61 protein-coding genes, 3 pseudogenes and 1 other annotated feature (1 of these 65 cut by a window edge) are annotated in these 56,128 nt (G+C 40.7%); of the genes and pseudogenes, 53 read left to right on the top strand and 11 right to left on the bottom strand.

Going from position 1 to position 56,128, the window contains the following annotated elements:
* Positions 1-484: 484 nt before the first annotated feature.
* Positions 485-1,005: pseudogene (locus HT720_RS00845) on the bottom strand (S24 family peptidase); the annotation flags it as partial.
* A gap of 473 nt (positions 1,006-1,478) precedes the next feature.
* Here HT720_RS00845 and HT720_RS00850 point away from each other — a divergent pair.
* The 3 genes from HT720_RS00850 to HT720_RS00860 all read left to right on the top strand — a co-directional run bounded on the left by HT720_RS00850 (position 1,479) and on the right by HT720_RS00860 (position 2,967).
* Positions 1,479-2,351 (top strand): DUF4300 family protein, encoded by an 873-nt coding sequence (locus HT720_RS00850; RefSeq protein WP_173274427.1) that lies wholly within the window; start codon positions 1,479-1,481, stop codon positions 2,349-2,351.
* Positions 2,352-2,363: 12 nt separating this feature from the next.
* Positions 2,364-2,543, top strand: a complete 180-nt coding sequence (locus HT720_RS00855) for a hypothetical protein (RefSeq protein WP_173274428.1) — start codon at positions 2,364-2,366, stop codon at positions 2,541-2,543.
* A gap of 112 nt (positions 2,544-2,655) precedes the next feature.
* Positions 2,656-2,967 carry a hypothetical protein gene (locus HT720_RS00860; protein ID WP_153198912.1) on the top strand — a complete coding sequence of 104 codons (312 nt, stop codon included), beginning with the start codon at positions 2,656-2,658 and terminating at the stop codon, positions 2,965-2,967.
* Between the two features lie 154 nt (positions 2,968-3,121).
* Here HT720_RS00860 and HT720_RS00865 read toward each other — a convergent pair whose 3' ends face one another.
* From HT720_RS00865 to HT720_RS10325, 3 genes are read right to left on the bottom strand one after another with little or no spacing between them, the layout of a single operon-like run.
* The gene (locus HT720_RS00865; protein ID WP_173274429.1) at positions 3,122-3,937 is read right to left on the bottom strand and encodes a TIGR03943 family protein; all 816 of its coding nucleotides are present in this window, start codon (positions 3,935-3,937) and stop codon (positions 3,122-3,124) included.
* Positions 3,934-4,839, bottom strand: a complete 906-nt coding sequence (locus tag HT720_RS00870; protein WP_173274430.1) for a permease — start codon at positions 4,837-4,839, stop codon at positions 3,934-3,936. The genes HT720_RS00865 and HT720_RS00870 overlap by 4 nt, the downstream gene beginning before the upstream one ends.
* The gene (locus HT720_RS10325; RefSeq protein WP_000268685.1) at positions 4,840-4,971 is read right to left on the bottom strand and encodes an SPJ_0845 family protein; all 132 of its coding nucleotides are present in this window, start codon (positions 4,969-4,971) and stop codon (positions 4,840-4,842) included.
* 251 nt (positions 4,972-5,222) lie between these two features.
* On the opposite strand from HT720_RS10325, the gene HT720_RS00875 reads away from it, so the two are divergent.
* The 3 genes and pseudogenes from HT720_RS00875 to HT720_RS00885 all read left to right on the top strand — a co-directional run bounded on the left by HT720_RS00875 (position 5,223) and on the right by HT720_RS00885 (position 8,119).
* Complete coding sequence (locus tag HT720_RS00875; RefSeq protein ID WP_173274431.1) at positions 5,223-7,352, top strand: Tex family protein; 2,130 nt, start codon at positions 5,223-5,225, stop codon at positions 7,350-7,352.
* Positions 7,339-7,788: pseudogene (locus HT720_RS00880) on the top strand (SprT family protein). The gene HT720_RS00875 and the pseudogene HT720_RS00880 overlap by 14 nt, the downstream one beginning before the upstream one ends.
* 58 nt (positions 7,789-7,846) lie before the next feature.
* On the top strand, positions 7,847-8,119 hold the full coding sequence (locus HT720_RS00885; RefSeq protein WP_001085044.1) for a PspC domain-containing protein: 273 nt from the start codon (positions 7,847-7,849) through the stop codon (positions 8,117-8,119).
* Positions 8,120-8,257: 138 nt separating this feature from the next.
* Here HT720_RS00885 and HT720_RS00890 read toward each other — a convergent pair whose 3' ends face one another.
* Positions 8,258-8,455: a hypothetical protein gene (locus tag HT720_RS00890; RefSeq protein ID WP_050223462.1), complete on the bottom strand. Its 198-nt coding sequence runs from the start codon at positions 8,453-8,455 to the stop codon at positions 8,258-8,260.
* 427 nt (positions 8,456-8,882) lie between these two features.
* Between HT720_RS00890 and HT720_RS00895 the strand changes: the two genes are divergently transcribed.
* Both HT720_RS00895 and HT720_RS00900 read left to right on the top strand, forming a co-directional pair.
* Positions 8,883-9,641, top strand: a complete 759-nt coding sequence (locus tag HT720_RS00895; RefSeq protein WP_173274432.1) for an ABC transporter ATP-binding protein — start codon at positions 8,883-8,885, stop codon at positions 9,639-9,641.
* A 1-nt stretch (position 9,642) separates the two neighbouring features.
* On the top strand, positions 9,643-11,634 hold the full coding sequence (locus HT720_RS00900; RefSeq protein WP_173274433.1) for an ABC transporter permease: 1,992 nt from the start codon (positions 9,643-9,645) through the stop codon (positions 11,632-11,634).
* 42 nt (positions 11,635-11,676) lie between these two features.
* Here HT720_RS00900 and HT720_RS00905 read toward each other — a convergent pair whose 3' ends face one another.
* A complete protein-coding gene (locus tag HT720_RS00905; protein ID WP_173274434.1) occupies positions 11,677-12,372 on the bottom strand; it encodes a VIT family protein in 696 nt (231 codons plus the stop codon).
* 164 nt (positions 12,373-12,536) lie between these two features.
* Between HT720_RS00905 and HT720_RS00910 the strand changes: the two genes are divergently transcribed.
* Together HT720_RS00910 and HT720_RS00915 are read left to right on the top strand one after the other, a co-directional pair.
* On the top strand, positions 12,537-13,238 hold the full coding sequence (locus tag HT720_RS00910; RefSeq protein ID WP_173274435.1) for a response regulator transcription factor: 702 nt from the start codon (positions 12,537-12,539) through the stop codon (positions 13,236-13,238).
* Positions 13,235-14,113, top strand: coding sequence for a HAMP domain-containing sensor histidine kinase (locus tag HT720_RS00915; RefSeq protein WP_173274436.1), 879 nt, complete (start codon positions 13,235-13,237; stop codon positions 14,111-14,113). Before HT720_RS00910 ends, HT720_RS00915 begins: the two co-directional genes overlap by 4 nt.
* 38 nt (positions 14,114-14,151) lie before the next feature.
* Here HT720_RS00915 and HT720_RS00920 read toward each other — a convergent pair whose 3' ends face one another.
* The 3 genes from HT720_RS00920 to HT720_RS00930 all read right to left on the bottom strand — a co-directional run bounded on the left by HT720_RS00920 (position 14,152) and on the right by HT720_RS00930 (position 16,774).
* Positions 14,152-14,904 carry an ABC transporter permease gene (locus HT720_RS00920; RefSeq protein ID WP_049511302.1) on the bottom strand — a complete coding sequence of 251 codons (753 nt, stop codon included), beginning with the start codon at positions 14,902-14,904 and terminating at the stop codon, positions 14,152-14,154.
* 10 nt (positions 14,905-14,914) lie between these two features.
* Positions 14,915-15,823, bottom strand: a complete 909-nt coding sequence (locus HT720_RS00925; protein ID WP_173274437.1) for an ABC transporter ATP-binding protein — start codon at positions 15,821-15,823, stop codon at positions 14,915-14,917.
* Positions 15,824-15,964: 141 nt separating this feature from the next.
* On the bottom strand, positions 15,965-16,774 hold the full coding sequence (locus HT720_RS00930; protein ID WP_173274438.1) for a Cof-type HAD-IIB family hydrolase: 810 nt from the start codon (positions 16,772-16,774) through the stop codon (positions 15,965-15,967).
* A gap of 207 nt (positions 16,775-16,981) precedes the next feature.
* Here HT720_RS00930 and HT720_RS00935 point away from each other — a divergent pair, with 207 nt between their 5' ends.
* Positions 16,982-17,653, top strand: coding sequence for a CPBP family intramembrane glutamic endopeptidase (locus HT720_RS00935; RefSeq protein WP_173274439.1), 672 nt, complete (start codon positions 16,982-16,984; stop codon positions 17,651-17,653).
* Here the strand turns inward: HT720_RS00935 and HT720_RS00940 are convergent.
* The gene (locus HT720_RS00940) at positions 17,642-17,875 is read right to left on the bottom strand and encodes an AraC family transcriptional regulator (protein ID WP_173274440.1); all 234 of its coding nucleotides are present in this window, start codon (positions 17,873-17,875) and stop codon (positions 17,642-17,644) included. The two genes, HT720_RS00935 and HT720_RS00940, sit on opposite strands and share 12 nt — an antisense overlap.
* On the opposite strand from HT720_RS00940, the gene HT720_RS00945 reads away from it, so the two are divergent.
* The 31 genes and pseudogenes from HT720_RS00945 to HT720_RS01090 all read left to right on the top strand — a co-directional run bounded on the left by HT720_RS00945 (position 17,868) and on the right by HT720_RS01090 (position 46,138).
* Positions 17,868-18,776 (top strand): LysR family transcriptional regulator, encoded by a 909-nt coding sequence (locus HT720_RS00945; protein WP_173274441.1) that lies wholly within the window; start codon positions 17,868-17,870, stop codon positions 18,774-18,776. The two genes, HT720_RS00940 and HT720_RS00945, sit on opposite strands and share 8 nt — an antisense overlap.
* Positions 18,773-19,234 (top strand): signal peptidase II, encoded by a 462-nt coding sequence (lspA, locus tag HT720_RS00950; RefSeq protein ID WP_173274442.1) that lies wholly within the window; start codon positions 18,773-18,775, stop codon positions 19,232-19,234. Before HT720_RS00945 ends, lspA begins: the two co-directional genes overlap by 4 nt.
* Positions 19,224-20,111, top strand: coding sequence for an RluA family pseudouridine synthase (locus HT720_RS00955; protein ID WP_033680072.1), 888 nt, complete (start codon positions 19,224-19,226; stop codon positions 20,109-20,111). The genes lspA and HT720_RS00955 overlap by 11 nt, the downstream gene beginning before the upstream one ends.
* Positions 20,112-20,234: 123 nt before the next feature.
* Positions 20,235-21,302 (top strand): annotated as a pseudogene (locus HT720_RS00960) (MBL fold metallo-hydrolase); the annotation flags it as partial.
* Positions 21,303-21,307: 5 nt separating this feature from the next.
* Complete coding sequence (cbpE, locus tag HT720_RS00965) at positions 21,308-23,167, top strand: phosphorylcholine esterase CbpE (RefSeq protein ID WP_173274443.1); 1,860 nt, start codon at positions 21,308-21,310, stop codon at positions 23,165-23,167.
* A gap of 100 nt (positions 23,168-23,267) precedes the next feature.
* Positions 23,268-24,377 (top strand): glutamate 5-kinase, encoded by a 1,110-nt coding sequence (gene proB, locus HT720_RS00970; RefSeq protein WP_061759781.1) that lies wholly within the window; start codon positions 23,268-23,270, stop codon positions 24,375-24,377.
* A gap of 9 nt (positions 24,378-24,386) precedes the next feature.
* A complete protein-coding gene (locus tag HT720_RS00975) occupies positions 24,387-25,649 on the top strand; it encodes a glutamate-5-semialdehyde dehydrogenase (protein WP_173274444.1) in 1,263 nt (420 codons plus the stop codon).
* 3 nt (positions 25,650-25,652) lie between these two features.
* A complete protein-coding gene (proC, locus tag HT720_RS00980) occupies positions 25,653-26,450 on the top strand; it encodes a pyrroline-5-carboxylate reductase (RefSeq protein ID WP_173274445.1) in 798 nt (265 codons plus the stop codon).
* A 192-nt stretch (positions 26,451-26,642) separates the two neighbouring features.
* A complete protein-coding gene (gene tmk, locus HT720_RS00985; protein ID WP_173274446.1) occupies positions 26,643-27,281 on the top strand; it encodes a dTMP kinase in 639 nt (212 codons plus the stop codon).
* The gene (locus tag HT720_RS00990; RefSeq protein ID WP_173274447.1) at positions 27,278-28,168 is read left to right on the top strand and encodes a DNA polymerase III subunit delta'; all 891 of its coding nucleotides are present in this window, start codon (positions 27,278-27,280) and stop codon (positions 28,166-28,168) included. The genes tmk and HT720_RS00990 overlap by 4 nt, the downstream gene beginning before the upstream one ends.
* 39 nt (positions 28,169-28,207) lie before the next feature.
* Positions 28,208-28,525 carry a DNA replication initiation control protein YabA gene (yabA, locus tag HT720_RS00995; protein WP_000358228.1) on the top strand — a complete coding sequence of 106 codons (318 nt, stop codon included), beginning with the start codon at positions 28,208-28,210 and terminating at the stop codon, positions 28,523-28,525.
* Between the two features lie 2 nt (positions 28,526-28,527).
* Positions 28,528-29,406: a 16S rRNA (cytidine(1402)-2'-O)-methyltransferase gene (gene rsmI / locus HT720_RS01000; protein WP_173274448.1), complete on the top strand. Its 879-nt coding sequence runs from the start codon at positions 28,528-28,530 to the stop codon at positions 29,404-29,406.
* 285 nt (positions 29,407-29,691) lie between these two features.
* Positions 29,692-31,026: a methylenetetrahydrofolate--tRNA-(uracil(54)-C(5))-methyltransferase (FADH(2)-oxidizing) TrmFO gene (gene trmFO / locus HT720_RS01005; RefSeq protein WP_173274449.1), complete on the top strand. Its 1,335-nt coding sequence runs from the start codon at positions 29,692-29,694 to the stop codon at positions 31,024-31,026.
* Between the two features lie 83 nt (positions 31,027-31,109).
* On the top strand, positions 31,110-31,847 hold the full coding sequence (gene pyrH / locus HT720_RS01010) for a UMP kinase (protein WP_000002996.1): 738 nt from the start codon (positions 31,110-31,112) through the stop codon (positions 31,845-31,847).
* Positions 31,848-31,855: 8 nt separating this feature from the next.
* A complete protein-coding gene (frr, locus tag HT720_RS01015; RefSeq protein ID WP_001262225.1) occupies positions 31,856-32,413 on the top strand; it encodes a ribosome recycling factor in 558 nt (185 codons plus the stop codon).
* 59 nt (positions 32,414-32,472) lie between these two features.
* The gene (gene cvfB / locus HT720_RS01020; RefSeq protein WP_173274450.1) at positions 32,473-33,327 is read left to right on the top strand and encodes an RNA-binding virulence regulatory protein CvfB; all 855 of its coding nucleotides are present in this window, start codon (positions 32,473-32,475) and stop codon (positions 33,325-33,327) included.
* An 8-nt stretch (positions 33,328-33,335) separates the two neighbouring features.
* The gene (locus tag HT720_RS01025; RefSeq protein ID WP_001232084.1) at positions 33,336-33,551 is read left to right on the top strand and encodes a YozE family protein; all 216 of its coding nucleotides are present in this window, start codon (positions 33,336-33,338) and stop codon (positions 33,549-33,551) included.
* Positions 33,552-33,635: 84 nt separating this feature from the next.
* Positions 33,636-34,640, top strand: coding sequence for a PhoH family protein (locus tag HT720_RS01030; protein WP_173274451.1), 1,005 nt, complete (start codon positions 33,636-33,638; stop codon positions 34,638-34,640).
* A 106-nt stretch (positions 34,641-34,746) separates the two neighbouring features.
* Positions 34,747-35,316: a GNAT family N-acetyltransferase gene (locus HT720_RS01035; RefSeq protein ID WP_173274452.1), complete on the top strand. Its 570-nt coding sequence runs from the start codon at positions 34,747-34,749 to the stop codon at positions 35,314-35,316.
* A 66-nt stretch (positions 35,317-35,382) separates the two neighbouring features.
* The gene (locus HT720_RS01040; RefSeq protein WP_173274453.1) at positions 35,383-36,021 is read left to right on the top strand and encodes a helix-hairpin-helix domain-containing protein; all 639 of its coding nucleotides are present in this window, start codon (positions 35,383-35,385) and stop codon (positions 36,019-36,021) included.
* Positions 36,005-38,254, top strand: a complete 2,250-nt coding sequence (locus HT720_RS01045) for a DNA internalization-related competence protein ComEC/Rec2 (protein WP_173274454.1) — start codon at positions 36,005-36,007, stop codon at positions 38,252-38,254. The genes HT720_RS01040 and HT720_RS01045 overlap by 17 nt, the downstream gene beginning before the upstream one ends.
* Positions 38,255-38,423: 169 nt before the next feature.
* Complete coding sequence (locus HT720_RS10385) at positions 38,424-38,612, top strand: hypothetical protein (RefSeq protein WP_061087823.1); 189 nt, start codon at positions 38,424-38,426, stop codon at positions 38,610-38,612.
* 20 nt (positions 38,613-38,632) lie between these two features.
* Positions 38,633-39,220 (top strand): ABC transporter ATP-binding protein, encoded by a 588-nt coding sequence (locus HT720_RS01050; RefSeq protein WP_173274455.1) that lies wholly within the window; start codon positions 38,633-38,635, stop codon positions 39,218-39,220.
* A gap of 3 nt (positions 39,221-39,223) precedes the next feature.
* Complete coding sequence (locus HT720_RS01055; protein WP_173274456.1) at positions 39,224-40,408, top strand: hypothetical protein; 1,185 nt, start codon at positions 39,224-39,226, stop codon at positions 40,406-40,408.
* 160 nt (positions 40,409-40,568) lie between these two features.
* Positions 40,569-40,700 (top strand) — a sequence feature (ribosomal protein L20 leader region).
* Between the two features lie 15 nt (positions 40,701-40,715).
* On the top strand, positions 40,716-41,246 hold the full coding sequence (infC, locus tag HT720_RS01060; protein ID WP_000848180.1) for a translation initiation factor IF-3: 531 nt from the start codon (positions 40,716-40,718) through the stop codon (positions 41,244-41,246).
* 32 nt (positions 41,247-41,278) lie between these two features.
* On the top strand, positions 41,279-41,479 hold the full coding sequence (rpmI, locus tag HT720_RS01065; protein WP_001125943.1) for a 50S ribosomal protein L35: 201 nt from the start codon (positions 41,279-41,281) through the stop codon (positions 41,477-41,479).
* Between the two features lie 51 nt (positions 41,480-41,530).
* Complete coding sequence (gene rplT, locus HT720_RS01070) at positions 41,531-41,890, top strand: 50S ribosomal protein L20 (protein ID WP_000124834.1); 360 nt, start codon at positions 41,531-41,533, stop codon at positions 41,888-41,890.
* A gap of 58 nt (positions 41,891-41,948) precedes the next feature.
* Positions 41,949-42,329, top strand: a complete 381-nt coding sequence (locus HT720_RS01075) for a VOC family protein (RefSeq protein ID WP_000157153.1) — start codon at positions 41,949-41,951, stop codon at positions 42,327-42,329.
* Positions 42,330-42,577: 248 nt separating this feature from the next.
* Entirely contained in the window at positions 42,578-43,378 is an 801-nt protein-coding gene (locus HT720_RS01080; protein ID WP_173274457.1) for a dihydroorotate dehydrogenase electron transfer subunit, read from the top strand.
* On the top strand, positions 43,341-44,327 hold the full coding sequence (locus HT720_RS01085) for a dihydroorotate dehydrogenase (protein ID WP_173274573.1): 987 nt from the start codon (positions 43,341-43,343) through the stop codon (positions 44,325-44,327). The genes HT720_RS01080 and HT720_RS01085 overlap by 38 nt, the downstream gene beginning before the upstream one ends.
* Positions 44,328-44,425: 98 nt before the next feature.
* Positions 44,426-46,138: a glucosaminidase domain-containing protein gene (locus HT720_RS01090; protein WP_173274458.1), complete on the top strand. Its 1,713-nt coding sequence runs from the start codon at positions 44,426-44,428 to the stop codon at positions 46,136-46,138.
* Between the two features lie 60 nt (positions 46,139-46,198).
* Here the strand turns inward: HT720_RS01090 and pavA are convergent, their stop codons facing one another.
* On the bottom strand, positions 46,199-47,854 hold the full coding sequence (gene pavA, locus HT720_RS01095; protein WP_173274459.1) for an Rqc2 family fibronectin-binding protein PavA: 1,656 nt from the start codon (positions 47,852-47,854) through the stop codon (positions 46,199-46,201).
* Between the two features lie 104 nt (positions 47,855-47,958).
* Here pavA and ybeY point away from each other — a divergent pair, with 104 nt between their 5' ends.
* The 11 genes from ybeY to tehB all read left to right on the top strand — a co-directional run.
* Positions 47,959-48,456 carry an rRNA maturation RNase YbeY gene (gene ybeY / locus HT720_RS01100; protein WP_000275156.1) on the top strand — a complete coding sequence of 166 codons (498 nt, stop codon included), beginning with the start codon at positions 47,959-47,961 and terminating at the stop codon, positions 48,454-48,456.
* Positions 48,437-48,832 (top strand): diacylglycerol kinase, encoded by a 396-nt coding sequence (locus HT720_RS01105; RefSeq protein ID WP_000378165.1) that lies wholly within the window; start codon positions 48,437-48,439, stop codon positions 48,830-48,832. Before ybeY ends, HT720_RS01105 begins: the two co-directional genes overlap by 20 nt.
* Before the next feature lie 16 nt (positions 48,833-48,848).
* The gene (era, locus tag HT720_RS01110) at positions 48,849-49,748 is read left to right on the top strand and encodes a GTPase Era (protein ID WP_173252983.1); all 900 of its coding nucleotides are present in this window, start codon (positions 48,849-48,851) and stop codon (positions 49,746-49,748) included.
* Between the two features lie 48 nt (positions 49,749-49,796).
* Positions 49,797-50,621 (top strand): DNA-formamidopyrimidine glycosylase, encoded by an 825-nt coding sequence (mutM, locus tag HT720_RS01115; protein WP_173252982.1) that lies wholly within the window; start codon positions 49,797-49,799, stop codon positions 50,619-50,621.
* A complete protein-coding gene (coaE, locus tag HT720_RS01120) occupies positions 50,621-51,226 on the top strand; it encodes a dephospho-CoA kinase (RefSeq protein WP_173252981.1) in 606 nt (201 codons plus the stop codon). Before mutM ends, coaE begins: the two co-directional genes overlap by 1 nt.
* A complete protein-coding gene (locus tag HT720_RS01125; protein WP_173274460.1) occupies positions 51,213-52,412 on the top strand; it encodes a multidrug efflux MFS transporter in 1,200 nt (399 codons plus the stop codon). The genes coaE and HT720_RS01125 overlap by 14 nt, the downstream gene beginning before the upstream one ends.
* Positions 52,412-52,561 (top strand): 50S ribosomal protein L33, encoded by a 150-nt coding sequence (gene rpmG / locus HT720_RS01130; RefSeq protein WP_001809104.1) that lies wholly within the window; start codon positions 52,412-52,414, stop codon positions 52,559-52,561. Before HT720_RS01125 ends, rpmG begins: the two co-directional genes overlap by 1 nt.
* Positions 52,562-52,600: 39 nt before the next feature.
* Positions 52,601-52,834 (top strand): preprotein translocase subunit SecG, encoded by a 234-nt coding sequence (gene secG, locus HT720_RS01135; protein ID WP_000282517.1) that lies wholly within the window; start codon positions 52,601-52,603, stop codon positions 52,832-52,834.
* 100 nt (positions 52,835-52,934) lie between these two features.
* Entirely contained in the window at positions 52,935-55,289 is a 2,355-nt protein-coding gene (gene rnr, locus HT720_RS01140; RefSeq protein ID WP_173274461.1) for a ribonuclease R, read from the top strand.
* Positions 55,252-55,719, top strand: coding sequence for an SsrA-binding protein SmpB (gene smpB / locus HT720_RS01145; RefSeq protein ID WP_001051750.1), 468 nt, complete (start codon positions 55,252-55,254; stop codon positions 55,717-55,719). The genes rnr and smpB overlap by 38 nt, the downstream gene beginning before the upstream one ends.
* A gap of 14 nt (positions 55,720-55,733) precedes the next feature.
* Positions 55,734-56,128, top strand: partial view of an SAM-dependent methyltransferase TehB gene (gene tehB, locus HT720_RS01150; protein ID WP_173274462.1) — the 5' end (the start) only. 466 nt of this gene lie beyond the right edge of the window; 395 of the gene's 861 nt are visible here — the first part of the coding sequence; its start codon is at positions 55,734-55,736; its stop codon lies beyond the right edge, outside the window.

Raw genomic sequence — 56,128 nt, forward strand, 5'->3', positions numbered from 1 at the left:
TTTTCATTGAGTATGAAATAAGATATGCACAAATTGATTAGGAAATTCAAATGAATTTCTACAAATGTTTTAGCAATCGTAATGTAATTGTTTAGATTCGATCTGATATATTTTCGATTTAATGATATGGTATTTAAAACCTCCAAAGCAGCTTGCTCCATTCTTTTACTTACGTGAGTGCAGATATTATTTATTGTTTTAGCGTCTTTGTGTTCCACTCTAACCACTATAGCTAGTGTACTAAGGAGTGTGTGCCTGAAAATATGGGAACTAAGGGCTGGTTTATCGGTTTTGCTAGTTTAGTATTTGCCTTTTGAAAAGTGATCTTAAATGCCTTTCTCTAAATTGACATATCACTATTGTTTAACAAAATCTAATCTGCTTTAGGGTACTTATTCTTTTTTTGAAATGTAGAATGAACTTTTTCAAAGTTTTTCGAATCTTTTAAAATCTGTTTGTTTTATATCGCCATTCTCCCCCTTTTTTAATTCTCCCTATACAGCCTGATAACTTTCTCGATGGTGCGAATATGGTTGCTTTCGTCTAGGTGGACGTCGGGGTATTCGGGATTGAGTTTTTTGAGGTAGCCTTGGCGGAGTTTCTTGACATAGTTAGCGCCGTCTACTTGGAAGATGCCGATGGCATTATAGTCAATCTGTGGGGGATTCTTGACAAATAGGTAGTCGCCATTTCTTATCTTTGGCTCCATGGACCTGCTGACGACATAAGCGATTGCGTCGTAGTCGTCTGGGATTTCATTCTCATAGAATGGAAACTCCATATCTAAATCGTCGTCCTATATCGAGCGGCTACCTGCATATATAAACCACACCTAACACGAGAGTAAGTAGTCTGTCTGTAGTCGTCCAGTCTGATGATTTTTACGATACTTCGTTTATCTTCGTTTTTCTGCTTATACAGTTGCCTCTCGGCATAGGTCAGGATTTTACCTTGTCTGGGTGATGCCCGTTGGTCGTAGATGGATTGGATATCGCTAGGAGAATCCTTTTGAACTGGAGGAAAGAGGGCATCAATCAAGCTACTGAATACTTTAGCTAAGTCAAATATAGTATTTTTCTTAGTAGACCTAACCCTTTTTTCATAATTTCCAATGGCGTTTTTATTTATACCTATCTTAGTACCCAATTTTTATTGAATCCAACTATTTACTAGTCTATATTGTTTTATTTTTAGCCTGTAACAATCGCAATCTCTTCTTTATCCACGGATGAAATCGTTTTCTATTTTTGTAAGTAAAGCATAACACGAAATCCAAGAAAATGAAAACTTTGTTGTGTTTTCATAAAAAATTTGTTGACAGAGCACGAAACGCCTACTATAATTAAATCAAGCTTAAGGAAATAACAAAAAAAAACAAATCAGAGGGAAAGACGATGAACACATTAAATGAGAAAGTAATCAATATCTGTAAAGCAGTAGTTAAAGAAACTTTAATCCAAGACATTTAGGAGAAAAAGATGAAGAAATCAAGAAAATTAGCCACATTAGGAATCTGTTCTGCCTTGTTTTTAGGCTTGGCTGCTTGTCAACAAGATGCTACAATTTCGAATGAGACGAGTCAAAGGCAAAGTAGTTCAACGAAAGTGCCATGGAAAGCTTCATACACCAACCTAAACAATCAGGTAAGTACAGAAGAGGTCAAATCTCTCTTATCAGCCCATTTGGATCCAAAAAGTGTTGATGCTTTTTTTAATCTCGTTAATGATTACAATACCATTGTCGGGTCAACTGGCTTATCAGGATATTTCACTTCCTTTACTCACACCGAATACGATGTTGAGAAAATTAGCAACCTTTGGAATCAAGAGAAGGGCGATTTTGTTGGGACCAACTGCCGTATCAATAGTTATTGTCTTTTGAAAAATTCAGTTACCATTCCCAAGCTTGAAAAGAATGACCAATTGCTTTTCCTAGATAATGATGCGATTGATAAGGGAAAGGTCTTTGATTCACAAGATAAGGAAGAGTTTGATATTCTATTTTCGAGAGTTCCAACTGAGGCAACTACAGATGTCAAGGTTCACGCTGAAAAGATGGAAACATTCTTCTCACAATTTCAATTCAATGAAAAAGCTCGAATGTTATCTGTAGTCTTGCATGATAATCTGGATGGTGAGCATCTGTTTGTTGGACATGTTGGCGTCTTAGTGCCTGCTGATGATGGCTTCTTATTTGTAGAGAAATTGACTTTCGAAGAGCCCTACCAAGCGATTAAATTTGCCAGCAAGGAAGATTGCTATAAGTATTTGGGCACCAAGTATGCAGATTATACAGGCGAGGGACTGGCTCAGCCTTTTATCATGGATAATGATAAGTGGGTTAATATCTAGAGGTAATCTAACATGGATATAGTATTAGGCATTTTATGTTTATTCTTGATAGGTATATGGGTGAGTACGATAATTAACAGTCGAAAACCAGGAAAAAATGAAAGATTTATAGGTTATATTCAAAGATACGATATTGATGGGGAAGGCTATCAATCAGAAGTATGGGAAGTGACTGAGGAGGAAGATTTATAATTAAAGAACAGAATCTTCTTTACAGTATTGCACCTATTTCCAGACAGTCCATTTGTAGTTTTATCCAGATTGGTATATAATTTAACTTAGAGAAAATAGGAGGACTAATCAGATGGAATTAAAAGATTTTACAGAAAAAGAACAGAAAATGATTAAGAAGGGGCTGACTACGTCTAAGATTAGTGACAAGGAAACTGCTGAGAAAATTCTTGCACTCGTCCCACAAGACTTGATTAAGCGAATCCCATTTTTCGTCAGAAAACATGCTACGACACGTACGATTAAACGCATTTCAATTGAACACCCTGAACTCTACGCTGCAGCTCAAACAAGTGGTGAAATCCCAGAAAAAGAACGAGAAGAACTACGTCAGATTATCACAACTATTTTTGAACAAAAGATGAATAAGCATAGTATTAAGTAGAGAATGAAAATGTATTTGATTTGTGAATTGTTCACTAGTTATATATCATTTTAAAAATCGCAATTTATATTCTACTATACAATACTCAACAAAAAACGAACAGGCTCTTTTCTGTTATTCAGAAGAGAACTTGTTCGTTTTTATCTTATTTTCCTTAAAAAGCTCGATACACATAGGGGTTTTCTGGTTTATCGACTTTGGTAAAGCTTTCGATTTCCAAGGTTGGAAGGTTTTGTTTGAGTTCTTTATGGTAGTGATTGACCAGTTTTCCCTTGGCTGTTATCCAAGTATTATTTTCATATTGACGGGTATTTCCCTTGGTCAGTAAGCCATAGACACCTGAATCCGCGATACAGTGGATAATGCCGAAGCGGAACATAAATTGGCTATTGGCATGACTGGGGTCATTATAGACAAAGCCTGTGAACTGGATTGTCTTACCCTCAAACTCATCTGGATAGTCGTAGATAGCCTCCATAACTTCCATATAGTTTTCATTAGTGATCTGAATACTATCTTGGGACAAGTATTTATCCGCCGCAGTTCGCATTTCCTTTTCATAGGCTGTTTTTGAAAAATAAGAACTGGTATCTGGTTTCAAATATTGGCTCGTCGTACCTTCACTTGTCTGAATGGCCAGATTCGTTCCTTCTGATAAGGGGAAATGATAGCCTTTAGCTGAAACAGTCTGAGAATCCAAGCTAACAGTTGGGAAAGTTAAGCCGATGACAAGTGGAATAGCCAGAAGAGAAATACTTGTCATCTTGGCCAATCGGCTGTTCAGATGACTGTGGATTTTGACTTGCTTCATCCAGATATACAATTGAACAATTGCCAAAATAAAGGAAAGCACCATGGAGATATAGGCCAGATAGGAATAGTGCATGTTGATGTACTGGTTTAATTTGCCCGACAGATGGAGGTAAATAGTCAGTTCAAAATAGCCAGCTAAAACTAAAAATCGAATCATAGGATGACTCCAATCAAGAGAGAATAGACTAAGACGACAAGAGTTACAATCGTTATGAAGTGACTGATAAATCGTGCTTTCAAGTAATTTTTCATCATGAGAATATTTTTGATATCCAGCATTGGGCCAATAACGAGAAAGGCCAGAACTGGTGCCAAGCCGAAACTTGAGAGAAGAGAAGCCCCGATAAAGGCATCCGCCTCACTACAGAGAGAAAGAAGAAAGGCCAAAAGCATCAAGAGGAGGATGGCAAAAATAGGGGTTGCACTGATAGAGGTCAGAATCCGTGTCGGAACATAGACCTGTATAGCAGAGGCAAAGAGACAGCCGAATACCAAATAACGTCCCGTATCAAAAAATTCATCAATTGCTTGCACAAAGACCTGAAAAACCTTTTTTGCAGGGCTTAAGTGAGAAAAATCATGCTCATGACAAGCCAACCGATTTTCTTTTTGAATCGGTTCTTGCCAGAAAAATCCTAGAAAAATCCCAAGTATCACAGCCACAACAATGGAACCCAAAGCTCGTAACAGGGCGATGTGGAAGGAATTGCCAAAGGCAGAATAGGTCGCAAATAGAACAATGGGATTGATAACTGGTGCAGTCACAAGAAAGGGAACAGCCGTGTAACTGGGAACCTTCTTTTCCAGAAAACGATTGATAATGGGGACGATTCCACATTCACAAGAAGGGAAAAGTATCCCAACGAAGGTGCCAAAAAAGATTCTCCCCCAACGATTTCGAGGGAGAAAATGATAAACCTTATCAGGTGTGATATAAACCTCAATCAGCCCTGAGACAATGCTTCCTATCAGAACGAAGGGAAGGGCTTCAATGATAATGGAGAGAAAAATGGCTCCAGTTTGAAGTACACTAGATGGGAGTTGTTGAAAAGCAGTCATCTAGTTTTTCTTTTCTGCTTTGGCTTTTTTCTCTTTGTCATCAGGGAAAGTAACTTGTTTCAAATCAGGGAGTTTCGCAAACTCCTCAAACATCTTATCCAAGTCGTCTCGTTTTGTAAATTTTACAGCCATAGGTGTACCTCGATTCTAAATTCTACCTCTATTATACTATTATTTTTAGGAAAAGGGAGTTTTTTAATTTGTTTTCGATAGTTGATACTCTTCGAAAATCTCTTCAAACCACGTCAGCTTCGCCTTGTCGTATATATTATAGTTATAGGTAACTGACTTCGTCAGTCNNTAGCTTCCTAGTTTGCTTTTTTATTTTGGTTGAGTATGAAAAGGATTGGAGCAAGCCTTCTAGCTTGTGGTATAATAGGTTTATGGATAAAAAATATGAAAAAATCTCCCAGGATTTGGGAGTGACGTTAAAGCAAATTGATACTGTTCTAAGTTTGACAGTCGAAGGGGGGACTATTCCCTTTATCGCGCGTTATCGCAAGGACATGACTGGTAGTCTGGATGAGGTGGCGATTAAGGCCATTATCGATTTGGATAAAAGTCTGACCAATCTAAATGACCGCAAGGAAGCTGTCTTGGCTAAAATTCAAGAACAAGGCAAGCTGACCAAGGAGTTGGAAGAAGCTATCTTAGCAGCCGAAAAATTAGCAGATGTAGAAGAACTCTATCTTCCATACAAGGAAAAACGTCGAACCAAGGCAACCATTGCCCGTGAAGCTGGACTCTTCCCACTTGCTCGCTTGATTTTGCAGAATGTAGCGGACTTAGAGAAAGAGGCTGAAAAGTTTGTCTGTGAAGGATTTGCGACTGGTAAGGAAACCTTGGCTGGTGCAGTTGATATCTTGGTCGAAGCCTTATCGGAAGATGTGGCCTTGCGTTCCATGACTTATCAGGAAGTTCTGAGACACTCTAAACTCACTTCCCAAGTCAAGGATGAAAGTCTTGATGAAAAGCAGGTTTTTCAGATTTATTATGATTTTTCAGAGACGGTTGGAAATATGCAAGGTTATCGTACCTTGGCCCTCAATCGTGGGGAGAAGCTAGGTGTCTTGAAGGTTGGTTTTGAACATGCGACGGACCGCATTCTAGCTTTCTTTGCAGCTCGTTTCAAGGTGAAAAACGCCTATATAGATGAAGTTGTTCAACAGTCAGTTAAGAAAAAAGTTTTGCCTGCTATCGAGCGACGTATTCGGACAGAATTGACTGAGAAAGCGGAAGAAGGGGCTATCCAACTCTTTTCTGACAATCTGCGCAATCTGCTCTTAGTTGCTCCGCTGAAAGGGCGCGTGGTTCTTGGGTTTGACCCAGCCTTTCGTACAGGTGCCAAGCTAGCTGTCGTGGATGCAACAGGGAAAATGCTGACAACACAGGTCATTTACCCTGTCAAACCAGCATCAGCTCGTCAAATTGAAGAAGCCAAGAAAGATTTGGCAGACTTGATTGGTCAGTATGGCGTGGAAATTATTGCTATCGGAAATGGGACGGCCAGTCGTGAAAGTGAAGCCTTTGTGGCGGAAGTTCTGAAAGATTTTCCTGAGGTTAGTTATGTCATTGTAAATGAAAGTGGTGCTTCGGTCTATTCTGCCAGCGAACTTGCTCGTCAGGAGTTTCCAGATTTGACCGTTGAAAAACGCTCTGCTATTTCTATCGCCCGTCGTTTGCAAGATCCTCTTGCCGAATTGGTCAAAATCGATCCTAAGTCAATCGGTGTCGGTCAATATCAACACGATGTCAGTCAGAAGAAACTGTCTGAAAGTCTGGATTTTGTCGTGGATACAGTGGTAAACCAAGTCGGTGTCAATGTCAATACAGCTAGTCCAGCTCTTCTTTCCCACGTTGCTGGACTCAACAAAACTATCTCTGAAAATATTGTCAAATACCGTGAGGAAGAAGGAAAAATCACTTCACGCGCTCAAATCAAGAAAGTTCCTCGTCTGGGGGCCAAGGCCTTTGAACAGGCAGCTGGTTTCCTTCGTATCCCTGAAAGTAGCAATATCCTTGATAATACAGGAGTTCACCCAGAAAATTACAGTGCTGTTAAGGAGCTCTTCAAACGCTTAGATATTAAAGACCTAAACGAAGAAGCCCAAGGCAAACTCAAGTCGCTTTCAGTCAAGGAAATGGCGCAAGAGCTAGACCTTGGACCAGAAACTCTTAAAGATATCATTGCTGACCTTCTAAAACCAGGTCGTGATTTCCGTGATTCTTTTGATGCACCTGTTCTTCGTCAAGATGTCTTGGATATTAAAGACTTAAAAGTCGGCCAGAAGCTGGAAGGTGTGGTGCGTAATGTCGTTGACTTTGGTGCCTTCGTTGATATCGGGATTCACGAGGACGGCTTGATTCATATTTCCCATATGAGTCACAAATTTATCAAACACCCAAGCCAAGTGGTGTCAGTCGGAGATTTGGTGACTGTTTGGGTCAAGAAAATTGATACTGAACGTGAAAAAGTCAATCTGTCGCTCCTAGCTCCAGATGAATCTAACTGATTACGTCAAGCAAGTTTCGCTAGAAGACTTCGGCAGACCTTTTATCCATCAAGCTCAGTGGAATTCTCGTCTACGTTCGACAGGTGGGCGATTTTTCCCCAAAGATGGGCATTTGGATTTTAATCCCAAGGTTTATCAGGAGCTGGGTTTAGACGTTTTTAGGAAAATTGTTCGCCATGAACTCTGTCACTATCACCTCTATTTTCAAGGGAAGGGCTATCAACACAAGGATAGGGATTTTAAGGAACTGTTGAAAGAAGTTGATGGACTGCGCTATGTACCACCCTTGAAAACACAATCTCAAAGTGCCTACCTAGTCTATTAGTGCCAATCTTGCCAGCAAAGTTATCAGCGTAAGAGAAGGATTGATACTCAACGCTATCGCTGTGGACTTTGTCGAGGTAAATTGCTACTAATAAATCAGCCTGAGGACTGATGAAAGTCGAGCCTACCCGTGATATACTATGTCTAACCTAGCAGAAAGAGGAAATATTATGAATAGTAAATTTTATAAAATGAGACGAAATCGCATGATTTCAGGAGTTCTAGCAGGTCTGTCAGACAAGTGGAACTTTGATGTTACCCTTGTTCGTTTTCTGTTTGCCATTTTCACAGTCGCAAATTTTGGACTTGGCGTGATTATCTATATCATCCTAGCTTCTATCATGCCTACCAAGGAAGAAATCGAAGCAGAAATGTACGGAACAGGCCCACGTAAACGAAAAGAAGCCCAAGCCATTGACGATAATGAAGGCTGGTTTTGGTGAGGTTCTACAGAAGATTTGAAATAAGCAAAAAGCTTTAAATCAATAGTCTAAACTGCTTGATTTAAAGCTTTTTTACTTTTAATAAGATTTTCCCAGCTTCTTCTACAAACTAAAAATATTATTTTAAACTCAGGTTTTCTAATCTGTTTTTTCTTGCTGAGACAATACGTTTTTTGAAAAATGGTGGATGCTGATAACAACTGATAGCCAGCAAATAGCATAAGCAGTAGCTGTAAATTCTGTACCGATAAAGTATGTTTTTTCAACTAAGAGCTGACCGATGAATGGAGAGAGGAGATAGAGAAGTCCGATGAGTATATGTTCTTTATGTTTCATTAAAGCGCACCTTCTTTCCTTATAGGTTGAACGACTTGCTAGTGTTAAATTTAATGGTATGTTATCTAGGCAAGCTTACTCAAATGTTAGTTTCCGCTTCCTCCTTTTCAAAGTAAGCCTTTTCATACTTATATTTTACAATTTTTAAAATAGGAAGTCAAATCATTTTCTAAGTAATTTTGCCTACATTTCCCCCAATCTTACAAAAATGTAAGATTAAAGTCTCTTTTGTAAGGTTAGATTATGGCAAGCGGTCTTTTTTTGATGTAAACTAGACTCATAAAGAACAAAGGAGTAACATCATGAAACAAATCTTACAGAAGAAAACAAGAAAACCAAGCCACAAAGAAATCGAGCGCGTTCAGCTGGGATGCGCTATGATGCAAGCAACATTTCATTTGATGGGATATTAAGAAAGGAGATTCTCATGACACTTTTAGATGTAAAACACGTTCAAAAAATTTATAAAACTCGTTTTCAGGGCAACCAAGTAGAAGCCCTCAAGGATATTCACTTTACCGTCGAAAAGGGTGACTACGTTGCCATCATGGGTGAGTCTGGTTCTGGTAAATCAACTCTTCTCAATATCCTAGCTATGCTGGATAAACCAACTCGTGGGCAGGTTTACTTGAATGGAACTGACACCGCAACCATTAAAAATTCACAGGCTTCTAGCTTCCGTCGTGAAAAGTTGGGCTTTGTCTTCCAAGACTTTAACTTGCTAGATACTCTGTCTGTTAAGGACAATATCCTGCTTCCGCTTGTCTTGTCAAGAAGACCTATTACGGAGATGATGAGGAAATTGGTGGTGACAGCTGAGAATCTGGGTATCAACCAATTGCAAGAGAAGTACCCTTACGAGATTTCTGGTGGTCAGAAACAGCGTGTAGCAGTAGCCCGCGCCATCATCACAGAACCTGAAATTCTCCTTGCGGATGAGCCAACAGGTGCCCTTGACTCCAAGTCCTCTGCAGCCTTACTTGATGTTTTTGATGAAATCAATGAGCGCGGCCAAACCATTCTCATGGTAACCCACTCAACGGCAGCAGCTAGCAGAGCTAAACGTGTACTCTTTATCAAAGACGGCATTCTTTACAACCAAATCTACCGTGGAGAGAAGACAGAGCGTCAGATGTTCCAAGAAATCTCTGATACCTTGACTGTCATGGCAAGCGAGGTGAATTAGTATGTTTCGATTAACCAATAAGTTAGCGGTATCGAACTTGATTAAAAACCGCAAACTCTACTATCCTTTTGCGCTGGCTGTTCTCTTAGCAGTCACTGTCACCTATCTCTTTTACTCTCTAACTTTCAATCCAAAGATTGCGGAAATCCGTGGAGGATCAACCATTCAAGCTACTCTAGGATTTGGTATGTTTGTCGTCACCCTTGCGTCAGCCATTATCGTCCTCTATGCCAATAGTTTTGTCATGAAGAACCGTTCCAAGGAACTAGGAATTTATGGCATGTTGGGCTTGGAGAAGCGTCATCTAATCAGTATGACCTTTAAGGAGTTAGTGGTATTTGGGATTCTAACTGTTGGAGCGGGTATAGGTATTGGAGCCTTGTTTGACAAGTTGATTTTCGCTTTCCTACTCAAACTGATGAAATTGAAGGTAGAACTAGTCGCTACCTTCCAGATAAAAGTTGTCATTACAGTACTTCTTGTCTTTGGTTTGATTTTTCTAGGCCTCATGTTCCTGAATGCCCTTCGAATTGCCCGTATGAATGCTCTCCAGCTTTCTCGTGAAAAAGCAAGCGGAGAGAAAAAAGGCCGTTTCCTACCTTTCCAAACTATTCTTGGTTCCATTAGTTTAGGGATTGGCTATTATCTTGCCCTTACTGTAAAAGATCCTCTTACAGCCTTAGCAACCTTCTTCATAGCTGTTTTGCTGGTTATCTTTGGGACCTATCTCTTGTTTAATGCAGGAATTACCGTTTTCCTTCAAATCTTAAAGAAAAATAAGAAATATTATTACCAGCCAAATAACCTTATCTCTGTTTCCAACTTGATTTTTCGTATGAAGAAAAATGCAGTTGGACTAGCAACTATCGCTATTTTGTCAACAATGGTTTTGGTAACCATGTCAGCAGCGACAAGCATTTTCAATTCCGCAGAATCCTTTAAAAAAGTTCTAAATCCTCATGATTTTGGAGTTTCAGGGCAAAATGTTGAAAAAGAAGACTTGGACAAACTCTTGAGTCAGTTTGCAAGTGACAAAGGTTATAAGATTAAAGAGAAAGAAGTGCTTCGTTACACTTACTTTGCTGTTGCGAACCAAGAAGGAAATAAGTTAACCCTTTTTGAAAAAGGACAAAATCGTGTCCAACCCACAACAGTTTTCATGGTATTTGACCAAAAAGATTATGAAACTATGACTGGTCAAAAACTGTCTCTATCAGGAAATGAGGTTGGACTCTTTGCAAAGAACGAGGGAGTTAAAGAACAAAAAACTCTAATTCTGAATGATCATCAATTTTCTGTCAAAGAAGAATTTAATACAGATTTCATTGTGAACCATGTTCCAAATCAGTTTAATATTTTTACTACTGATTACAATTACCTTATTGTTCCTAATTTGCAAGCATTTTTAGACCAATTCCCAGATTCGGCTATCTATAATCAGTTTTACGGTGGCATGAATGTAATAAATGTCAGTGAAGAAGAACAACTCAAGGTCGCTGACGAGTATGATAAATACCTCGATCAGTTTAATGCTCAATTAAACACGGAAGGTAGCTATGTTTACGGTAGCAATCTAGCAGATGCTAGTTCTCAGATGAGTGCCCTCTTTGGTGGTGTCTTCTTTATCGGTATTTTCCTATCCATTATCTTTATGGTCGGAACTGTTCTGGTCATCTACTACAAACAAATTTCTGAAGGCTACGAAGACCGTGAACGCTTTATTATCTTGCAGAAAGTCGGTTTAGATCAAAAGCAAATCAAGCAAACCATCAACAAACAGGTTTTAACTGTTTTCTTCCTTCCTTTGCTTTTTGCCTTCATACATCTAGCCTTTGCCTACCATATGCTTAGTCTGATTTTAAAAGTGATTGGTGTAATAGATACGAATATGATGTTGATTGTGACCTTGTCTATCTGCGCTATCTTCCTCATCGCCTATGTGATGATTTTCATGATTACTTCAAGAAGTTATCGCAAAATTGTGCAAATGTAAAAAAAGATACCTCGACTTCAAAATCGAGGTATTTCTTATATACTAAATGCTGAAAAGTTGTCCTAGCAGGAAGGTAACTCCCATGGTCAAGAGGCCAATAGCTAAGTTCCGAATCATAGCTGTTTTGGTTGGAGCTTTTCCAAGTTTGGCACTAGTGTAACCAGTTAGAAGAAGGGCCACACCGACGATAAGGACAGTAGCAGGGATGCGGTAATCACTTGGGAAAATGGTCACTGACAGCATTGGTGGCAAACTTCCAAGGAAAAAGGCAACGAAGCTAGAAATGGCAGCGTGCCAAGGATTGGTAAACTCTTCATACTCTATCCCATATTTTTCCTCAACCAAAGCCTTGAGCGGATTATTTAAAAAGGCTTTGTTGGTGAGAAGTTGGGCTGATGTTTCACACTCATCATTTTGGATATAAGCAGCATAGAGGGACTTTTTGGCTAACTCTATATCTTGGTCTAGCAAGAGTTGCTCACGCGCAACGGCCGCTTCCTCAGTATCTTTTTGAGTTGAAACGGACACATATTCTCCACCAGCCATTGAAAAGGCACTAGCTAAGATAGCCGCAAAACCTGATAAAAAGATAATCCAGATATTGCTCGTAGCACTAGCAACCCCAATAACCACACCAGCAATGGAAATAATCCCATCATTAGCACCAAGAACACCAGCACGCAGGATATTTAAACGACCTGCAAAGTTTGAATCGATTTCGTGATTTGTTTCTGACATACTATTCTCCTTTTTATCCAGTATAAAGGAAAAATATAGGGAAATCAATCTTTTAAAAGTATCTGAAAAAAGTTGCACGATTTTAATGAAAAAGAGGAAAAAGCTTTTCTGTTTAAGCTTTATCAATAAAACATGCTATAATAGTTGCAGAAAGGTTGGTATTTATGGCTAGGATATTGGTTATTGAAGACAATAGTGACATTCAAGAGATTTTACGAACACTTCTTACTGAGGAGCATGAGGTGGTTCAAGCCTTTTCTGGTACAGAAGGAATCATGCGTTTTGACCAAGGTGGGATTGACCTCGTTTTGCTAGATATTATGCTTCCTGGGAAAAATGGGGATCAGGTTTTAAAAGCCATCAGGGAACAAAGTCAAACTCCAGTCATTATGCTAACGGCTTTGAGCGATAAAAAACTTATCAGTCAATACCTCTTAGATGGTGCCAATGATTATATAGTGAAACCTTTTGATTTGGACGAAGTCTTTGCCAGAGTTACTGTTCAATTACGTCAAAGCGTAGAAAAACAGCCTATGGAAATAGGAAAAACTGAAAATCTGCCACAAAACTTGAAAAATATCCAGTTTGATGCGGAAAGTTTTGAAATTAAAAATAGCCAGGAAACGATTCGCCTGGCCAAGAAAGAATGCTTGATTCTCCAAACTCTCCTCAAACATCCTAAGAAAATTTTTACAAAAGAAGAACTTTATGAATTGGTCTGGGAGGATAGCTACCTACCTGGAGATAATACTCTCAATACGCATTTGAGTAATCTGCGTAAAAAATTAAACCAGCTTGACTCAACTCAAGAATATATTGAAACCATTTGGGGAGTTGGGGTAAGATTAAAAGGAGACAAGCAATGACCTACATGATGATCTTTGTTCTACTGATACTCCTAACTATTTTATCGATTGTATTAATTCGCTACCATCTAGCACTTAAAAACTTGAGTCAACAGATTGAAGATAAAATTCTCACGGGTAGTATGAAAAGAGTCGGAGTCAGCATTTTTTCCAAACATTTTTTACATCTCTACCAGCAGATTGAGAATCTATTTCAGGAAGTAGAGCAATCTCGATTGGTGATGAAAAGGGAAAAACAGACTCTGGATATGGCCATCAGCAATATCGCTCATGATATTCGGACACCTTTGACTATCGCTTCAGGCTACACTCAACAATTGATAAAGTCTCCTGAAAACAAAGAAGAGACCCTACAAAAAATAGCCCAGCACCTTGATTTAGTTTCCAAACGTTTGGAGGCACTCCTAGAATATCGTCGTTTGATGGAAGGAGCTGTCAAACCGAAACTGGAAGAAGTGGATTTTTCAGCTTTTATCACCAAAAAAACTCTGGCTTATTATGATGTTTTTCAGGCGGCAAATATCACGCTTGATTTTAAGGTTGAAGCTGGTTTAAAAACGAGGACTGATGAGGACTTACTGGATCGAATTTTACAAAATCTGCTTGGAAATGTCCTCAAGCATGGCAAGGAAGAAGCGCGGCTATCTTTGAGAAAGGAAAAGGAACAGCTTGTCTTAGAGATTGCAAACCTTGTCAAACAGCCCATCAAAAGAATAGAAAATCTCAGCAACCGTTTTTATTCTGAAAATCTATCTGATACGGAAGAATCCTCTGGTTTAGGCCTTTATATCACTGAGGAATTATGCCATCTTCTTGGTGCAGAGATGAAACTAAGCACAGATGGGCAGTGGTTATCGGTTTTTATTCACTTTTAACGAAATAAACCTCCTCTGTAGGCTAGAGGAGGTCTTTTTTATAGACTTTTCTTTTTGAAAACTGCCAGTCCACTTAGATTAAAGATTACAATAACAGCTAAGGTAACTATAAGTGTATAGAAAATGGATTCACTATTAGCAGTCATAGCATAGGAAAATTGCAAGGACAAATATGGTAAAAATTTGATATTTGGAAAAATGATCATTGGCATAGAAAGCAAGGTAGAGCTGACCAAATAACCAATAAATACTGCAAGATAAGAATGACTAACATAGAGGATGAAGGAAACAATGGAAAGCCAAGCAAGGAGGCAAAGGAATTGAAGGGAAATGGTTACCAGTAGATTGCCAATAAAGCCATCAGGCATAGTTCCAAATCCATTTAAGATAGTTGCTGGAATAAAGGCAATCACAAGACCGATGATGAGTTGAGAAAGTCCAATGCAAGCCAATACAAAGGCTTTGGCAAGGAAAAACTCGGTACGAGAAACACCCACTGTTAAATTATTTTTATAGAGTTTACCGATTAAATCAACTCCAAGCACGAGGCAGGCTAGGACGATGCAGAGAAAAACGAGGTTTGAACCTTGACTAGATGCGTTGATCAGGGCTTGTATACCATTCCAACCTTGGATTGGTATATCTGGTTCTTCTGTCTGGATTGCCATTAGTTGACCCGTAGCCCCAAAAATAGCCCCCATTAACATGAGTAAAAAGAGAATGAACTCTGTAATCCAGAATCCTTTGGAACGGAAAAGACGGTAAAAGTCTGCTTGAATGGTATGTATCATGATTTTCCTCCTATTGAACCAATTGAGTGAAGTATTCTTCTAGGTTTTGACGGGCATAGTAAATCTCGTCAATAGCAACATCTGACAAGGTTAATTCTTTGAGAATCTGTTTGACATCTTGTTCCTGACCAAAGATGTGGATTTCATTCTCAGGATTAACAACCTTAAACTGGAGCTGGATTTGTTCTTTCAATACTTGACAAGCTTTCTCTTGATCAGCTGTCTTAAGAACAATATAATCCTCACTTAGTGTTTCAAATTCAGCTTTGCTGATTTCACGGATAACCTTGCCTTGATCTAAAATACCAAAGCGATTAGCTAGGAGATAGAGTTCTGACAAGATATGGCTAGAGATGAGAATGGTGATCCCTTTCTCTTGATTGAGCCGTTGAATCATGAGTCGAAATTCTTTGATACCGATTGGGTCGAGACCGTTGATAGGTTCATCTAAAATCAGGAAGTCTGGTTTAGATAGAAGGGCAATGGCGATACCAAGTCTTTGTTTCATTCCAAGAGAGAAATCACGAAAGAATTTTTTACCTGTATCTGCCAAACCTACATAGTCCAGCGTTTCTCGAATGACTTGATCAGCATTTGGAATATGGCGAATCATACAGTAATATTTCAGATTTTGGTAGGCTGTTAAGTGATTATGGGCCACAGGTGATTCAATCACTGAACCTACTCGAGATAGAGCCTTGCTCCACTCATTTTCCGTTTGGCTAGAGAAGAGGGAAACAGTCCCTTTATCCGCAAACAGTAGTTGCGTAATGATTTTGATTAAGGTGGTTTTCCCAGCTCCGTTCTTCCCAATAAGTCCATAAATATCTCCCTCTCTTATCGTTAGATGAAGATCCTGAAGGATAGCTTGTTTGTCAAAGTTTTTGGACAATCCATGAATATCAAGTACTGTTTTCATGATTCTCTCCTTTTGATTTATTTTGATAATTTTAGTATAAAGCATAGAAATCAAAGAAAGCTCAAGCATTTCTAAAGAGTTTCTAAAGTTTTAGGAATTCTTAAATATCAAAACCCAGTTGATATGAACTGGGCTTCTTAATTATAAAATATATTTCTCAATGGCACGCGCAACGCCGTCTTCTTCGTTGCTGGCTGTAACGGCATCCGCAAGAGATTTGACATAATCGCTGGCATTTCCCATTGCAACACCAAGCCCTGCAAACTGGAGCATTTCGATATCGTTATTGGCATCGCCCATGGCCATGATTTCTGAGGAATCAATCTTCAAAATCTCTGCCAGTCGAGAAAGAGCGGTAGCCTTTGTCGTACCAAGTGGCATGGCTTCATAAATGACAGGCTGTGAACGAACTCCACTAAATCGTTGGCAGAGTTCCTCAGCAAAACGCTCTTCAAAATCGTCTGTTTGACTCTCTGTACCCAAAAACATACCTTGGAACATCCGGTACTTACCACTAGTCGCTTCCTCAAGAGAAATTTCAGTCAGGTCTGAAAAGACTAGTTTAGCATCATTTTCAATGACTTGATTGGGCTTGCCACCGAGGACAAAATAATGCTCCTCATCAAAAAGAGTCAACTGAACATCACTTTTTTCAGCTAGATCATAGAGGTACTCGATGTCTGCTGGGCTGAGTTCTTGCCAATCAACCAGACTCCAATCACTTGTCTGGTGAGTTGAACAACCATTGTTGACAATCACATACTCATTCTGGAGATCGAGTCCCAGTTTTTTGTAGTAGGGGAGGACACCGAAAAGCGGGCGCCCCGTACAGAGAACCAGTTTGACACCTTTTTCAATAGCTTGGTGAATAGCAGTAATGTGAGCTGGTGGGATTTCCTTGGCTTCATTGAGGAGGGTTCCGTCCATATCCAAGGCTAGTAGTTTAATCATAAGACTTCCTTCTTTATCTTTTGGTATTATTATAGCATATTTGGGAGAAGAAATTGATAGAAAGCTTGGGGCTAATTGATTTTACAGTTTAAGATGTTTTGATGACAATTCAAGATTTGAAGAGGAGATTTGGCCAAGATATGCTATACTAAACTTGTTATACAGTTAATATTCAATAATCTAGTCAAGGAAAGCAGAGAATTTAATATGAAAAAACGAGCTATTCAGATTTTACTAGCATTATCCTTAATTTTTTACAAATCAACTTGGTTTTGGGGGCTTTTCAATCACCTTGCAAAGCCTTATCTACCAGCAAGTCGTGAATTTTTTCAGATTCTGCTTTTGATGGAGAGTGGAGTTCTTTTATTAGCGGTCATCTATCTACTAGTTTTTGCAGGAAAGAAAACTTTTCATTTCAAGTGGCAGCTGAGGTATTTTATCTACCTTTTACTGGGTTACATCACTTTGTATATGTCGGACTTCTTCTTGTCTTATTTCATACCCTCGTCTTCAAATCAAATCTCTTTGAATGAAACGATAGAAATGATGGGGAGACAGGAATTACCCTATTTCTTGCTCATGGCTTGCTTCATCGGCCCTATTGCTGAGGAGTTGATTTATCGCGGTGTGCTTATGACAACCTTTTTCAAAAACTCGCCTTGGTACGGAGATGTCTTGCTTTCTGCTATTATTTTCGGTTATATTCATATCAATTTTGCTTTAACTCCTCTTGCTTTTTTCATTTATGCTAGTGGAGGGCTTATTTTGGCTCTATTGTATCGCATGACAAAAAATCTCTACTATCCAATACTAGTTCATATTCTCATCAATATCACTGCTTTCTGGAATGTGTGGTTACTCCTATTTTCAGGAAGTTAGCTTACTAAAACAATGTCGGAACTTTCCGGCATTTTCTTTTCGATATTGGAGTGGTGTGTATCCAGTTATTTTTTTGAATTGATTTTGAAAATAAGATTGGCTGGAGAAATGCAGATAGTGAAGATAGTTAAGAAGAATAGGCTGTTCTTTTTTCCTTTTTGGAAAACTTCTAAAATATGGTATAATGAAAAGATAAAGAAGTTGGGGGTAGAAGATGAACATTCAACAATTACGCTATGTTGTTGCCATTGCCAATAGTGGTACTTTCCGTGAAGCTGCTGAAAAGATGTATGTTAGTCAGCCGAGTCTGTCTATTTCTGTTCGTGATTTGGAAAAAGAGTTGGGCTTTAAGATTTTCCGTCGGACCAGCTCAGGGACTTTCTTGACCCGTCGAGGTATGGAATTCTATGAAAAAGCGCAAGAATTGGTTAAAGGATTTGATATTTTTCAAAATCAGTATGCCAATCCTGAAGAAGAAAAAGATGAATTTTCCATTGCTAGCCAGCACTATGACTTCTTGCCACCAACTATTACGGCTTTTTCAGAGCGTTATCCTGATTATAAGAACTTCCGTATTTTTGAATCAACTACTGTTCAAATCTTAGACGAAGTAGCGCAAGGGCATAGTGAGATTGGGATTATCTACCTCAACAATCAAAATAAAAAGGGGATTATGCAGCGGGTTGAAAAGCTAGGTCTGGAGGTCATTGAGTTGATTCCCTTCCATACTCACATTTATCTCCGCGAGGGGCATCCTTTGGCTCAGAAAGAGGAATTGGTCATGGAGGATTTAGCGGATTTACCGACAGTTCGTTTTACTCAAGAGAAAGACGAGTACCTTTATTATTCAGAGAACTTTGTCGACACCAGCGCTAGCTCACAGATGTTTAATGTGACAGACCGTGCTACCTTGAATGGTATTTTGGAGCGGACGGATGCCTATGCGACAGGTTCTGGATTTTTAGATAGTGACAGTGTTAATGGCATCACAGTTATTCGTCTCGAGGATAACCTAGATAATCGCATGGTCTATGTTAAACGTGAAGAAGTGGAGCTGAGTCAGGCTGGAACTCTTTTCGTAGAAGTCATGCAAGAATATTTTGATCAAAAGAGGAAATCATGAAAAAAAGAGGAATAGTGGCAGTCATTGTACTGCTTTTGATTGGTCTAGATCAGTTGGTTAAATCCTATATCGTCCAACAGATTCCACTGGGTGAAGTTCGTTCTTGGATTCCCAATTTCGTTAGCTTGACCTACCTGCAAAATCGAGGAGCAGCCTTTTCTATCTTACAAGATCAGCAGTTGTTATTTGCTATCATTACTCTGGTCGTCGTGGTAGGTGCCATTTGGTATCTACATAAACACATGGAGGACTCACTCTGGATGGTCTTGGGTTTGACCTTGATTATTGCAGGTGGTCTTGGAAACTTTATTGACAGGGTGAGTCAGGGCTTTGTTGTGGATATGTTTCACCTTGACTTTATCAATTTTGCAATTTTCAATGTGGCAGATAGCTATCTGACTGTTGGAGTGATTATTTTATTGATTGCAATGCTAAAAGAGGAAATAAATGGAAATTAAAATTGAAACTGGTGGCCTGCGTTTGGATAAGGCTTTGTCGGATTTGACAGAATTATCACGCAGTCTCGCGAATGAACAAATCAAATCAGGCCAGGTCTTGGTCAATGGCCAAGTCAAGAAAGCTAAATACACAGTTCAAGAGGGTGATGTTGTCACCTATCATGTGCCAGAACCAGAGGTCTTAGAGTATGTGGCTGAGAATCTTCCGCTAGAAATCATCTACCAAGATGAGGATGTGGCCGTTGTTAATAAACCTCAGGGGATGGTTGTGCATCCGAGTGCTGGTCATACTAGTGGAACTCTGGTAAATGCCCTTATGTATCATATTAAGGACTTGTCGGGTATCAATGGGGTTCTGCGTCCAGGAATCGTTCATCGTATTGATAAGGATACGTCAGGTCTTCTTATGATTGCTAAAAACGATGAGGCGCATCTAGCACTTGCTCAAGAACTTAAGGATAAAAAGTCTTTACGCAAATATTGGGCGATTGTTCATGGAAATCTACCCAATGATCGCGGTGTGATTGAAGCGCCGATTGGCCGTAGTGAAAAAGACCGTAAGAAACAGGCTGTGACTGCTAAAGGTAAGCCTGCAGTGACTCGTTTCCACGTCTTGGAACGCTTTGGTGATTACAGCTTGGTAGAGTTGCAGCTAGAGACAGGACGCACTCATCAAATCCGTGTTCACATGGCTTACATTGGACATCCAGTCGCTGGGGATGAAGTCTATGGTCCACGTAAGACTCTGAAAGGACATGGGCAATTTCTTCATGCCAAGACTTTAGGTTTTACTCATCCGAGAACAGGTGAGATTTTGGAATTTACAGCAGATATCCCAGAGATTTTTAAGGAAACCTTAGAGAGATTGAGGAAGTAAGAATGAAGTGTAAAAAGAAGTCCAGTATAATTATGGTAACTGCAATCTTAATCATAATATATATATATATATATATATATATATATATATAATGGGTTAACGCTAGAAAAATATTTTGGCTTTTCCAGTAATAAAATACATTTTGTTAATGTACTGACTGCAGGAAGTGATGCTATTATTTTGGAAAGTAATGGTCATTTTGCCATGATTGATGTAGGAGAAGATTATGATTTTCCTGATGGTAGTAATCCTAAATATCCTTTGAGACCAGGAATCGGTACTTCTTATAAGCATGTAATGACCGATAGAGTATTCCGTCATTTGAAGGAATTGGGTGCCCGAAAACTTGATTTTATTTTGGTAACCCATACCCACAGTGACCATATTGGAAATATGGATGAAATATTAGATAAATACCCTGTTGATCGTATTTATATGAAAAGATATGATGATAGTCGTATAACTGATAAAAATCGTTTGTGGGATAATCTCTACGGATATGATAATGCGATTAAAGCTGCAAATCGTAATGGGGTGAAATTGATTCAAGATATTTCAAATGAAGAATCCCGTTTTACAATGGGAGACATGGATATTCAGCTCTATAATTATGAAAATGAATATGATGAGAATGGAAATCTTAAACCTGTTTGGGACGATAATTCCAATTCCTTGATTAGTGTAGTCAAAGTCAATGGCAAGAAAATTTACCTTGGGGGCGACTTAGATAATGTTCATGGAGCAGAAGACAAGTATGGTCCTCTTATTGGAAAAGTTGATTTGATGAAGTTTAATCATCATAAGGATACCGAAAAATCAAATACAAAAAACTTTATATTAAATCTATCTCCAGAAATCATAGTGCAGACAAGTGATGCTGTTCCAGGTTTTTATGATAGTCCTATTGTAGACAACCCTGAATATATAGCATGGTTAGATAGTTTAAGGATAAAGCGAATAAATGCAGCTAGTACAGAATATGATGCAACTGTTTTTGATATTAGACAAAATGGCATAGTTGATATAAGTAAACAATATAAAAAAATACCATCGTTTGTTTCGGGATGGCATCAGAAATCTAATGGCGATTGGTGGTACCAAGCACCAGATTCTACAGGAAATTATTCTATCGGTTGGAACGAAATTGATGGAAAAAGATATTATTTTAATCAAAAAGGAATTCTAATAGAGCAATAATGAAAAAGAAATTGATTAGTTTAGCACTTGCAGGCGCTTTTTTAGGCTTGTCATGGTATGGAAATGTTCAAGCTCAAGAAAGTTCAGGAAATAAAATCCACTTTATAAATGTTCAAGAAGGTGGCAGTGATGCGATTATTCTTGAAAGCAATGGACATTTTGCCATGATTGATACAGGAGAAGATTATGATTTCCCAGATGGAAGTGATTCTCGCTATCCATGGAGAGAAGGAATTGAAACGTCTTATAAGCATGTTCTAACAGACCGTGTCTTTCGTCGTTTGAAGGAATTGGGTGTTCAAAAACTTGATTTTATTTTGGTGACCCATACCCATAGTGATCATATTGGAAATGTTGATGAATTACTGCAAACCTATCCAGTTGACCGAGTCTATCTTAAGAAATATAGTGATAATCGTATTACTAATTCTGAACGTCTATGGGATAATCTGTATGGCTATGATAAGGTTTTACAGACTGCTGCAGAAAAAGGTGTTTCAGTTATTCAAAACATCACACAAGGAGATGCTCATTTTCAGTTTGGAGACATGGATATTCAGCTCTATAATTATGAAAATGAAACAGATTCGTCGGGTGAATTAAAGAAAATTTGGGATGACAATTCCAATTCCTTGATTAGTGTAGTGAAAGTCAATGGCAAGAAAATTTACCTTGGGGGCGACTTAGATAATGTTCATGGAGCAGAAGACAAGTATGGTCCTCTCATTGGAAAAGTTGATTTGATGAAGTTTAACCATCACCGTGATACCAATAAATCAAACACCAAGGATTTCATTAAAAATTTGAGTCCGAGTTTGATTGTTCAAACCTCGGATAGTTTACCTTGGAAAAATGGTGTTGATAGTGAGTATGTCAATTGGCTTAAAGAACGAGGAATTGAGAGAATTAACGCAGCCAGCAAAGACTATGATGCAACAGTTTTTGATATTCGACAAGACGGTTTAGTAAACATTTCAACTTCCTACAAGCCGATTCCAAGTTTTCAAGCTGGTTGGCATAAGAGTGCATATGGGAACTGGTGGTATCAAGCGCCTGATTCTACAGGAGAGTATACTGTCGGTTGGAATGAAATCGAAGGTGAATGGTATTACTTTAACCAAACGGGTATCTTGTTACAGAATCAATGGAAAAAATGGAACAATCATTGGTTCTATTTGACAGACTCTGGTGCTGCTGCTAAAAATTGGAAGAAAATTGATGGAATCTGGTATTATTTCAACAAAGAAAATCAGATGGAAATTGGTTGGGTAAATACTGGAGGTCAGTCCTATTATTTATCAAAGGATGGCTCTATGAAGACAGGCTGGCTTCAATATAAGGGGCAATGGTATTACTTTGCTCAATCAGGAGAAATGAAAACGGGTTGGGTAAAAGATAAAGAAACCTGGTACTATATGGATTCTACTGGTATCATGAAGACAGGCGAGATAGAAGTTGCTGGTCATCATTATTATCTGGAAGATTCAGGAGCTATGAAGCAAGGTTGGCTTAAAAAGGCAAATGATTGGTATTTCTACAAGGAAGACGGTTCACGAGCTGTGGGTTGGATCAAGGACAAGGATAAATGGTACTTCTTGAAAGAAAATGGTCAATTACTTGTGAACGGTAAGACACCAGAAGGTTATACTGTTGATTCAAGTGGTGCCTGGTTAGTGGATATTCCAGTAGAGAAATCCGCTACAATTAAAGTTACAAGTAATTCAGAAACAAAAGAATCCAGTGAAGTAGTGAAAAAAGATCTTGAAAATAAAGAAACGAGTCAACATGAAAGTATTACAAGTTCTTCAACTTCACAAAGCTCTGAAATGAGTTCAAACAAATCGGAATCAGAACAGTAGTAAAAAAGAAGGTTTTAGGGCCTTCTTTTTCCTATCAACTCTTTTCTATTTCCTGCCATTCATGTTATAATGGATAAATATGAAGAATCGGAGTGAAACTATGAAATACAAACGGATTGTCTTTAAGGTGGGGACTTCTTCTCTGACAAATGAGGATGGAAGTTTATCACGTAGTAAGGTAAAGGCTATTACCCAGCAGTTGGCTATGTTGCACGAGGCGGGTCATGAATTGATTTTGGTGTCGTCGGGTGCCATTGCTGCTGGTTTTGGAGCCTTAGGATTTAAAAAGCGTCCGACTAAGATTGCTGATAAGCAGGCTTCAGCAGCGGTAGGGCAAGGGCTTTTGTTGGAAGAATACACGACCAATCTTCTCTTGCGCCAAATCGTTTCTGCACAAATCTTGCTGACCCAGGATGACTTTGTAGATAAGCGTCGTTATAAAAATGCCCATCAGGCTTTGTCAGTTCTACTTAGCCGTGGCGCGATTCCTATCATCAATGAGAATGACAGTGTCGTTATTGATGAGCTCAAGGTTGGGGACAATGATACTCTAAGTGCTCAGGTAGCAGCCATGGTCCAAGCAGACCTTTTGGTCCTCTTGACAGACGTAGATGGTCTCTATACAGGAAATCCTAATTCAGATCCAAGAGCCAAACGCTTGGAGCGAATCGAGACCATCAATCGTGAGATTATTGATATGGCCGGTGGAGCAGGTTCGTCTAATGGTACAGGTGGTATGTTAACCAAAATCAAAGCTGCAACTATCGCGACAGAATCAGGGGTTCCTGTTTATATCTGCTCATCTTTGAAGGTGGATGCCATGATTGAGGCAGCTGAGGAGACCAAGGATGGTTCCTACTTTGTTGCTCAAGAGAAGGGACTTCGTACCCAGAAACAATGGCTGGCTTTCTATGCTCAGAGCCAAGGTTCTATTTGGGTTGATAAAGGGGCTGCGGAAGCTCTCTCTCAACATGGAAAGAGTCTCCTTTTATCTGGTATTGTTGAAGCAGAAGGAGCCTTTTCTTACGGTGATATCGTGACAGTATTTGACAAGGAAAGTGGAAAATCACTTGGAAAAGGGCGCGTGCAATTTGGAGCATCTGCTTTGGAGGATATGTTGCGTTCTCAAAAAGCCAAGGGTGTCTTGATTCACCGTGACGACTGGATTTCCATTACGCCTGAAATCCAACTACTCTTTACAGAATTTTAGAGGTAAACTATGGTAAGTACACAAGAACAATTTGAACAGGTACAGGCTGTTAAAAAATCAATCAATACAGCTAGTGAAGACGTGAAAAACCAAGCCTTGCTAGCCATGGCTGATCACTTAGTAGCTGCTACAGAGGAAATTTTAGCAGCCAATGCACTCGATATGGCAGCGGCTAAGGGTAAAATATCCGATGTGATGCTGGATCGTCTTTATTTGGATGCAGGTCGTATAGAAGCGATGGCAACTGGTATTCGTGAAGTGGTTGCCTTACCAGATCCAATCGGTGAAGTTTTAGAAACAAGTCAGCTTGAAAATGGTTTGGTTATCACCAAGAAACGTGTGGCCATGGGTGTTATCGGTATAATCTATGAAAGCCGTCCAAATGTGACGTCTGATGCGGTTGCTTTGGCTCTTAAAAGTGGAAATGCAGTTGTTCTTCGTAGTGGTAAGGATGCCTATCAAACGGCCCATGCTATTGTCACAGCTTTGAAGAAGGGCTTGGAGACGACTACTATTCACCCAGATGTGATTCAACTGGTGGAAGATACCAGCCGAGAAAGTAGCTATGCCATGATGAAGGCCAAGGGATATCTAGACCTTCTCATTCCTCGTGGAGGAGCTGGTTTGATCAATGCAGTGGTTGAAAATGCTATTGTACCAGTCATCGAGACAGGAACTGGGATTGTCCATGTCTATGTGGATAAGGATGCAGATGAAGACAAGGCTCTGTCTATCATCAACAATGCCAAAACCAGTCGTCCTTCTGTCTGCAATGCCATGGAGGTTCTACTTGTTCATGAAGACAAAGCAGCAAGCTTCCTTCCTCGCTTGGAGCAAGTTCTAGTTGCAGAGCGTAAAGAAGCTGGACTGGAACCAATTCAATTCCGCTTGGATAGCAAAGCGAGCCAGTTTGTTTCAGGCCAAGTAGCTGAAGCACAAGACTTTGATACTGAGTTTTTAGACTATGTCCTAGCTGTTAAAGTTGTGAGCAGTTTAGAAGAAGCGGTTGCCCATATTGAAACCCACAGTACCCATCATTCGGATGCCATTGTAACGGAAAATGCTGAAGCTGCGGCTTACTTTACAGATCAAGTGGACTCTGCAGCGGTTTATGTCAATGCTTCAACTCGTTTCACAGATGGTGGTCAATTTGGTCTTGGATGTGAAATGGGGATTTCAACTCAGAAACTGCATGCGCGTGGTCCAATGGGCTTGAAAGAGTTGACTAGCTACAAGTATGTGGTTACTGGTGACGGACAGATAAGGGAGTAAGAGATGAAGATTGGATTTATCGGCTTGGGGAATATGGGTGCTAGCTTGGCCAAGTCTGTTTTGCAGGCTAAGACGGGTGATGACCTTCTCCTTGCTAATCGTAGCCAAGCCAAGGTAGATGCTTTCATTGCAGACTTTGGTGGTCAGGCTTCCAGCAATGACGAAATCTTTGCAGAAGCAGATGTGATTTTTCTAGGAGTTAAGCCTGCTCAGTTTTCTGAACTACTTTCTCAATACCAGACCATCCTTGAAAAAAGAGAAAATCTTCTTTTGATTTCTATGGCAGCTGGATTGACTTTAGAAAAACTAGCAAGTCTTATCCCAAGTCAACACCGAATTATTCGTATGATGCCAAATACCCCTGCTTCTATCGGACAAGGAGTGATTAGTTATGCCTTGTCTTCTAATTGCAGGGCTGAGGACGGTGAGCTATTTTGTCAACTTTTAACTAAGGCTGGTCTCTTGGTTGAACTTGGGGAAGGCTTAATCGATGCAGCGACAGGTCTTGCAGGCTGTGGACCGGCCTTTGTCTATCTCTTTATTGAGGCCTTGGCAGATGCAGGTGTTCAGACAGGATTACCACGAGAAACGGCATTGAAAATGGCAGCTCAAACCGTGGTAGGAGCTGGGCAATTGGTCCTAGAAAGCCAAGAGCATCCTGGAGTCTTAAAAGACCAAGTTTGCAGTCCAGGAGGTTCGACTATCGCTGGTGTAGCAAGCCTAGAAGCGCATGCTTTTCGAGGAACAGTCATGGATGCAGTTGGTCAAGCCTACAAGCGAACACAAGAACTAGGTAAATAAGAGGTGGATTTGTCTGCCTCTTTTATGGTGGTTGATACTCTTCGAAAATCTCTNNTGTTTTGAGCAACCTGCGGTTAGCTTCCTAGTTTGCTCTTTGATTTTCATTGAGTATGAAATGAGAAGACAAAAAGATTGTCACAAACCCCTATTTTTTTGATAGAATAGAAGTAGTAAAAAAGAAATGAGTTAGACATGTCAAAAGGATTTTTAGTCTCTCTTGAGGGACCGGAGGGAGCAGGAAAGACCAGTGTTTTAGAGGCTCTGCTACCAATTTTAGAGGAAAAAGGAGTAGAGGTGCTGACGACCCGTGAACCTGGCGGAGTCTTGATTGGGGAGAAGATTCGGGAAGTGATTTTGGACCCAAGTCATACTCAAATGGATGCCAAGACAGAACTTCTTCTCTATATTGCCAGTCGCAGACAGCACTTGGTGGAAAAAGTTCTTCCAGCACTTGAAGCTGGTAAGTTGGTCATTATGGATCGTTTCATCGATAGTTCTCTTGCCTATCAGGGATTTGGTCGTGGTTTGGACATTGAAGCCATTGACTGGCTTAACCAGTTTGCGACAGATGGCCTTAAACCTGATTTGACACTCTATTTTGACATCGAGGTGGAAGAAGGACTGGCTCGCATTGCTGCTAATAGCAATCGTGAGATCAATCGTTTGGACTTGGAAGGGTTGGAATTGCATAAAAAAGTTCGTCAAGGCTACCTTTCTCTTCTGGATAAAGAAGGAAATCGCATTGTCAAGATTGATGCCAGCCTTCCTTTGGAGCAAGTTGTGGAAACTACCAAGGCAGTTTTGTTTGAGAGAATGGACTTGGATAAATGAAACAAGATCAATTAAAGGCTTGGCAGCCAGACCAGTTTGACCGCTTTGTCCGTATCTTGGAGCAAAATCAGCTCAATCACGCCTATCTCTTTTCAGGTTTCTTTGGAAGCTTGGAAATGGCGCAATTTTTAGCTAAGAGCCTCTTTTGTACGGATAAAGTAGGCATTTTACCGTGTGATAAATGCCGAAATTGTAAGCTGATTGAACAGGGAGAATTTCCCGATGTCACTTTGATTAAGCCAGTCAATCAGGTCATCAAGACAGAACGCATTCGAGAATTGGTGGGGCAGTTTTCCCAAGCAGGGATTGAAAGCCAACAACAGGTCTTTATTATCGAGCAAGCTGAGAAAATGCATCCTAACGCAGCCAATTCTCTGCTCAAGGTCATCGAAGAACCCCAGAGTGAGGTTTATATTTTCTTCTTGACTAGCGATGAGGAAAAGATGTTGCCGACCATCCGTAGTCGAACGCAAATTTTTCACTTTAAAAAGCAAGAAGAGAAGCTCATCTTGCTCTTAGAACAAATGGGGTTGGTTAAGAAAAAAGCGACTCTCCTAGCTCAGTTTAGTCAATCACGAGCTGAAGCAGAAAAGTTGGCCAATCAGGCAAGTTTTTGGACTCTGGTCGATGAAAGTGAACGCCTGCTGACTTGGTCAGTAGCTAAGAAAAAAGAAAGTTATCTTCAAGTTGCCAAATTAGCTAGTTTGGCAGATGACAAGGAAAAACAAGATCAGATTTTACGGATTCTTGAAGTCCTCTGTGGGCAGGATCTCCTGCAAGCAAGAGTAAGAGTGATTCTACAAGATTTGCTAGAAGCTAGAAAAATGTGGCAAGCTAATGTCAGCTTTCAAAATGCCATGGAATATCTGGTCTTGAAAGAAATATAGACTCAAAAATGAATGATAAAGAAAGGAAAGGGCTGTTTTATGGACAAAAAAGAATTATTTGACGCGCTGGATGATTTTTCCCAACAGTTATTGGTAACCTTGGCCGATGTGGAAGCCATCAAGAAAAATCTCAAGAGCCTGGTAGAGGAAAATACAGCTCTTCGCTTGGAAAATAGTAAGTTGCGCGAACGCTTGGGTGAGGTGGAAGCAGATGCTCCTGTCAAGGCCAAGCATGTTCGCGAAAGTGTCCGTCGCATTTACCGGGATGGATTTCACGTATGTAATGATTTTTATGGACAACGTCGAGAGCAGGACGAGGAATGTATGTTCTGTGACGAGTTGTTATACAGGGAGTAGGCATGCAGATTCAAAAAAGTTTTAAGGGGCAGTCTCCCTACGGCAAGCTGTACCTAGTGGCAACGCCAATTGGCAATCTAGATGATATGACCTTTCGTGCTATCCAGACCTTGAAAGAAGTAGACTGGATTGCTGCTGAGGACACGCGCAATACAGGTCTTTTGCTCAAGCATTTTGACATTTCCACCAAGCAGATCAGTTTTCACGAGCACAATGCCAAGGAAAAGATTCCTGATTTGATTGGTTTCCTGAAAGCAGGACAAAGTATTGCTCAGGTTTCTGATGCGGGTCTGCCTAGCATCTCAGACCCTGGTCATGATTTGGTTAAGGCAGCCATTGAGGAAGAAATTGCGGTTGTGACTGTTCCAGGTGCCTCTGCAGGAATTTCTGCCTTGATTGCCAGTGGTTTAGCGCCACAGCCACATATCTTTTACGGCTTTTTACCCAGAAAATCAGGCCAGCAAAAGCAATTTTTCGACTCAAAAAAAGATTATCCTGAAACTCAGATTTTCTATGAATCTCCCCATCGTGTGTCAGATACGTTAGAAAATATGCTAGAAGTCTATGGTGACCGCTCGGTCGTTTTGGTCAGGGAATTGACTAAAATCTATGAAGAATACCAAAGAGGTACCATTTCTGAATTGCTGGAAAGCATCGCTGAAACGCCACTTAAGGGAGAATGCCTTCTCATTGTTGAAGGTGCCAGCCAAGATGTGGAGGAAAAAGATGAGGAGGATTTATTTTCAGAAATCCAAGCCCGTATCCAACATGGTATGAAGAAAAATCAAGCCATTAAGGAAGTCGCTAAGATTTACCAGTGGAATAAAAGCCAGCTATACGCTGCTTACCACGACTGGGAAGAAAATCAAGAAAATGACTAAACAGGGAAGTTTGCCTTCTTCCCTTTTTTTGCTATACTAGTAGAAGAAAAAAATAGAAAGATTTGTGGGAGTGAAAAAGTCCGGGGGACTTTTTCAGCCTGAGCCAAGAAATTCGAGAGCGAAGTAAGTCCTGTGGACTTTTTCAGCCTGAGCCAAGAAATTCGAGAGCGAAGTAAGTCCTGTGGACTTTTTCAGCCTGAGCCAGGAAATTCGAAAGCGAAGTAAGTCCTATTGGCTTTTTCAATGTGAACCTTATCTTCACACTCCCAAAGAGGTATTAGTGTCGTGTCTCAATCTTATATCAATGTTATCGGTGCTGGTTTGGCAGGTTCTGAAGCAGCCTACCAAATTGCAGAACGTGGTATTCCAGTTAAACTTTATGAAATGCGTGGTGTCAAGTCAACACCTCAACACAAAACAGACAATTTTGCAGAGTTAGTTTGTTCCAATTCTCTTCGTGGAGATGCTCTGACAAATGCAGTTGGTCTTCTCAAGGAAGAAATGCGTCGCTTGGGTTCTGTTATTTTGGAATCTGCTGAAGCTACACGTGTTCCTGCAGGTGGTGCCCTTGCGGTGGACCGTGATGGATTCTCCCATATGGTGACTGAGAAAGTTGCCAACCACCCTTTGATTGAAGTGGTTCGTGATGAAATTACAAAATTGCCGACAGATGTTATTACAGTTGTGGCGACTGGTCCCTTGACTAGCGATGCTCTAGCTGAAAAGATTCATGCTCTCAATGACGGCGATGGTTTCTATTTCTACGATGCAGCAGCGCCTATTATCGATGTCAACACTATCGATATGAGCAAGGTCTATCTCAAGTCTCGTTATGATAAGGGAGAAGCAGCCTATCTCAACGCGCCTATGACCAAGCAAGAGTTTATGGATTTCCATGAAGCCTTGGTCAATGCGGAAGAAGCACCGCTTAATTCTTTTGAGAAAGAAAAGTACTTTGAAGGTTGTATGCCAATCGAAGTCATGGCAAAACGAGGCATTAAAACTATGCTTTATGGTCCTATGAAACCAGTCGGTCTTGAGTATCCAGACGACTACACAGGACCTCGTGATGGAGAATTCAAAACACCTTATGCGGTGGTTCAGCTGCGTCAGGATAATGCGGCTGGTAGCCTATACAATATCGTCGGTTTCCAGACTCACCTCAAATGGGGAGAACAAAAGCGTGTCTTCCAAATGATTCCAGGTCTTGAAAATGCTGAGTTTGTTCGTTATGGTGTCATGCACCGCAATTCTTATATGGATTCACCAAACCTTCTTGAGCAAACCTATCGTTCCAAGAAACAGCCAAACCTCTTCTTTGCTGGTCAGATGACGGGTGTGGAAGGCTATGTAGAGTCAGCTGCTTCAGGCTTGGTTGCGGGAATTAACGCGGCTCGTCTCTTCAAGGGAGAAAGCGAGGCTATTTTCCCAGAAACAACAGCGATTGGAAGCTTAGCTCATTACATCACTCATGCAGATAGCAAACATTTCCAACCAATGAATGTCAATTTCGGTATTATCAAGGAGTTGGAAGGCGAGCGTATCCGTGATAAGAAGGCTCGTTATGAAAAAATTGCAGAGCGTGCTCTTTCTGACTTAGAGGAATTTTTAACGGTCTAATTTTTTTGAAAGAATTGCTCATGATACTATAAAAATCTTAGAAATTGTGATAAAATAGGTAGGATAAAAAAAGGAGAGTGAAAATGGCGAATCCCAAGTATAAACGTATTTTAATTAAGTTATCAGGTGAAGCCCTTGCCGGTGAACGTGGCGTAGGGATTGATATCCAAACAGTTCAAACAATCGCAAAAGAGATTCAAGAAGTTCATAGCTTAGGTATCGAAATTGCCCTTGTTATTGGTGGAGGAAATCTCTGGCGTGGTGAACCTGCAGCAGAAGCAGGTATGGACCGCGTTCAGGCAGATTACACAGGAATGCTTGGGACTGTTATGAATGCTCTTGTGATGGCAGATTCATTGCAACAAGTTGGGGTTGATACACGTGTGCAAACAGCTATTGCTATGCAACAAGTGGCAGAACCTTATGTCCGTGGACGTGCCCTTCGTCACCTTGAAAAAGGCCGTATCGTTATCTTTGGTGCTGGAATTGGTTCACCTTACTTCTCAACAGATACAACAGCGGCCCTTCGTGCGGCTGAAATCGAAGCGGATGCCATCCTTATGGCTAAAAATGGTGTCGACGGTGTTTACAATGCCGATCCTAAGAAGGACAAGACAGCTGTTAAGTTTGAAGAATTGACCCACCGAGATGTTATCAATAAAGGTCTCCGTATCATGGACTCAACAGCTTCAACCCTCTCAATGGATAACGACATTGACTTGGTTGTCTTCAACATGAACCAACCAGGCAACATCAAACGTGTCGTATTTGGTGAAAATATCGGAACAACAGTTTCAAATAATATCGAAGAAAAGGAATAAGAAAGATTATGGCTAACGCAATTATTGAAAAAGCTAAAGAGAGAATGACCCAGTCTCACCAATCACTTGCTCGTGAATTTGGTGGTATCCGTGCTGGACGTGCCAATGCAAGCTTGCTTGACCGTGTACATGTAGAATACTATGGAGTAGAGACTCCTCTTAACCAAATCGCTTCAATTACGATTCCAGAAGCGCGTGTTTTGTTGGTTACACCATTTGATAAGTCTTCATTGAAAGACATCGAACGTGCCTTGAACGCTTCTGATCTTGGTATCACACCAGCTAACGATGGTTCTGTGATTCGTTTAGTTATCCCAGCTCTTACTGAGGAAACTCGTCGTGACCTTGCTAAAGAAGTGAAGAAGGTCGGCGAAAATGCTAAAGTGGCTGTCCGCAATATCCGTCGCGATGCCATGGACGAAGCTAAGAAACAAGAAAAAGCAAAAGAAATCACTGAAGACGAATTGAAGACTCTTGAAAAAGATATTCAAAAAGTAACAGACGATGCTGTTAAACACATCGATGACATGACCGCCAATAAAGAAAAAGAACTTTTGGAAGTCTAAAAATAAACAGAAAAACTCAGTTGGCATTGCTGGCTGAGTTTTATTCGAAAGAAGGAAATATGAATACAAATCTTGCAAGTTTTATCGTTGGACTCATCATCGATGAAAATGACCGTTTTTACTTTGTGCAAAAGGATGGTCAAACCTATGCTCTTGCTAAGGAAGAAGGTCAGCATACAGTAGGAGATACGGTTAAAGGTTTTGCTTATACAGATATGAAGCAAAAACTCCGTTTGACAACTCTAGAAGTGACTGCCACTCAGGATCAATTTGGTTGGGGCCGTGTCACAGAGGTTCGTAAGGATTTGGGTGTCTTTGTGGATACAGGCCTTCCTGATAAAGAAATCGTTGTGTCACTCGATATCCTCCCTGAGCTCAAGGAACTCTGGCCTAAGAAGGGCGACCAACTCTACATCCGTCTTGAAGTGGACAAGAAAGACCGTATCTGGGGCCTCTTGGCTTATCAAGAAGACTTCCAACGTCTAGCTCGTTCTGCTTACAACAATATGCAGAACCAAAACTGGCCAGCCATTGTTTACCGTCTCAAGTTGTCAGGAACTTTTGTTTACCTGCCAGAGAATAACATGCTTGGTTTTATCCATCCTAGCGAGCGCTACGCAGAGCCACGTTTGGGGCAAGTATTAGATGCGCGTGTCATCGGTTTTCGTGAAGTGGATCGCACTCTGAACCTCTCCCTCAAACCACGTTCTTTTGAAATGTTGGAAAATGATGCCCAGATGATTTTGACCTATTTGGAAAGCAATGGCGGTTTTATGACCTTGAATGATAAGTCATCCCCAGACGACATCAAGGCAACCTTTGGCATTTCTAAAGGTCAGTTCAAGAAAGCACTCGGTGGTTTGATGAAGGCTGGTAAAATCAAGCAAGACCAGTTTGGGACTGAGTTGATCTAGGGGGACTTATGAGAAAATCATTTTACACTTGGCTCATGACCGAGCGCAATCCTAAAAGTAATAGTCCCAAAGCTATCTTGGCAGACCTCGCTTTTGAAGAGTCAGCCTTCCCAAAACACACAGATGATTTTGATGAGGTGAGTCGCTTTCTGGAAGAACATGCCAGTTTCTCTTTTAACCTAGGAGACTTTGACGCCATCTGGCAAGAATACTTAGAACACTAGCATTTCTTCACTAGGTTTGGGCTAGTAATTTCTCCGCCCCTTTGCTATAATAAAAGAAATAAAAGTATTAGAGAGGTTCTTTATTTGAAGGAACATTCAATAGACATTCAACTGAGTCATCCAGATGACCTGTTTCATCTTTTTGGTTCCAATGAACGCCATCTTCGTTTGATGGAAGAAGAGCTTGATGTGGTGATTCATGCTCGTACGGAGATTGTACAAGTTATCGGAGATGAGTCTGCCTGTGAGGAAGCCCGTCAGGTTATTCAAGCTCTCATGGTCTTGGTGAATCGTGGGATGACCGTTGGCACGCCAGATGTGGTGACTGCGATTAGCATGGTCAAAAACGATGAAATCGACAAGTTTGTCGCCCTTTATGAAGAAGAAATTATCAAGGACAATACAGGGAAGCCTATCCGTGTCAAAACACTGGGTCAAAAACTTTATGTGGACAGTGTCAAACAGCATGATGTAACCTTTGGAATTGGGCCCGCAGGGACAGGGAAGACCTTTCTTGCAGTTACTTTGGCCGTGACTGCCCTTAAACGTGGTCAGGTCAAGCGGATTATCCTAACTCGTCCAGCGGTGGAAGCAGGAGAGAGTCTAGGCTTTCTTCCGGGTGATCTCAAGGAGAAGGTAGATCCTTACCTTCGACCTGTTTATGATGCCTTGTATCAGATTCTGGGAAAAGACCAAACGACTCGTCTCATGGAGCGTGAAATCATTGAGATTGCACCTCTTGCCTACATGCGTGGACGAACCTTGGATGATGCTTTTGTCATTCTCGATGAGGCGCAAAATACGACCATCATGCAGATGAAGATGTTTTTGACTCGTTTAGGCTTTAATTCTAAGATGATTGTCAATGGAGATATCAGCCAGATTGACCTGCCACGTAATGTCAAGTCCGGTTTGATTGATGCCCAAGAAAAGCTCAAGAACATTCACCAGATTGACTTTGTTCATTTTTCAGCTAAGGATGTGGTTCGCCATCCAGTCGTCGCTCAGATTATCCGAGCCTATGAACCAGCTCCAGTTAAAAAAGAAGAGCGTGAAGAATTAGATCCTCAACCTCTATCTGAAGGATAGTTATTTTGTACTTAAAGTTATCTCAATACTAAGTATAAATTTGCTTTTTAAATATTTCATTCAATATCCCTATATTAGTTAGAAACTTTTCAAGTAGAAGAAATATATGGAATCAATCTTTTTAAAACTAGCTCAGTATCCCATAGTCGAGACAGAGCGTTTATTGCTTAGACCTGTAACCTTGGATGATGCGGAAGCTATGTTTGAGTATGCCTCGGATAAGGATAATACACGTTACACTTTTCTAACCAATCAAAATTTAGAAGAAACTAAAAATAATATTGCTCAGTTTTATCTTGCCAATCCCTTGGGACGTTGGGGAATAGAACTAAAAAGCAATGGCAAATTTATCGGAACTATTGACTTACACAAGATTGATCCTGTTCTTAAGAAGGCAGCTATTGGCTACATTATCAATAAAAAGTATTGGAATCAAGGACTAACGACAGAAGCCAATCGTGCCGTAATTGAGCTAGCTTTTGAGAAGATAGGGATGAATAAGTTGATTGCCCTTCACGATAAGGACAATCCTGCATCTGGAAAGGTCATGGAGAAATCAGGCATGCGTTTTTCACATGCAGAACCATATGCTTGTATGGACCAGCATGAAGAAGGTCGAATCGTGACAAGAGTTCATTATGTCTTGACCAAGGAAGACTATTTTGCAAATAAATAAGCAGTTGAGAAGAAATTTTCAACTGTTTTTTCTTTCTCTTACGAATAATCTAAGAGAGGAGAAAATATGGAAGCAATTATCGAGAAAATTAAAGAGTATAAAATCATTGTTATCTGTACTGGTCTGGGCTTGCTTGTAGGCGGATTTTTCCTGCTAAAGCCAGCTTCACCAACACCTGTCAAGGAAACGAATTTGCAGGCAGAAGTTTCAGCGGTTTCCAAGGATTCATCGACTGAAAAGGAAGTGAAGGAAGAACCTGTTGAACAAGATCTAATCACAGTAGATGTGAAAGGTGCTGTCAAATCACCAGGGATTTATGATTTGCCTGTAGGTAGTCGGGTCAATGATGCTGTTCAGAAGGCAGGTGGTTTGACAGAGCAAGCCGATAGCAAGTCGCTCAATCTAGCTCAGAAAGTTAGTGATGAGGCTCTTGTTTACGTTCCATCTAAGGGAGAAGAAGTAGCTAGTCAACAGGCAGGTTCTGGAGCGCCTTCTTCAACAATCAAGGACAAGAAGGTCAATATTAACAAGGCCAGTCTGGAAGAACTCAAGCAGGTCAAAGGCTTGGGAGGAAAACGAGCCCAGGATATTATAGACCATCGTGAGACGAATGGCAAATTCAAGTCGGTTGATGAACTTAAGAAGGTCTCTGGCATTGGTGCTAAAACGATAGAAAAGCTAAAAGACTATGTTACAGTGGATTAAGAAACTCCCTATTCCCCTAATTTACCTGAGTTTTCTATTGCTTTGGCTTTACTACGCCATTTTCTCAGTGTCCTATCTAGCGCTGTTGGGCTTCGTTTTTCTGCTAGTTTGTCTCTTTATTCAATTTCCTTGGAAATCAGCAGGCAGAGTTCTAGCGATTTGTGGAGTCTTTGGCTTCTGGTTTCTGTTTCAAAATTGGCAACAGAGTCAAGCGAGTCAAAACTTAGCGGATTTTGTTGAAAGGGTACGGATTTTGCCTGACACTATTAAGGTCAATGGTGACAGTCTATCCTTTCGTGGCAAGTCTGACGGACGAATTTTCCAAGTCTATTATAAACTCCAGTCCGAGGAGGAGAAAGAACAATTTCAAGCTTTAACAGCCCTTCATGACTTAGAACTAGAAGGAAAACTTTCGGAGCCAGAAGGGCAGAGAAATTTTGGTGGCTTTGACTACCAAGCCTATCTGAAGACTCAGGGAATTTACCAGACTCTCAATATCAAAAGAATCCAGTCACTTAAACAAGTTCGTAGTTGGGATATAGGTGAAAACCTGTCCAGTTTACGTCGAAAGGCTGTGGTTTGGATTAAGACGCACTTTCCAGACCCTATGCGCAATTACATGACGGGGCTTTTGTTAGGGCATCTGGACACAGATTTTGAGGAGATGAATGAGCTTTATTCTAGTCTAGGAATTATTCATCTTTTTGCATTGTCCGGTATGCAGGTAGGATTTTTCATGGATGGCTTTAAGAAAATACTTTTGCGATTGGGCTTGACTCAAGAAAAGTTGAAATGGCTGACTTATCCCTTTTCCCTTATCTATGCTGGTCTGACAGGATTTTCAGCATCGGTTATTCGCAGTCTCTTGCAGAAGTTACTGGCTCAACATGGTGTTAAGGGCTTGGATAATTTTGCCTTGACCGTGCTTGTCCTCTTTATCATCATGCCCAACTTTTTCCTGACTGCAGGAGGAGTTTTGTCCTGCGCTTACGCTTTTATCTTGACTATGACTAGCAAAGAAGGGGAGGGGCTCAAGGCTGTTGCTAGAGAAAGTCTGGTTATTTCTTTGGGAATATTACCCATTCTATCCTTCTATTTTGCGGAATTTCAACCTTGGTCCATCCTCTTGACCTTTGTCTTTTCCTTTCTATTTGATTTGGTCTTCTTACCGCTCTTGTCTATCTTATTTGCCCTTTCCTTTCTCTACCCAGTCATTCAGCTGAATTTTATCTTTGAATGGTTGGAGGGAATGATTCGCTTGGTCTCGCAGATGACAAGTAGACCTCTGGTCTTTGGACAACCCAATGCATGGCTTTTAATCTTATTGTTAATTTCCTTGGCTTTGGTCTATGATTTGAGGAAAAACATTAAAAGGCTAGCAGTATTGAGCTTGTTGATTACAGGACTCTTTTTCTTGACAAAGCATCCACTGGAAAATGAAATTACCATGCTGGATGTTGGGCAGGGGGAAAGTATTTTCCTACGGGATGTAACTGGTAAAACCATTCTCATAGATGTAGGTGGCAAGGCAGAATCTGATAAGAAAATCGAGGCTTGGCAAGAAAAGGCGACGACCAGCATTGCCCAGCGAACCTTGATACCCTATCTTAAAAGTCGAGGAGTGGCCAAGATTGACCAGCTAATTTTGACCAATACAGACAGGGAGCATGTTGGAGATTTGCTGGAGGTGAGCAAGGCATTCCATGTAGGCGAAATTTTAGTATCAAAAGGCAGTTTGAAGCAGAAGCAATTTGTGGCAGAACTACAGACGACTCAAAGCAAGGTGCGTAGTGTGACAACGGGAGAGAAGTTGACAATTTTTGGAAGTCAGTTAGAAGTCCTATCTCCAAGGAAAATAGGAGATGGAGATCATGAAGATTCCCTGGTTTTGTATGGAAAACTCTTGGATAAAAATTTTCTTTTCACAGGAAATTTGGAGGAGAAAGGAGAGAAGGACTTGCTGAAGCATTATCCTGACCTAGAAGTGGATGTCTTGAAAGCTGGTCAACATGGTAATAAAAAATCATCAAGTTCAGCCTTTCTAGAAAAATTCAAACCAGAGCTTACTCTTATCTCAGTTGGAAAGAACAATCGAGCGAAACTCCCCCATCAGGAAACCCTGACCCGACTGGAAGCTATAAATAGCAAAGTATATCGAACTGACCAGCAAGGAGCTATACGCTTTAAAGGGTGGAATAGTTGGAAAATAGAAAGCGTTCGATGGGAAGGATAAATACTATATATTAGTAAAATAAACTAAAAATCTGTTGCATAATAATGATAAAAACGATATAATGAAAACGTATTCAATGTTAATGATATAAAACCATTAAAAATTAGTAAAAACCGTTTAATTAGTTAGTTTATGATCTATTGGTCTTTTTCAGTCTAGTGTATCTGCTGTGATAGTGACTAAAAGTTATAGGTATGATTGGAATACCTACTATAAGTCTAGTATGAATTGCCAGAGATATAACTATATTAATTCCCTGTTATGGTATCGTTATGACAGCTATTCAGAGTATAAAGTTGGTTCTGGTTTGAATTACAATCGTTATGAGGTACTAAACTACTACAGCGGAAGCTATTAATCCAAAAAGGAGGGCTAGATATGTTGCAGCTTACTCATGTGACCTTAAAAACGCGACAAGTCATCTTACAAGATGTTGATTTTACATTTGAAAAGGGTAGGATTTATGGTATTCTTGCTATAAATGGCTCTGGAAAGACGACACTGTTCCGCGCCATTAGCAATTTAATTCCTATAAGTAGCGGAGATATAGCAGCCCCTCCTTCTTTGTTTTATTATGAGAGTATTGAATGGCTGGATGAAAACTTAAGTGGGATGGACTACCTTCGCCTCATAAAAAACATCTGGAAGTCAGGTCTGAACTTGAGGGATGAAATTGATTACTGGGAAATGCCTGACTATATCAGTCTTCCCATCCGCAAGTATTCCTTAGGCATGAAGCAACGTTTGGTGATTGCCATGTATTTCCTCAGTCAGGCGAAATGCTGGCTCATGGATGAGATTACAAATGGCTTAGATGAGTATTATCGACAGAAGTTTTTTGATAGGCTGGCACAAATCGATAGGCAAGAACAGCTGGTTCTTTTAAGTTCCCACTATAAGGAAGAGTTGCTTGATGTTTGCGATAGAGTAGTAACCATTCATCAGGGGCAAATAGAAGAGGTTTAGTTTATGAAAGATGTTAGTCTATTTTTATTGAAAAAAGTTTTCAAAAGTCGCTTAAACTGGATTATCTTAGCTTTATTTGTATCTGGACTCGGTGTTACCTTTTATTTTAATAGTCAGACTGCAAACTCCGTCAGCTTGGAGAGCGAGTTGGAAACCCGTCTTGTAAAAGATGAGAGAGTCATCAATGAATATGAAGAGAAACTCTCCCAAATATCTGATACCAACTCGGAGGAATACCAGATTGCTAAAATTAATTTAGAATCGGAAAAAAATCTTTCGACTCAAAAGAAAGAAATTCTGGCTTTGTTAAGAGAAGGACGCTGGAAAGAAGCCTACTATTTGCAGTGGCAAGATGAGGAAAAGAGTTATGAAATTGTATCGAAGCAACCGACTTCTAGTTCTGACTTAAAAATGGCGGTTGACCGCCAACGAAAGACTTACCAAGCCCTATATCCCTTGAACATAAAAGCCCACAATTTAGTTTATCCGACCCACGGGATTGATCAGATTGTCTGGATTTTAGAGCTTATCATCCCAAGCTTGTTTGTGATTGCTATTATTTTTATGCTAACGCAATTATTTGCAGAAAGATATCAAAATCATTTGGACACAGCTCACTTATATCCTTTTTCAAAAGTGGCATTTGCCATGTCCTCTCTTGGAGTTGGAGTGGGCTATGTAACTGTGCTGTTTATCGGAATCAGCGGATTTTCTTTTCTAGTGGGAAGTCTGATAAGTGGTTTTGGACAGTTAGATTATCCCTACCCGATTTATAGCTTAGTGAATCAAGAGGTAACTATTGGAAAGATACAAGATGTGTTATTTCCTGGCTTGTTCTTAGCTTTCTTAGCCTTTATCGTCATTGTGGAAGTAGTGTACTTGATTACTTACTTTTTCAAGCAAAAAATGCCTGTACTCTTTCTTTCACTCATTGGGATTGTTGGCTTATTGTTTGGCATCCAAACAATTCAGCCTCTTCAAAGGATTGCACATCTGATTCCCTTTACTTACTTGCGTTCAGTGGAGATTTTATCTGGAAGATTACCTAAGCAAATTGATAATGTCAATCTAAATTGGGACATGGGGCTAGTTTTACTTCCTTGCCTGATTATCCTTTTGTTAGTGGGGATTCTATTTATCGAAAGATGGGGAAGTTCACATAAAAAAGAATTTTTTAATAGATCCTAGCTTTCCTATAGGGAAAGTAAGGAAAAACTAACATAGAGAGGGAATCAACTTGATTCTCTCTTTTTGATTCGAAAACCAAGCCAAAATACAAACACAAACTTTTCAAAAAAATAACTTTTTATCTTGACAAGGGCTAGAAAACTTGGTATCATATAAAAGTTGAGAAAAGCAGAAGTGAGAGCTTCTCGCCTTGTGACATTAAGTTGCCTGGCCCTACGGATGAAAAGTTTCTAAGAAACGCTATCATAACGTGCGGGCTTGTATATTTACGAGTCCGCTATTGTTTTTCTCTAATAAAACAAAAGAGGTGAAAACCATAGCAAAGCAAGACTTATTCATCAATGATGAGATTCGTGTACGTGAAGTTCGCTTGATTGGTCTTGAAGGAGAACAGCTAGGCATCAAGCCACTCAGTGAAGCGCAAGCTTTGGCTGATAACGCTAATGTTGACCTAGTATTGATTCAACCCCAAGCCAAACCGCCTGTTGCAAAAATTATGGACTACGGTAAGTTCAAATTTGAGTACCAGAAGAAGCAAAAAGAACAACGTAAAAAACAAAGTGTTGTTACTGTGAAAGAAGTTCGTCTAAGTCCAACTATTGACAAGGGTGACTTTGATACAAAACTTCGCAATGCACGCAAATTCCTTGAAAAAGGAAATAAAGTTAAGGTATCTATTCGCTTTAAGGGTCGTATGATTACCCATAAAGAGATTGGTGCAAAAGTTTTAGCCGAGTTTGCTGAAGCAACTCAAGATATTGCCATCATCGAACAACGTGCTAAAATGGATGGACGTCAAATGTTCATGCAATTGGCGCCAGCGACTGACAAAAAATAATTGTCAGAAAGTTAAATAAAGGAGAAAAAATCATGCCAAAACAAAAAACACACCGCGCATCAGCTAAACGTTTCAAACGTACAGGTTCTGGTGGACTTAAACGTTTCCGTGCTTACACTTCTCACCGTTTCCACGGAAAAACTAAGAAACAACGTCGTCATCTTCGTAAAGCATCTATGGTGCATTCAGGAGATTACAAACGTATCAAAGCAATGCTTACTCGCTTGAAATAATAGCTTGACTGTAAGTAAACAATTCTAGGAAATATTTGGAGGAAATAAAACATGGCACGTGTTAAAGGTGGCGTTGTATCACGCAAACGTCGTAAACGTATTCTTAAATTAGCAAAAGGTTACTATGGAGCTAAACACATCTTGTTCCGTACTGCAAAAGAACAAGTAATGAACTCTTACTACTATGCATACCGTGACCGTCGTCAGAAAAAACGTGACTTCCGCAAATTGTGGATCACTCGTATCAACGCGGCAGCTCGTATGAACGGACTTTCATACTCACAATTGATGCATGGTTTGAAATTGGCTGAGATCGAAGTTAACCGTAAAATGCTTGCTGACTTGGCTGTTAACGATGCAGCAGCTTTCACAGCTCTTGCAGATGCAGCTAAAGCAAAACTTGGTAAATAATAACAGATAAGACTGGAACAGGATTGTCCCAGTCTTTTTAAAAATTAAGGAGAAAAATATGGCTTCAAAAATGCTACATACTTGCTTGCGAGTAGAAAATCTTGAAAAATCAATTGCATTCTATCAAGATGCTTTTGGTTTTAAAGAATTGCGTCGCAGAGATTTTCCAGACCATGCCTTCACGATTGTCTATCTAGGACTTGAGGGTGACGACTATGAGTTGGAGTTGACTTATAACTACGATCATGGTCCTTATGTGGTTGGAGATGGATTTGCCCATATCGCCCTCAGTACACCCGATCTTGAAGCTCTTCATCAAGAGCACAGTGCAAAAGGTTATGAAGTGACTGAGCCAAATGGCCTACCAGGAACTGCACCTAACTATTACTTTGTCAAAGACCCTGATGGCTACAAGGTCGAAGTCATTCGTGAAAAATAATCTCGTGAAGTCAAGTAGAATGTTCGTTTTCTACTTGACTTTTTTTGGTTGAAAGAGTATACTAATAAAAATTTAACCTTTAAGGGGAGTCCAGAGAGACTCACAAGGTGTCAGATAAAAGAATAGTACAATTTTCTAGAGGAGACTTTTTGAGTGTGCTCTCTTCTGTTGTACGATTTTAACTGAGGCCTTGCACTAGCAAGGTCTTTTCTTTGTCTGGACCCCTTAAAATTTAAGGAGGAAAAGTCATGAATCCCACATGTAAGAAACGTTTGGGTGCAATTCGTTTGGAAACCATGAAGGTGGTCGCACAAGAGGAAATCGCGCCAGCAATCTTTGAATTAGTCCTAGAAGGGGAAATGGTTGAAGCTATGCGAGCAGGCCAATTTCTACATCTGCGTGTGCCTGATGACGCCCATCTTTTGCGTCGCCCTATTTCAATTTCGTCTATTGATAAGGTAAACAAGCAGTGTCATCTTATTTATCGGATTGAAGGGGCTGGGACAGCTATTTTTTCAACCTTAAGTCAGGGAGATACTCTTGATGTGATGGGCCCTCAGGGAAATGGTTTTGACTTGTCCGACCTAGATGAGCAGAGCCAGGTTCTCTTAGTTGGAGGGGGGATTGGTGTCCCACCCTTGCTTGAGGTGGCCAAGGAATTGCATGCGCGTGGAGTAAAAGTAGTGACTGTTCTCGGTTTTGCTAATAAGGATGCTGTTATTTTAGAGACGGAATTAGTTCAATATGGTCAAGTCTTTGTAACGACAGATGATGGTTCTTATGGTATCAAGGGAAATGTTTCCGTTGTTATCAATGACTTAGACAGTCAGTTTGATGCTGTTTACTCATGTGGGGCGCCTGGAATGATGAAGTATATCAATCAAACCTTTTATGACCACCCAAGAGCCTATCTATCTCTGGAATCTCGTATGGCTTGTGGGATGGGTGCCTGCTACGCCTGTGTCCTAAAAGTGCCAGAAAGCGAGACGGTCAGCCAACGTGTCTGTGAAGATGGCCCTGTTTTCCGCACAGGAACAGTTGTACTATAAGGAGAAAATCATGACTAGAAATCGTTTACAAGTTTCTCTACCAGGCTTGGATTTGAAAAATCCGATTATTCCAGCATCAGGCTGTTTTGGTTTTGGACAAGAGTATGCCAAGTACTATGATTTAGACCTTTTAGGTTCTATTATGATCAAGGCGACAACTCTTGAACCCCGTTTTGGCAATCCAACTCCAAGGGTGGCAGAAACACCCGCTGGTATGCTCAATGCAATTGGTTTGCAAAATCCGAGTTTAGAGGTTGTTTTGGCTGAAAAACTGCCTTGGCTGGAAAGAGAATATCCAAATCTTCCTATTATTGCCAATGTGGCTGGTTTTTCAAAACAAGAGTATGCGGCCGTTTCTAGTGGTATTTCCAAGGCAGCCAATGTAAAGGCTATCGAGCTCAATATTTCTTGCCCCAATGTTGACCACTGTAATCACGGACTTTTGATTGGTCAAGATCCAGATTTGGCTTATGATGTAGTAAAGGCAGCTGTAGAGGCGTCAGATGTACCAGTTTATGTCAAACTAACCCCTAGTGTGACAGATATTGTCACCGTCGCAAAAGCAGCAGAAGATGCAGGGGCAAGTGGCTTAACCATGATCAATACTTTAGTTGGAATGCGCTTTGACCTCAAAACCAGAAAACCAATTTTGGCCAATGGAACAGGTGGAATGTCTGGTCCAGCAGTCTTTCCAGTAGCCCTCAAACTCATCCGCCAAGTCGCTCAAACAACAGACCTTCCCATCATTGGAATGGGGGGAGTGGATTCGGCTGAAGCTGCCCTAGAAATGTATCTGGCGGGTGCCTCTGCTATCGGAGTTGGAACAGCCAACTTTACCAATCCTTACGCCTGTCCTGATATTATTGAAAATCTGCCAAAAGTCATGGACAAATACGGCATTAGCAGTCTGGAAAATCTACGCAAAGAAGTAAAAGAGTCTTTGAGGTAAACTGCAATCAATCTGTTCTTGATTTTTTATTAGTTTGTAATGTTCATTATAGAGAATTTTGATATAATGAAATGAGTAAGAACAGAGGAAGAAAATTAATGAAGAAATTGAGATTTATTTTTTTAGTCCTGCTATTTTTCTTAGCTAGACCAGAGAGTGCAATGGCTAGTGATGGTACTTGGCAAGGAAAACAATACCTGAAAGCAGACGGCAGTCAAGCAGCCAATGAGTGGGTCTTTGATGCTCATTATCAATCTTGGTTTTATATAAAAGAAGATGCCAACTATGCTGAAAATGAATGGCTAAAACAAGGTGAAGACTATTTTTACCTCAAATCTGGTGGCTATATGGCTAAGTCAGAATGGGTAGAAGACAAGGGAGCCTTCTATTATCTTGACCAAAATGGAAAGATGAAAAGAAATGCTTGGCTAGGAGCTTCCTATGTCGGTGCAACAGGTGCCAAAGTAATAGAAGACTGGGTCTATGATTCTCAATACGACGCTTGGTTTTACATCAAAGCAGATGGACAACACGCAGAGAAAGAATGGCTCCAAATTAAAGGGAAGGACTATTATTTTAAATCTGGTGGTTATCTACTGACAAGTCAGTGGATTGACCAGGCTTATGTGAATGCCAGTGGTGCCAAAGTACAGCAAGGTTGGCTTTTTGACAAACAATACCAATCTTGGTTTTACATCAAAGAAAATGGAAATCATGCTGATAAAGAATGGATTTTCGAAAATGGTCACTATTATTATCTAAAATCTGGTGGCTATATGGCAGCCAATGAATGGATTTGGGATAAGAAGTCATGGTTTTACCTCAAGTCTGATGGTAAAATGGCTGAGAAAGAATGGGTATACGATGCTAAAAGCCAAGCCTGGTACTACTTCAAATCTGGTGGCTACATGGCGAAAAATGAGACTGTAGATGGTTATCAGCTTGGAAGCGACGGTAAATGGCTTGGAGAAAAAGCTACAAATGAAAATGCTGCTTATTATCAAGTCGTACCTGTCACAGCAAATGTTTATAATGCAGATGGTGAAAAGCTCTCCTATATATCGCAAGCTAGTGTCGTCTGGCTAGATAAGGATAGAAAAAGTGATGACAAGCGCCTGGCTATTACTATTTCTGGTTTGTCAGGCTATATGAAAACAGAAGATTTACAAGCACTAGATGCTAGTAAGGACTTTATCCCTTATTATGAGAGTGATGGACACCGTCTTTATCACTATGTGACTCAGAATGCTAGTATCCCAGTAGCTTCTCATCTTTCTGATATGGAAGTAGGCAAGAAATATTATTCGGCAGATGGGCTGCATTTTGATGGTTTTAACCTTGAAAATCCCTTCCTTTTCAAAAATTTGACAGAGGCTACAAACTACAGTGCTGAAGACTTGGATAAGGTATTTAGTCTGTTAAATATTGACAATAGTCTCTTGGAAAATAAGGGAGCCACCTTTAAGGAAGCCGAAGAACATTACCATATCAATGCCCTCTACCTCCTTGCCCATAGTGCCTTAGAAAGTGACTGGGGAAGAAGTAAGATTGCCAAAGATAAGAATAATTTCTTTGGAATTACAGCCTATGACACAACACCTTACCTTTCTGCCAAGACATTTGATGATGTGGATAAGGGAATTTTAGGTGCAACCAAGTGGATTAAGGAAAATTATATCGATAGGGGTAGAACTTTCCTTGGAAATAAGGCGTCTGGTATGAATGTGGAATATGCCTCTGACCCTTATTGGGGCGAAAAAATTGCTAGTGTGATGATGAAAATCAACGAGAAACTAGGTGGCAAAGATTAGTCCTATAATTGGATATGATTTGAGTGAATATTATGTTAAAAATCCTGATTTCAAGTAAAATCAGGATTTTTTCATGGATGCAATTTTTTCGGGATCTGGTGTGACACGGAGGGTCTTTTGTCCGGTATAGGTTACAAAGCCGGGTTTTCCACCAGTCGGTTTGTTGAGTTTCTTGATTTCAATCATATCTACCTGAACCAGATTTGACAGGCGCCCTTGAGAGAAGTAGGCAGCTAACTCTGCTGCGTCTGTCTTGACTTCATCAGATGGGTCAAGATTTCCTGAGATGACAACATGGCTTCCAGGAATGTCCTTGGCATGGAACCAAAGTTCCTCCTTGCGTGCCATTTTAAAGGTTAGCTCCTCGTTTTGTAGGTTGTTTCGGCCGACATAGATGATGGTTTTGCCATCGCTTGCTAGATACTGTTCTGGTTTTTTACGTTTTTGGGTTTTCTCCCGCTGTCTTCTGCGGATAAAACCAGTTTGAATCAATTCTTCACGGATTTCAGCGATTTCTTCCAGTCCAGCTTGGTTGAGGACGGTTTCTACACTTTCCAGATAGAGAATGGTTGCCTTGGTTTCCTCAATCAGATCAGTCAAGTATTTGACAGCTTCTTTGAGTTTCTGATACCGTTTAAAATAGCGTTGGGCATTCTGGTTGGGTGTTAGAGCTTTATCCAGCGCAATTGTGACAGGTTGATTAGTGTAGTAGTTGTCTAGGATAACCTGGTCTTGGTCGTTAGGCACTTGGTGGAGGAAGGTTGTCAGCAATTCTCCTTTTTGACGAAATTCTTCAGCGTTGTCTGTCGCCAGTAACTCTTTTTCTTGTTTTTTAAGCTTATGACGATTTTTTTGAAGTTCATTTTCAACACGGCGAATGAGTTCACTGGCTTGCTGTTTGACACGGTCGCGCTCAGCCTTATCCTTGTAGTAGGTGTCCAACAAATCAGAAAGACTGGTAAATGGTTCTCCCATCTGATTTGCAAAAGGAACTGGGCTGAAGGAAGTCTCAGTCAAGCATGGTTTGGTTTCCTGATTGAAAAAGTTTCGGAAAGCGGAAAGTTTTTCACTAACCAGTATCCTTTCCAATTCATTTGCCGTATCGCGTCCCAGACCTTGAAAGAGGATTTGAAGGTTTTTAGCTGTCGTTTCCTGTGTTTGTAGGATTTCAAAGAGCTTTTCATCCTTGATCGTAAAAGGATTGAGAGATTCCGTACCTGGCGGAGCGATATAGGTCGACCCAGGAAGCAAGGTGCGGTAGCTATTTTGTGAAAAGCCGACGTGTTTGATAACTTCGAGGATTTTATGACTGCTTTTATCGACCAGTAGAATATTACTGTGTTTACCCATAATCTCGATAATCAAGGTAGCCTGGATATGGTCTCCAATCTCGTTTTTATTGGAAACTGTCATTTCCACAATACGGTCATTTTCCACTTGCTCGATCGACTCAATCAGGGCACCCTGCAAATATTTTCTCAAAACCATGATAAAGGTAGAGGGTTGGGCTGGATTTTCAAAAGTTGTTTGGGTCAGCTGAATGCGTCCAAAAACAGGATGGGCAGAAAGGAGCAGGCGATGGCTTTGGCGATTGCTGCGGATTTGCAAGACTAATTCTTGTTCAAAAGGCTGATTGATTTTCTGGATGCGACCATTCACTAACTCTCTTCGCAATTCCTCAACCATGTGGTGTAAAAAAAATCCGTCAAATGACATCGTTCTCTCCTTGTGATTGTATTCCATAGTATTATATCAAAAAGGTAGAATAAAATCATGGAAATGTGGTATAATAAAGCCAAGTAAAGAGAAACGAGAAGCACATGTATATTGAAATGGTAGATGAAACTGGTCAAGTTTCAAAAGAAATGTTGCAACAAACCCAAGAAATTTTGGAATTTGCAGCCCAAAAATTAGGAAAAGAAGACAAGGAAATGGCAGTCACTTTTGTGACCAACGAGCGTAGCCATGAACTCAATCTAGAGTACCGTGACACCGACCGTCCGACAGATGTTATCAGCCTTGAGTATAAACCAGAGTTGGAAATTGCCTTTGATGAGGAAGATTTGCTTGAAAATCCGGAATTGGCAGAGATGATGTCTGAGTTTGATGCCTATATTGGGGAACTATTCATCTCTATCGATAAGGCTCATGAGCAGGCCGAGGAATATGGCCATAGCTTTGAGCGTGAGATGGGCTTCTTGGCAGTACACGGCTTTTTACATATCAACGGCTATGATCACTACACTCCGGAAGAAGAAGCGGAGATGTTCGGTTTACAAGAAGAAATTTTGACAGCCTATGGACTCACAAGACAATAAACGAAAATGGAAAAATCGTGACCTGATATCCAGTTTAGAATTTGCCCTCACAGGAATTTTTACTGCCATCAAGGAAGAACGCAATATGCGAAAACATGCAGTGACGGCTCTTGTAGTCATTCTTGCAGGTTTTGTTTTTCAGGTGTCACGAATCGAATGGCTCTTTCTCCTATTGAGCATTTTCTTGGTAGTAGCCTTTGAAATTATCAACTCTGCTATTGAAAATGTGGTGGATTTGGCCAGTCACTATCACTTTTCCATGCTGGCTAAAAATGCCAAGGATATGGCGGCTGGCGCGGTATTGGTGGTCTCTCTTTTCGCAGCCTTAACAGGCGCATTGATTTTTCTCCCACGAATCTGGGACTTAATATTTTAAACAGTAAGAGGAAATTATGACTTTTAAATCAGGCTTTGTAGCCATTTTAGGACGCCCCAATGTTGGGAAGTCAACCTTTTTAAATCACGTTATGGGGCAAAAGATTGCCATCATGAGTGATAAAGCGCAGACAACGCGTAACAAAATCATGGGGATTTACACCACTGATAAGGAGCAAATCGTTTTTATCGACACACCAGGGATTCACAAACCTAAAACGGCTCTCGGAGATTTCATGGTTGAGTCTGCCTACAGTACCCTTCGCGAAGTGGATACCGTTCTTTTCATGGTGCCTGCTGATGAAGCGCGTGGCAAAGGGGACGATATGATTATCGAACGCCTCAAGTCTGCCAAGGTTCCTGTGATTTTGGTGGTGAATAAAATCGATAAGGTCCATCCAGACCAGCTCTTGTCTCAGATTGATGACTTCCGAAATCAGATGGACTTCAAGGAAATCGTTCCAATCTCAGCTCTTCAAGGGAATAACGTCTCTCGTCTAGTGGATATTTTGAGTGAAAATTTGGACGAAGGTTTCCAATATTTCCCGTCTGATCAAATCACAGACCATCCAGAACGTTTCTTGGTTTCAGAAATGGTTCGCGAGAAAGTTTTGCACCTAACTCGTGAAGAGATTCCGCATTCTGTTGCAGTAGTTGTGGATTCTATGAAACGAGACGAAGAGACAGACAAGGTTCACATCCGTGCAACCATCATGGTCGAGCGCGATAGCCAAAAAGGGATTATCATCGGTAAAGGTGGTGCTATGCTTAAGAAAATCGGTAGCATGGCCCGTCGTGATATTGAACTCATGCTAGGAGACAAGGTCTTCCTAGAAACATGGGTCAAGGTCAAGAAAAACTGGCGCGATAAAAAGCTAGATTTGGCTGACTTTGGCTATAATGAAAAAGAATACTAAGTAGAGGTGGGCTCATGCCTGCTTCTTGTTTTTACAGAAGGAGGACTTATGCCTGAATTACCTGAGGTTGAAACCGTTCGACGTGGCTTGGAAAAATTGATTATAGGAAAGAAGATTTCGAGTGTAGAAATTCGCTATCCCAAGATGATTAAGACAGATTTGGACGAGTTTCAAAAGGAAGTACCTGGTCAAGTTGTTGAGTCAATGGGACGTCGTGGCAAGTATTTGCTTTTCTACCTGACAGACAAGGTCTTGATTTCCCATCTGCGGATGGAGGGCAAGTATTTTTATTATCCAGATCAAGTGCCAGAACGCAAGCATGCCCATGTTTTCTTTCAGTTTGAGGATGGTGGCACGCTTGTTTATGAGGATGTTCGCAAGTTTGGTACTATGGAACTCTTGGAGCCTGACCTTTTAGACGCCTATTTTATTTCTAAAAAATTAGGTCCTGAACCAAGCGAACAAGACTTTGATTTGCAGGTCTTTCAAGCTGCCCTATCCAAGTCTAAAAAGCCTATCAAATCCCATCTTTTAGACCAGACCTTGGTAGCTGGACTTGGCAATATCTATGTGGATGAGGTTCTCTGGCGAGCTCAGGTTCATCCAGCTAGACCTTCCCAGACTTTGACAGCAGAGGAAGCGACTGCCATTCATGACCAGACTATTGCTGTTTTGGGCCAGGCTGTTGAAAAAGGTGGTTCCACCATTAGGACCTATACCAATGCCTTTGGTGAAGATGGAACCATGCAGGATTTTCATCAGGTCTATGATAAGACTGGTCAAGAATGTGTACGCTGTGGTACCATCATTGAGAAAATCCAACTAGGCGGACGAGGCACCCATTTTTGTCCTCAGTGTCAAAGGAGGGACTGATGGGAAAAATCATTGGAATCACTGGGGGAATTGCCTCTGGTAAGTCAACTGTGACAAATTTTCTAAGAAAGCAAGGCTTTCAAGTAGTGGATGCCGACGCAGTCGTCCACCAACTACAGAAACCTGGTGGTCGTCTGTTTAAGGCTCTAGTCCAGCACTTTGGGCAAGAAATCATCCTTGCAAACGAAGAACTCAATCGCCCTCTCCTAGCTAGTCTCATCTTTTCAAATCCTGAAGAACGGGAATGGTCTAGGATAACTCAAGGAGAGATTATCCGTGAGGAACTAGCTACGTTGAGAGACCAGTTTGCTCAGACAGAAGAGATTTTCTTCATGGATATTCCCCTACTTTTTGAGCAGGACTACAGCGCTTGGTTTGATGAGACTTGGTTGGTCTATGTGGACCGAGATGTCCAAGTAGAACGCTTAATGAAAAGGGACCACTTGTCCAAAGATGAAGCTGAGTTTCGTCTGGCAGCCCAGTGGCCTTTAGAGAAAAAGAAAGATTTGGCTAGCAAAATTCTTGATAATAATGGCGATCAGAGTCAGCTTCTAACTCAAGTGCTTACCTTTCTTGAGGGAGGTAAGCAAGATGACAGAGATTAACTGGAAGGATAATCTGCGTATTGCCTGGTTTGGTAATTTTCTGACAGGAGCCAGTATTTCCTTGGTTGTGCCTTTTATGCCCATCTTTGTGGAAAATTTAGGTGTAGGGAGTGATCAAGCTGCTTTTTATGCAGGCTTAGCTATTTCTGTCTCTGCTATTTCCGCGGCGCTCTTTTCTCCTATCTGGGGGATTCTTGCTGACAAATACGGCCGAAAACCCATGATGATTCGTGCTGGGCTTGCCATGACCATTACTATGGGAGGCTTATCCTTTGTCCCAAATATCTATTGGCTAATCTTTCTTCGTTTACTGAATGGTGTATTTGCGGGTTTTGTTCCCAATGCAACAGCTCTGATAGCCAGTCAGGTTCCCAAGGAGAAATCAGGCTCTGCCTTAGGTACTTTGTCTACAGGCGTAGTTGCAGGTACTCTAACTGGTCCCTTTATCGGGGGATTTATTGCAGAATTATTTGGCATTCGTACAGTTTTCCTACTGGTTGGTAGTTTTCTGTTTTTAGCTGCTGTTTTGACTATTTGCTTTATCAAGGAAGATTTTCAACCAGTAGCCAAGGAAAAGGCCATCCCAACAAAGGAATTATTTACATCAGTTAAATATCCCTATCTTTTGGTCAACCTCTTTCTGACCAGTTTTGTCATCCAATTTTCTGCCCAATCAATCGGCCCTATCTTAGCTCTGTATGTACGTGATTTAGGCCAGACAGAGAATCTTCTTTTTGTATCTGGTTTGATTGTATCCAGTATGGGCTTTTCCAGTATGATGAGTGCAGGAGTCATGGGAAAGCTAGGTGACAAGGTGGGCAACCATCGCCTCTTGGTTGTAGCCCAGTTTTATTCAGTTATCATCTATCTCCTCTGTGCCAATGCCTCTAGCCCCCTCCAACTAGGACTCTATCGTTTCCTCTTTGGCTTGGGAACTGGTGCGCTGATACCTGGGGTCAATGCCCTTCTCAGCAAGATGACGCCCAAAGCTGGTATTTCGAGGGTCTTTGCCTTCAATCAGGTATTCTTTTATCTGGGAGGTGTCGTTGGGCCCATGTCAGGTTCTGCAGTAGCAGGTCAATTTGGCTACCATGCAGTATTTTATGCGACAAGCCTTTGTGTTGCCTTTAGTTGTCTCTTTAACCTTCTTCAATTTCGAACATTATTAAAAGTAAAGGAAATCTAGTGCGAGTAAAAATTAATCTCAAATGCTCCTCTTGTGGCAGTATCAATTACCTAACCAGTAAAAATTCAAAAACCCATCCAGACAAGATTGAGGTTTTAAAGTATTGTCCCAAGGAAAGAAAAGTAACCCTACATCTTGAATCTAAGTAGATTTTATGGTAAAATAATAGGGATTTTAAGGAGTTTGATATGTATAACCTATTATTAACCATTTTATTAGTATTATCTGTTGTGATTGTGATTGCGATTTTCATGCAACCAACCAAAAACCAATCCAGCAATGTATTTGATGCCAGCTCAGGTGATTTGTTTGAACGCAGTAAAGCACGCGGTTTTGAAGCTGTAATGCAGCGTTTGACAGGGATTTTAGTCTTTTTCTGGCTAGCCATTGCCTTAGCATTGACGGTATTATCAAGTAGATAAGAAAATAATGGGCAGGACTAGGTCTTTGCCTCTTTTTATTTTTAAAAGATATTTGAGAAGGTTTTACAGTAAAAGAAAATAAAAAATCTAGAAAGAAAATATGAAAGATAGAATAAAAGAATATTTACAAGACAAGGGAAAGGTGACTGTCAATGACTTGGCTCAGGCTTTGGGAAAAGACGGGGCCAAGGATTTTCGTGAGTTGATTAAAACCTTGTCCTTAATGGAAAGAAAGCACCAGATTCGCTTTGAAGAAGATGGCAGTCTGACATTAGAAATTAAGAAAAAACATGAGATTACCCTCAAGGGGATTTTTCATGCCCATAAAAATGGCTTTGGCTTTGTTAGTCTGGAAGGCGAGGAGGACGACCTTTTTGTAGGGAAAAATGATGTCAACTATGCTATTGATGGTGATACCGTCGAGGTAGTGATTAAGAAAGTCGCTGACCGCAATAAGGGAACAGCAGCAGAAGCCAAAATTATTGATATCCTAGAACACAGTTTGACAACAGTTGTCGGGCAAATCGTTCTGGATCAGGAAAAGCCTAAGTATGCTGGCTATATTCGTTCAAAAAATCAGAAAATCAGTCAACCGATTTATGTTAAGAAACCAGCCCTAAAATTAGAAGGAACAGAAGTTCTCAAAGTCTTTATCGATAAATACCCAAGCAAGAAACATGATTTCTTTGTCGCGAGTGTTCTCGATGTGGTGGGACACTCAACGGATGTCGGAATTGATGTTCTTGAGGTCTTGGAATCAATGGACATTGTATCCGAGTTTCCAGAAGCTGTTGTTAAGGAAGCAGAAAGTGTGCCTGACGCTCCGTCTCAAAAGGATATGGAAGGTCGTCTGGATCTAAGAGATGAAATTACCTTTACCATTGACGGTGCGGATGCCAAGGACTTGGACGACGCAGTTCACATCAAGCCTATGAAAAATGGCAATCTGGAACTCGGAGTTCACATCGCAGATGTTTCCTACTATGTGACCGAGGGTTCTGCCCTTGATAAGGAAGCCCTTAACCGCGCGACTTCAGTCTATGTAACAGACCGAGTGGTGCCAATGCTTCCAGAACGATTGTCAAATGGCATCTGCTCTCTCAATCCCCAAGTTGACCGTCTGACCCAGTCTGCCATTATGGAGATTGATAAACATGGTCGTGTGGTTAACTATACCATTACACAAACAGTTATCAAGACCAGTTTTCGTATGACCTATAGCGATGTCAATGATATCCTAGCTGGCGATGAAGAAAAGAGAAAAGAATATCATAAAATTGTTCCTAGTATCGAACTCATGGCTAAGCTCCATGAAATTTTAGAAAACATGCGTGTGAAACGTGGTGCCCTCAATTTTGATACCAATGAAGCTAAGATTTTAGTGGATAAACAAGGTAAGCCTGTTGATATCGTTCTTCGTCAGCGTGGCATTGCAGAGCGCATGATTGAGTCCTTCATGTTGATGGCCAATGAAACAGTTGCTGAGCATTTTAGCAAGCTGGACCTACCTTTTATCTATCGAATTCACGAGGAGCCTAAGGCTGAAAAGGTTCAGAAGTTTATTGATTATGCTTCGAGTTTCGGTATTCGAATCTATGGGACTGCTAGTGAAATGAGTCAAGAGGCACTTCAAGATATTATGCGAGCAGTTGAGGGAGAACCTTATGCGGATGTATTGTCCATGATGCTTCTTCGCTCCATGCAGCAGGCTCGCTATTCTGAGCACAATCACGGCCACTATGGACTAGCTGCTGACTATTATACTCACTTTACCAGTCCGATTCGTCGTTATCCAGACCTTCTTGTTCACCGTATGATTCGTGATTACGGCCGTTCTAAAGAAATGGCCGAGCATTTTGAGCAAGTGATTCCAGAGATTGCGACCCAGTCTTCTAACCGTGAGCGTCGTGCTATCGAGGCTGAGCGTGAAGTCGAAGCCATGAAAAAGGCTGAGTATATGGAAGAATACGTGGGCGAAGAGTACGATGCGGTTGTGTCTAGCATTGTTAAATTCGGTCTCTTTGTTGAATTGCCGAATACAGTTGAGGGTTTGATTCACATCACTAATTTACCTGAATTTTATCATTTCAATGAGCGTGATTTGACCCTGCGTGGGGAGAAATCGGGTACAACCTTCCGTGTAGGTCAACAGATTCGTATTCGGGTTGAAAGAGCGGATAAGATGACTGGTGAAATCGACTTCTCTTACATCCCAAGTGAGTTTGATGTGATTGAAAAAGGCTTGAAACAAGCTGGTCGCAAAGACAGAGGGCGTGGTTCAAATCGTCGTTCAGATAAGAAGGAAGACAAGAGAAAATCAGGACGCTCAAATGATAAGTGCAAGCATTTACAAAAAGACAAGAAGAAAAAAGGGAAGAAACCTTTTTACAAGGAAGTAGCTAAGAAAGGAGCCAAGCATGGCAAAGGGCGAGGGAAAGGTCGTCGCACAAAATAAAAAGGCGCGCCACGACTATACTATCGTAGATACGCTAGAGGCAGGGATGGTCCTGACTGGAACTGAAATCAAGAGTGTGCGAGCAGCTCGAATCAATCTCAAGGATGGCTTTGCTCAAGTGAAAAATGGGGAGGTCTGGTTGAGCAATGTTCATATCGCTCCTTACGAAGAGGGAAATATCTGGAACCAGGAACCAGAACGCCGTCGCAAACTCTTGCTCCATAAAAAGCAAATTCAAAAATTGGAACAAGAGACTAAAGGAACAGGAATGACCCTGGTTCCTCTTAAAGTCTATATCAAAGATGGTTACGCTAAACTCCTTTTAGGTCTAGCTAAAGGGAAGCATGACTATGACAAACGGGAGTCTATCAAACGACGTGAGCAAAACCGCGACATCGCGCGTGTTATGAAAGCTGTTAATCAGCGATAAAAAGAGGAATGAAGATGGAAAAACTAGTTGCCTATAAACGCATGCCTTTGTGGACTAAAGAAACCATGCCAGAGGCTGTTCAGCAGAAACACAATACCAAGGTTGGGACTTGGGGCAAGATTACTGTCTTGAAGGGAGCTCTCAAGTTTATTGAATTGACAGAAGATGGTGAGGTTTTAGCTGAGCACCTCTTTGAAGCAGGAGCAGACAATCCAATGGCGCAACCTCAAGCCTGGCACCGAGTGGAGGCTGTAACAGACGATGTGGAATGGTATTTGGAGTTTTATTGTAAACCTGAGGATTATTTCCCTAAGAAATACAATACCAATCCTGTTCATTCAGAGGTCTTAGAGGCCATGCAGACAGTAAAATCAGGGAAAGCCTTGGATTTGGGCTGTGGTCAAGGCCG

It is taken from the genome of Streptococcus sp. 68 (genome assembly GCF_013277415.1).
Taxonomy (GTDB): Bacteria; Bacillota; Bacilli; order Lactobacillales; family Streptococcaceae; genus Streptococcus.

Bases quoted from the DNA above. Each gene is read 5' to 3' on its own strand.
- HT720_RS00875 (WP_173274431.1), top strand. From the start codon at position 5,223: ATGGATAAAAAATATGAAAAAATCTCCCAGGATTTGGGAGTGACGTTA.
- HT720_RS00855 (WP_173274428.1), top strand. From the start codon at position 2,364: ATGGATATAGTATTAGGCATTTTATGTTTATTCTTGATAGGTATATGG.
- yabA (WP_000358228.1), top strand. From the start codon at position 28,208: ATGGACAAAAAAGAATTATTTGACGCGCTGGATGATTTTTCCCAACAG.
- HT720_RS00930 (WP_173274438.1), bottom strand. From the start codon at position 16,774: ATGATTAAACTACTAGCCTTGGATATGGACGGAACCCTCCTCAATGAA.
- HT720_RS01125 (WP_173274460.1), top strand. From the start codon at position 51,213: ATGACAGAGATTAACTGGAAGGATAATCTGCGTATTGCCTGGTTTGGT.
- coaE (WP_173252981.1), top strand. From the start codon at position 50,621: ATGGGAAAAATCATTGGAATCACTGGGGGAATTGCCTCTGGTAAGTCA.
- rplT (WP_000124834.1), top strand. From the start codon at position 41,531: ATGGCACGTGTTAAAGGTGGCGTTGTATCACGCAAACGTCGTAAACGT.
- rpmI (WP_001125943.1), top strand. From the start codon at position 41,279: ATGCCAAAACAAAAAACACACCGCGCATCAGCTAAACGTTTCAAACGT.
- HT720_RS00920 (WP_049511302.1), bottom strand. From the start codon at position 14,904: ATGATACATACCATTCAAGCAGACTTTTACCGTCTTTTCCGTTCCAAA.
- HT720_RS10325 (WP_000268685.1), bottom strand. From the start codon at position 4,971: ATGGCTGTAAAATTTACAAAACGAGACGACTTGGATAAGATGTTTGAG.
- cvfB (WP_173274450.1), top strand. From the start codon at position 32,473: ATGAATACAAATCTTGCAAGTTTTATCGTTGGACTCATCATCGATGAA.
- rsmI (WP_173274448.1), top strand. From the start codon at position 28,528: ATGCAGATTCAAAAAAGTTTTAAGGGGCAGTCTCCCTACGGCAAGCTG.
- HT720_RS01035 (WP_173274452.1), top strand. From the start codon at position 34,747: ATGGAATCAATCTTTTTAAAACTAGCTCAGTATCCCATAGTCGAGACA.
- HT720_RS01085 (WP_173274573.1), top strand. From the start codon at position 43,341: ATGGCCCTGTTTTCCGCACAGGAACAGTTGTACTATAAGGAGAAAATC.
- HT720_RS01050 (WP_173274455.1), top strand. From the start codon at position 38,633: ATGTTGCAGCTTACTCATGTGACCTTAAAAACGCGACAAGTCATCTTA.
- ybeY (WP_000275156.1), top strand. From the start codon at position 47,959: ATGTATATTGAAATGGTAGATGAAACTGGTCAAGTTTCAAAAGAAATG.
- HT720_RS01040 (WP_173274453.1), top strand. From the start codon at position 35,383: ATGGAAGCAATTATCGAGAAAATTAAAGAGTATAAAATCATTGTTATC.
- proC (WP_173274445.1), top strand. From the start codon at position 25,653: ATGAAGATTGGATTTATCGGCTTGGGGAATATGGGTGCTAGCTTGGCC.
- frr (WP_001262225.1), top strand. From the start codon at position 31,856: ATGGCTAACGCAATTATTGAAAAAGCTAAAGAGAGAATGACCCAGTCT.
- HT720_RS00895 (WP_173274432.1), top strand. From the start codon at position 8,883: ATGACACTTTTAGATGTAAAACACGTTCAAAAAATTTATAAAACTCGT.
- secG (WP_000282517.1), top strand. From the start codon at position 52,601: ATGTATAACCTATTATTAACCATTTTATTAGTATTATCTGTTGTGATT.
- mutM (WP_173252982.1), top strand. From the start codon at position 49,797: ATGCCTGAATTACCTGAGGTTGAAACCGTTCGACGTGGCTTGGAAAAA.
- HT720_RS00890 (WP_050223462.1), bottom strand. From the start codon at position 8,455: ATGAAACATAAAGAACATATACTCATCGGACTTCTCTATCTCCTCTCT.
- HT720_RS00915 (WP_173274436.1), top strand. From the start codon at position 13,235: ATGACCTACATGATGATCTTTGTTCTACTGATACTCCTAACTATTTTA.
- HT720_RS00865 (WP_173274429.1), bottom strand. From the start codon at position 3,937: ATGATTCGATTTTTAGTTTTAGCTGGCTATTTTGAACTGACTATTTAC.
- HT720_RS01045 (WP_173274454.1), top strand. From the start codon at position 36,005: ATGTTACAGTGGATTAAGAAACTCCCTATTCCCCTAATTTACCTGAGT.
- proB (WP_061759781.1), top strand. From the start codon at position 23,268: ATGAAATACAAACGGATTGTCTTTAAGGTGGGGACTTCTTCTCTGACA.
- HT720_RS00910 (WP_173274435.1), top strand. From the start codon at position 12,537: ATGGCTAGGATATTGGTTATTGAAGACAATAGTGACATTCAAGAGATT.
- HT720_RS00885 (WP_001085044.1), top strand. From the start codon at position 7,847: ATGAATAGTAAATTTTATAAAATGAGACGAAATCGCATGATTTCAGGA.
- HT720_RS00935 (WP_173274439.1), top strand. From the start codon at position 16,982: ATGAAAAAACGAGCTATTCAGATTTTACTAGCATTATCCTTAATTTTT.
- HT720_RS01075 (WP_000157153.1), top strand. From the start codon at position 41,949: ATGGCTTCAAAAATGCTACATACTTGCTTGCGAGTAGAAAATCTTGAA.
- HT720_RS01090 (WP_173274458.1), top strand. From the start codon at position 44,426: ATGAAGAAATTGAGATTTATTTTTTTAGTCCTGCTATTTTTCTTAGCT.
- HT720_RS00850 (WP_173274427.1), top strand. From the start codon at position 1,479: ATGAAGAAATCAAGAAAATTAGCCACATTAGGAATCTGTTCTGCCTTG.
- HT720_RS00925 (WP_173274437.1), bottom strand. From the start codon at position 15,823: ATGAAAACAGTACTTGATATTCATGGATTGTCCAAAAACTTTGACAAA.
- HT720_RS01080 (WP_173274457.1), top strand. From the start codon at position 42,578: ATGAATCCCACATGTAAGAAACGTTTGGGTGCAATTCGTTTGGAAACC.
- HT720_RS00990 (WP_173274447.1), top strand. From the start codon at position 27,278: ATGAAACAAGATCAATTAAAGGCTTGGCAGCCAGACCAGTTTGACCGC.
- tmk (WP_173274446.1), top strand. From the start codon at position 26,643: ATGTCAAAAGGATTTTTAGTCTCTCTTGAGGGACCGGAGGGAGCAGGA.
- HT720_RS00860 (WP_153198912.1), top strand. From the start codon at position 2,656: ATGGAATTAAAAGATTTTACAGAAAAAGAACAGAAAATGATTAAGAAG.
- HT720_RS00945 (WP_173274441.1), top strand. From the start codon at position 17,868: ATGAACATTCAACAATTACGCTATGTTGTTGCCATTGCCAATAGTGGT.
- HT720_RS00905 (WP_173274434.1), bottom strand. From the start codon at position 12,372: ATGTCAGAAACAAATCACGAAATCGATTCAAACTTTGCAGGTCGTTTA.
- HT720_RS00975 (WP_173274444.1), top strand. From the start codon at position 24,387: ATGGTAAGTACACAAGAACAATTTGAACAGGTACAGGCTGTTAAAAAA.
- HT720_RS00940 (WP_173274440.1), bottom strand. From the start codon at position 17,875: ATGTTCATCTTCTACCCCCAACTTCTTTATCTTTTCATTATACCATAT.
- rnr (WP_173274461.1), top strand. From the start codon at position 52,935: ATGAAAGATAGAATAAAAGAATATTTACAAGACAAGGGAAAGGTGACT.
- HT720_RS01025 (WP_001232084.1), top strand. From the start codon at position 33,336: ATGAGAAAATCATTTTACACTTGGCTCATGACCGAGCGCAATCCTAAA.
- HT720_RS01055 (WP_173274456.1), top strand. From the start codon at position 39,224: ATGAAAGATGTTAGTCTATTTTTATTGAAAAAAGTTTTCAAAAGTCGC.
- lspA (WP_173274442.1), top strand. From the start codon at position 18,773: ATGAAAAAAAGAGGAATAGTGGCAGTCATTGTACTGCTTTTGATTGGT.
- pavA (WP_173274459.1), bottom strand. From the start codon at position 47,854: ATGTCATTTGACGGATTTTTTTTACACCACATGGTTGAGGAATTGCGA.
- pyrH (WP_000002996.1), top strand. From the start codon at position 31,110: ATGGCGAATCCCAAGTATAAACGTATTTTAATTAAGTTATCAGGTGAA.
- HT720_RS01105 (WP_000378165.1), top strand. From the start codon at position 48,437: ATGGACTCACAAGACAATAAACGAAAATGGAAAAATCGTGACCTGATA.
- HT720_RS00955 (WP_033680072.1), top strand. From the start codon at position 19,224: ATGGAAATTAAAATTGAAACTGGTGGCCTGCGTTTGGATAAGGCTTTG.
- era (WP_173252983.1), top strand. From the start codon at position 48,849: ATGACTTTTAAATCAGGCTTTGTAGCCATTTTAGGACGCCCCAATGTT.
- HT720_RS00870 (WP_173274430.1), bottom strand. From the start codon at position 4,839: ATGACTGCTTTTCAACAACTCCCATCTAGTGTACTTCAAACTGGAGCC.
- cbpE (WP_173274443.1), top strand. From the start codon at position 21,308: ATGAAAAAGAAATTGATTAGTTTAGCACTTGCAGGCGCTTTTTTAGGC.
- smpB (WP_001051750.1), top strand. From the start codon at position 55,252: ATGGCAAAGGGCGAGGGAAAGGTCGTCGCACAAAATAAAAAGGCGCGC.
- HT720_RS00900 (WP_173274433.1), top strand. From the start codon at position 9,643: ATGTTTCGATTAACCAATAAGTTAGCGGTATCGAACTTGATTAAAAAC.